The following is a 57,671-nucleotide window of genomic DNA, read 5'->3' as shown; positions in this document are numbered from 1 at the left end:
TAAAGATGTGGTATTAGGCAGCCGCCACGATAACGGTGGCGTCAATATTAAACATGCCCCCTTAGTTTTTGTCGGCTATGGGATCTCAGCGCCTGAGTATAATTGGAATGACTATCAAGGCATTGATATGACGGGGAAGATTGCCGTGATCTTAGTTAACGATCCAGGTTTTGCAAAACCTGATTCAGGACTGTTTAACGGTAAAGCCATGACCTACTATGGTCGCTGGGATTACAAGTTTAAAGAGGCCAGTGATCGCGGCGCTTTAGGCGCTATCATCATTCATGATACTGCACCAGCTTCCTACCCTTGGTCTGTGGTCGAAAATAGCTGGACAGGTGCCCAGCAAGACTTAGTTCAAAGCAAGGAGGAGCAAGCGAAACGGGTACAAGTTGAAGGGTGGATAACCTTAGATGCAGCAACAGAACTCTTTACTAAATCGGGGAAATCCCTGCCTAAACTAATGGAGCAAGCCGCTAACGGCCCACTCAATTTGCCTCTAGAGCAACACGCAGATATTCAATTTGCTAACCAAGCCCAGTACGCTAATAGTTACAATGTAGTCGCCACACTACCTGGCAAAAAAGTACCCGATGAGCATATCCTTTTCTCCGCTCACTGGGATCATATCGGTGTCGATACAAGTAAAGATGGCGATCAAATCTATAATGGCGCCCTAGACAACGCATCTGGCACCGCAGGTATTTTAGAGATTGCACGTCAATTCGCTCAACAAGCGAGAGATGGCCAAGCATCAGAACGCTCAATCACCTTTATCGCCACAACGGGTGAGGAGCAAGGGTTACTGGGATCACGTTACTACGCAGCTAACCCACTCTATCCAATCGATAAGTCCGTTGCCGTATTCAATCTAGACAGCACCAATATCTATGGCAGAACCAGTGATTACACTATCGTAGGTAAAGGCAAATCTGAGCTTGAAGAGTACCTTATCGAAGCCCTTGAGCCACTACAGCGTACCGCCAGAGCGGAAAAGCATCCTGAATCTGGTGGTTTTTTCCGCTCAGATCACTTCAGTTTTGCACAAAAAGGGATCCCTGCGGTATTCGCTGGCGGCGGAAGCCAACCAGTAGATGAGGCCACCAGCCAATATAAAGCTAAGATGAAGCAGGTGATGAAAGGGTGTTATCACAACACCTGTGATGAATACCGTGAAGATTGGGATCTCAGCGGTGCACTTGAGGATATCTCAGTCTATTACAATGCCGCACATTCACTGGCTAACAGCAGAGATTGGCCCGGTTATTATCAAGGCACCGAGTTCCACTCACTCCGCGCTGCAAAATCTGAATAAAGTTTAAACCATGTTTAAGCGCTGTTTTATCCATCATCATTGATAGCAGCTATTATCCATAAAAGTGCCAAGAGAGACTCTCTTGGCACTCCACAATAGTCATTCAAATATTAATTTTTAGCCATAATGGCACAGTTACGACCAAGACCTTTGGCTTGATACAAGGCTTTATCAGCATGCTCCAAGGCACTGTGCCATTCAAGCGTTAGCTCTTTGGCATCCAAAGGCTGGCTTATACCAATAGAGACGGTAATAGGAATAGTGAGTTTATCTATCACTAGAGGTTTTTTACATACAGCAAAACGTATACGTTCAAACTTAGCCAATAACTCTTCAGCACCGATAGGCGTGTAATTTTGTGGCCAACAGAGCAAGATAACAAACTCTTCGCCTCCCCAACGCACAAGGAGATCACTATCTCGAATATTAGCATGCAATACTTTGCTGATCTGTACTAACACTTCATCCCCCATATCATGGCCATAAGTATCATTAACGACTTTAAAATGGTCGATATCGACAATGGCGATACAAGCTTGAGATGCCTGTGTCTGCGACAGTTGCGTAAGCTGCGTTAAATAATCAAGAAAATACCTTCGGTTATACAAGCCAGTTAAACTATCGATATGGGATTGCTTGTAAAGCTCATCGTTTGAATCCTGCAAACTCTTGTTATGGCTTTCAAGCCAATAGCGTTTTTTAACTAAAATAAAGATTAACAATCCTCCCACAAGGATTAGAAAAAACATCAGTTTTTCACGAATTCCCTGCTCTGCTAACCTAGCAGTCTGTAATGCATTCTCAGCCTCTAACAAGGCTAACTGCTGTTGACGATACTTATCTTTATACTGCTCACTTAAATTGAAAATCATCTTTGCTCGTCTATCAAACAGCAAAGCTTTATCTTCTATATTTGCCTGACGCTGATAGGTTAAGGCTGCTTGAAAGTCACCTTGAGCTTCAAAAGCAAGGGAGTATAGAGCATAAACATCGGCCAAATTGGCATGACTCTCCATCTCTTTATACAAGCTGTCACTTAACTTCAATATCTTTACGGCTTCTTTATGTTGCCCTAAGTAATGCAAAGCCTTCGCCAGTAACCGATTACAATCACTATAAATTACAGGATAACTCTCAGCCTTTGGGTTATTGAGGCATTGCTCGGCAAACGTGATAGCACGCGAGTATTGTTTTATCGAAATATAGTAGTGAGCCCAAGCTAGAAAGCTGTTGAGCTTTATCCGTATATCTCCGGTAAGCTCACTGTATTTCTGTGCATTAATTAAGTAGGGTTCACTCTCCTCTACCCTACCTAACTGCTCTAAGATAAACGCGGCATTATTATTGAAGGCCGTATACTGCTCATTACTGCCACCATACTTTTCGAGATGTTGCAGTGCGTCGAAGTTTGACTCCCATGCCTTATCCCACTCCTCAAGATCTAAATAGATAATAGAAATGTTAGACAACACCTTGCTGACGTACGGATCTTCGGGCTCAGCCATAAAGATCTCAAGTGCACTCAAGTAGAGCTCAAGTGCAACATAATATTGATCCTGAAAATAGTATAAGGCAGCTTTGGTGTTATATGCTCTTGCTGTTAAATGATGAAAATGAACCGATTTAGATAAGTGAATTGCTCGCTCTACTAGATTTAGTCCCTCATCGAAATTGCCCTCTTTAGCCCCAAACGTTGCAAGCCACATATAGGCTTCAGCTTCCAACCAAGTTTGTTGAAGCTCTTTCCCGATCGACAGCATACTCTCTATCGCTTGCTTAGCCTTTTCAGGTTGTCCACGGGATATCTCAATATCATGTAAGATACGAAAATATGCGAATGCGTAATAGGGAGATTTTTGAAATTGATCTGCAGAGATATATTGATTGAGTTTTTGTCGTTTTATTTTCGAGTCGATATCTTTATTATCAAGGAGTTGTAGTATTTTCTTACCATTACTCAGTGTGGCAATATTAACAAGAGGAGTAAACTCCGTACTTTGAGCTATCAATGGCATTTGCCAAGCCCATATTATCAGAAGATATACAACTAATTTACCATTATGCATAAATGACTTCTTCAAAAATGAGAGATTAGAAAATCCTTATCTCATGCAACTATTAACCAGTTATAACCATTTGTTTCAGTTTGAAAAATTGATATTAAACATAGATAAAGCCACACTTTATCCTGAATCTCTATCAGGTCAATTTTTTTACTATAAAAGTTTGAACTGTGTAACTATCAACGGCTTAGTTACTGCCTTTTGGACACTTGGTCAAAAAAATACAGCTGATTACGGATATCGCAATGGATAGGCTAAAACGCGCAATCAAAATAAGGATAATTCAATAATTAAACATAAAACACAGAAACATTAAAAACAGAATCGCAAAAAAAATGAATTATCAACTAAAAAAACACTTAAAAATGGATATTTCAATAAAAACAGATTTGGTATTCACGCGATTTAGTGGCACAGTAATACTCAATTAAGCGTTACACCCTTTTTTGCGGAGCAAGCCTATGTGTTCAATTTTCGCCATTTTAGATATTAAATCCGACTCAACCCCACTGCGCCAAGTTGCTCTGGAGATGTCTAAGCTAATGCGCCATCGCGGTCCAGACTGGTCTGGAATTTACAGCTGCGACAGAGCAATCCTTGCCCATGAACGTTTAGCCATCGTAGACATAGAGCATGGTGCCCAGCCTCTACTCAGTGAAGATGAGAGCATCATACTGGCGGTCAATGGTGAGATTTATAACCACAAAGATCTCAAGGCTGAACTCGGCGATAAATACAGCTATCAAACCAACTCTGATTGTGAAGTTATTCTAGCTTTGTACCAAGAGTACGGTACTGAGTTTCTAGACAAGTTAAACGGTATTTTTGCATTCGTCCTCTATGACAAAAATAAAGATAGCTATCTGATTGGTCGCGATCATATGGGTATCATCCCGCTTTACTCAGGTCTGGATACTGAGGGGAACTTCTATATCGCTTCTGAGATGAAAGCCTTGATGCCTGTTTGTAAAACCATTGAAGAGTTCAAACCTGGTCACTACATTAGCAGCAGAGAAGGTGAAACTGGTGCTTACACTCACTATTACCAACGTGATTGGAAAGATTTTGACGCAGTAAAAGATAACCCTGCCAGTGTCGATGAGCTAAGAGAAGCACTGGAAGCGTCAGTTAAACGTCAGCTAATGTCTGATGTCCCCTATGGTGTACTACTCTCTGGTGGATTGGACTCCTCAGTTATCTCAGCGATCACCCAGACATTTGCAAAACGTCGTATCGAAGATGATGACGAAAGCAGTGCATGGTGGCCACAACTACACTCCTTTGCTGTTGGCCTTGAAGGCGCACCAGATCTTATCGCAGCACAAAAGGTAGCCGATGCAATAGGCACGATCCACCATGAGATCACTTTTACCTTCCAAGATGGTATCGATGCCATCAAAGATGTGATTTATCATCTTGAAACCTATGACGTCACTACCATTCGTGCAGCCACACCTATGTATCTAATGGCAAGAAAGATTAAGGCCATGGGCATAAAAATGGTGCTATCAGGAGAGGGAGCCGATGAGCTATTTGGCGGCTATCTCTATTTCCATAAAGCGCCAAATGCACAAGCATTTCACGAAGAGCTGGTCCGAAAACTCGACAAGTTGCATCTGTTTGACTGCCTTCGCGCCAACAAGGCGATGGCTGCTTGGGGGTTAGAAGCTCGTGTTCCTTTTCTCGACAAAGAGTTTATGGACGTGGCGATGCGCATTAACCCTGAAGCTAAGATGTCTAAAGATGGTAAGATTGAGAAACATATTCTGCGCCAAGCATTTGAGCATAAGTTACCTCAAGAGGTTGCATGGCGTCAGAAAGAGCAGTTTAGCGATGGAGTTGGTTACTCTTGGATAGATGGCTTGAAAGACTTAGCTGCTGAGAAAGTTGATGACCTCAAACTCGCCAATGCCAAGTTCAGGTTTCCCTACAACACGCCTGAGACAAAGGAAGCTTACTATTACCGCTGCTTTTTTGAAGAGCACTTCCCACTCGCCAGTGCAGCAGAGACTGTTCCTGGCGGCAAATCGGTAGCGTGTTCGACACCGGAAGCGCTCGCTTGGGATGAAAGCTTGCAGGGAATTATTGACCCATCAGGCCGTGCAGTACAATCCGTTCATGAGAGTGCTTATTAAACAATAACGATAGGATTAGCAGTGATAATCTTTACCCAAAAGTTTTAGGTTATCGCTGCTTGTTGAGTATTAGAGTGTGCGACTATTTGGCGGGTAAAGAGATACAACGCTGCATATGCAGAAAATCAATAACACTTAAAGGCTTGAAAAAATAGCGACCCTGAGCAAAGTCACAATGGTGATCTTGCAGAAACACCAATTGGCTATTCGTTTCAACCCCCTCCGCAATGACCTTAATCTCAAGCGAGTGGGCAAGATCAATAATGGTCGATGCTATGTTTCTGTGTGATGGGTCAATGTCTAAATCGGCGATAAAGGAGCAATCAAGTTTAATCACATCAATGGGAAGTTGCTGTAGATATTTAAAACTTGAATAACCAGTGCCAAAATCATCTAAACTTATCGTGATCCCCATTTCATGCAGTTCAATAACTGTTCTTTTCGCCACCTCCATGTTGAGTAAAAATACCACTTCAGTGATCTCAATCGTGATAAACGATGACATATTGGGGTAAACACTTAAGATCTCTTTTAGATTTTCAATGAAACTTTGTGATAGAAAATGTGAAGGAGAGATGTTTAGTGTCAATTTCTGTAATCGCTTTGCAGCCACCATTCGATCAATCTGCTTAGCCACCAGCTCAATAGAGAGCTTCCCTAATCGAGTTATTAAACCGCTATCCTCTGCGATCGAGATAAACTTTTCTGGAAGTAGTACCCCTCTATTTGCATGTTTCCAACGGATCAACGCTTCCGCAAAGGTAATTTCACCATTTGAAAGATCGATGATTGGTTGAAAAAGCATAAAAAACTCATTTTGAGTGATCGCTTCACACAACTCAGAGCTGAGTTCTGTTCGCTCCATATTTTTATTAATATGTTCCTGCTCACAAAACTGAAAAACACTCCCCATATGCTTCTCCCCCTTAGCTTTATACATAGCGAGATCAGCATTAATCATCAACTCATCACGAGTCACGCCATACTCAGGGTAGAGCGCGATCCCCATGCTTATTTTAGGAATAATTAAACTTTCCTGATAATAGAAAGGTTTGGAGATTATTTCGATCAACTGCTCACACTTGGTCACCACAGCTTGGCGATGTTCAATATTGGTTAACACAATGGAGAACTCATCCCCCCCCAGCCTAGCAACGATGTCGTTCTCTCTGACATTCAACTTAAATTGATTGGCAATGTGCTGAAGCAGATGATCTCCTGCGCTGTGACCTAAGGTATCGTTAACCTGTTTAAAGTCATTAAGATCAATCAAAATAACCGCAAGATTACTCCGTTCACTTTCAGCAAGGGAGAGTGCAATATCCAGTTCTTGATTATATAAAACACGGTTCGGCACCATAGTCAGATGGTCATAATGGGCCATCTTCTCAACAAGTTTTGAATTCTCAACCCGTTCATCTATATCACTGAAAGAGCCAGCAATACGTATCACCTCCCCTTTGTCGTTCCATACTGCCTGACCGACAACCCAGAACCATTTATAGCGCCCTTCACTGGTCAGCACTCGGCATTCAAAATCAAAAGCTTTGCCTTTTCTAAAGTGATTTTTCAATACATGAAGTAGCGGCTTTTTGTCTTCATTATGGATAAAAGAGAGGTTTTTAAAACCAAACAACAGCTCATCCCTGCTGTAACCAAATAGAGCAATTAAACGTTCACTAAAATACCAGACGTCCTCGACAATATTTCTTTCCCATACGCCAGCACTGGTTGCCCGCATAGCCAACTGGAACCTCTCCTTAGCGTTCTTATGGGCTAAACTCTCAAGCTCCGCATTGGTCTTGGCAATCTCAAGTTCACTGGTACGGGTTTTAACCATCTGATCGAGTTGCTCATTGATCTGCTGTAGCTTCTGATTGGTATTCCATAGCTCCTTACTTTTTTCACTAAGGATCTGTTCCGCTTGTTTACGGGCACGTTTCTCTCTATCTATCCTTCGAAGAAAAACTTGCTCTCGATCCTCAAGTGCACTCATGACAAACGGGGTGCTCGTGTAATATTAAAAATAACATCTGTCTCAGAGTCTTGAGTCTCCGGCGTCCGGCTGATAGTAAAATCCTCTTTAAAATACTCAGCACAGCCATCCAGCAAGCCTTCAGCAAACGATGCAAACGGCCTTTTAGATTGATAATGCAGCCTAATTTCATTATCTCCTAATCGGTTGCAGGTAAATTTGGGTAACTCTGCTTGAGGATAAAGTTTATAGACCTCCACATGAATAAAGCTGTCTATTTTAGAAAGTAGATCGAAAGAATCACTCATCTCATTAGCTATTTCAGGGTGGCCCTCTATCAACTCTACAAACAGTTTTTTGCCAAATAATTTAACAAGCTCAGTCACAGGTACCGATGAGATCTCACTCAGCTTAACCACCAATTGAAGTAACTCCTGATGATCATAACTGCCAACAGATGTATAAATGCCCTCACTCTCTAAATCACATGACTCCAGCAAGGTGTCTAAGGTTTCATATCCGAACTCATCTTCAATCAACTCCATCAAGCCTGTAAAAACCATGCCCATCATAATTTAACCCCTGTTTTACATAGTAAAACCTCTCTTCAGCAGTCAAGAAATACAAACAACATCTAGCCCTTAACAGAGAAAAAGTTGTAAGAGAGGTACAATATATAAAAAGTATAGTCGCTAAGTGGGTGAGCGCTTGCTCAGATATGCAAGTGACGATAAAGCGAGGTTTACGTATCCCCCTAGATAACTAGGTGGATTTAATAGATAAGATAAGGAGTAAATTGAAGTAAAGGGAGACAGCGGCAAGGTCCATAACCATGCTTTACTTTATCCAGCCACGCCTCCAATAAGTTTCATTTTTGACCAAGATAAACCCAAAAAGGAGCCGAGGCTCCTTTCTATACATTAAAATTAAATATTCAACATAGCAGCAATTAAACCAATCACACCACCAAATACACCGCCCCACACAACTAGCCAACCTAAATGTTCACGGATCATCTCTTGAATAATGTCCTTCACCAATTCAGGCGTGAGCTCATCCAATCTTTGTGTGACAATCTCATTGACTTTATTACGCATATCGTCAAGGACATCGGGACGCTCAAGCTCACTCTTAACCAAGTTAATAAACTCTTCACTCTGTGATATGTCAACTAAAGAGAGTTTCATCTTTTCAATAAAAGGCTCTCTTAATGGCGTAATCGCCTCACTGCCACCAAACATGGCCAACATGCCGCCTAATGAGGATTGCTCAACCGTGGTCACCAGCGCATCAAACGCGGGGGCGAGATCTATCTTTTCAATAACAGGTTGCAGGTTAATATGCGACTCAACACCTTCAGCCGATAAAAAACGATCAATATTCTCATCGGTGAAAAACTGCTTCATCATTAAGTTAGCGATCCCTGTCTTAAACTCTTCAAAACGTGTCGGGATCACACCAGAACCATACAAGCCAGGTACCTTCTCAAATAGCATATGCACTGCTAACCAGTTAGTCACTGCACCAGAGAGGGCAAATAGGCCAACGCTAAAAATGATGGGCTGTGCCAACAGGTACCCAGATACAACCAAAATCGCTGCTATAAGGTTAGTAGTAACGCTCTTATTCAATCTCTTACTCCAACATTAAAAACTGAAAACAGCGCATGATATCATAAGGATCTGATCTTTCATCAATAGTGGAGGAGGAGAAATACAATAATTAAAGAGGGTATTAAATAAGCAGGAAGCCTTCGCCTTCGATGTTATCACGCCTTACGGCAACCACCTGGGCTTCGTCGGCCAACTCTTTTGCTTTAGCAACTAAAGCTGTCGCGATCCCACCTCCTCGGTAATCTTCAAGCACAAAAAGATCATCGAAATACCATAGAGGCTTAAGCAAAATAGTTGAATATGAAGGAAATAACTGGATAAAACCGACAGGAACATCGGATTTAAATGCTAAAAAGATCACTGAATCGTTCTCAAAAAGCCTAGCTTGAATGAAGGCTTTACAATCCTTAAGATTGCTCTCCTTCCCCAAACACATGCGGTACTCGTCAAATAGAGTGGCTAGTGCATTCAGGTCATCATCTATTGCTATTCTTATGTACATTTTCATTCCTTGAAATCAATTTTCCGTTTTAGCAACGATTATAAAGTTCAAACAGTTATAGAAGGGATAGTAACAACTTTTCTATGAGTTACAAAACCTTAACTTAGATTTATTTTTACTATCATCAAAATAAATCTATCAAGGACACTATTTTAATTTTTCAAAGCTGGTCTACACTTTAACTCAGATAGGGGCCATCAACATCGAACTTAAGTCTAAAAACAACCCTATATTAGATTGGAGTCAATGAAAGGCTTAAGAGCACAGATTGAAATCACAACTCCACTGAGCTGTAATAAAAGCATTTACCGTAACGCTATAGCCCATTCATACTATTTGTCGTTAAGGAGATAGATATGCAGTCACCATATAGTACCCCAGGAGCTTTAGGCTGGCATGAATTAACCTCTAACTCTTGTGAGGATGCATTTGGCTTCTATGGCAAGGTTTTTGGCTGGACATTTAAAACCATGCAGATGTCTCATGGCCCCTACCATATCATTGAGAATGAAGGTGTCGGCATTGGCGGGATCGCGCCAAACCCCTGTCCTGAGCAGGAGAGTCATTGGACAGGATATATTACGGTCGATGATGTTGATGAGGTTGCGATAAAAGCAAAGTCTTTAGGTGGAGAGTTACTCTATGGACCTGAAGATATTCCTGAAGTGGGTAGGCTATGCTGGATAAAAGACCCCCAGGGCGCCATCATTGCAGCAATTACCTATGAAAAAACAGATGACTGACAATGCGTACTAGCTGCCGTCACGGGGAACCTTTCTCAGATCTTTATATTCATAAGAGAGCGAATGTATCCTATCTAGTGGCGTTCCATTTAAGAAAACAAGCTCCTGTCCTTTATTAACAAAGCTAGGCTCTCCACAGAGAAATACACGTTGTGGAGAGTCAGACAGTGTCTGGCTATCAAATTGATGAAAACTCATCGCCACCTCAAATGGATCCCCTGTCTGTACTCTTGTCGAACTTTTGCCGCTTCCCATCTGCTCCACACAAGCCAGATAGGTCATGTTTCGGTGCTCTAACATTAGCTTTAATAACTTGCTATGGTGATAAAGATCCGCTTCATTCTTAGCCCCATGATAGAGGTAGATCTCTCCTTTGTGCCCTTGGGAAAGCGCATCCCTAATTATTCCATATACAGGGCCAAGTCCTGTTCCGGTACCAATTAATATCAAGGTGTCATTTTTGTACTCACTCCTATAGCAACAATCCCCCCAAGGACCTTGAATAAGCACACTTTCACCGACACTGGCATGATTAAATAACCAATCGCTGAACTGTCCATTGTACTTTCTGCGTATATGCAGCTCTATCAATTTGGAGTCAGGATCGTTGGTGATTGAATAACTACGGGTTAATCCATCAAAACGGCGCAGGTTAATATATTGACCCGCACTGTGGCTCATCTCCTCGCTGGGTTCCACTAGGATCTTAACCACAGAATCTGAAAGGTACTGCTTCTCATGTATATGAGCCGCAATAAACAAGTTTTGCACTAAAATGGATTTGAGTTTAAGGTCCTGTGTCGGCTTACACTGACATGCGCAGAGATACGCATCGGATTTAAGCTCACTGGTTAGCCCTCTCTGGGCCCCAGAGGGAATATCTCCACCGATATGCTGCACCAAACAGGTTTTACAGGCCCCCTTTCTGCATGAGTAGTTCAACGAATGACCTTGGCGGATCAGTGCATCGAGAACGGTTTCGCCCTCTATAGATTCAACACTTTGTTCATCAAAATAAAATCGAGTCATTTTCAATTCACCCAACCAAATGATTTGTTACATATATTTGCAGAAACAGAGAAAAAGGCGAGTCTATCTAGTTGATAATGAGTGTTTATATTCTATCAAGTTAGGTAAAATACTCTCTCTTTAAATATCTCTATACGATAAAGGTAAGTATGTCTGCTAAACCCAAAAAAGCGATAAATTTAAAACAAATCTATCGTCAACTGCCCCGTTATCAAAAATTTTTAGTTCTGGTATTAGCGCTCTACTTGTCATTCGTTACCTTGCTTGGCTTACTCCTTCCCTCGATAGTCGAGCAGCAGCTTCCAATTCAACTGAGCGAGACATTAAAACGCCCCGTCAACTTAGAAGATGTTTCAATCAACCCCTTTAATCTTCATCTGTCGCTCACAGAGCTACACATTTTAGAAGAGGACAACACCAAGTTTACGGGCTTTGCTTCACTCAATTTCGAACTAAGCTTCTGGCACTCACTGATAAATGGCGCCATAAGCATCAAAGATGTGACATTAACTGGCCCCTACCTGGTCGCTGAACGTTTAAGCCAGACTGAAGGAGCTGAGTTTAACTTCTCAGACATCATCACAGAGCTGACCAACACCTCAGCAAGCGCACCCAGCGAGGAGACCCCCGCAACACTTCCCCATATCATGGTGGAGAGGTTGGCTATTGTCAGTGGAGACCTCAACTTTATCGATACCCTTACAGATAGCCAGTTAAGCTACCCAGATATTAATCTTGATATCAAGGGGTTCGATACATTAACAGAGATAGATAACCAACAAAATGCCGCCAATAGATTTTCAATTCGTTTACAGGGTAAAAACGGTGGTGAGATAGCCACTCAAGGTCAACTTCAACTCTCTCCCCTGAATATCGCAGGTTCATTACAGCTTACAGAGATAGCTTTACCTGAGTTTTGGTCATTTATCTCAGAAGAGTTTCAGGCTCATCTAGACACTGGTAAGTTTGACTTCAGCACAGACTTTGCCCTATCAATGAATGAAGCGTCAGTTGAGCACCCGATCACCCTGACAACAAGTCAGGGACAGTTTGCACTGAAAGATATTCTGTTTACTCATGAAGATCGTCCACTTATCTCTCTGCCACTTTTTACCGCTCAAAATATCGCATTAGATCTAAGTCAACAACAGCTGCTGATCTCACATCTCTTTAGTGAGAAATTGACTTTAGATGGTCATGTATCAGCTGACGGGTTAGACCTTGTGCCACTGTTTATACCTAATTTTATCTCAACTGAGACAAAAGAGGCAGCCAGCACACAAGCTACCGAGACAGAAACATCTACATCTACATCTACATCTACATCTACATCTACAGCTGTAGCTAAGTTAGCCGTCATCGATGAGCCTAGTGTGAAAACAGCGCCTATTTGGTTGGCGATAATTGACAAGGTCGAACTCAAAGAGTTCGATATCAAGGTCACTGAAAACCTAGCGTCAGATAACACTCAATGGCAGGTTTCCCCCTTAAATCTAACGACAGGTAAGATCTATTCCGACCTTAGATCTCCAGTGCAATATCAGCTAGATTTGGCCATCAATAACGCAGGACAGTTCAATGCCAGTGGGGAGTTAGATCTCAAACAGCAACGTATAGAGAGTAAAATATCTCTTGAAGATTTCTCACTTCCACAGCTTCAGGCTTACCTCTCTCCTTACCTCAACATACTATTAGAGCAAGGCAGATTAGATGCACATGGCGTTGTTAAAGCCAGCTCTGTCGATGATCTAATCTTCAGTGGTGATGCGGCTATTAATGATCTATTCGTCAAAGATACGATACAGAACAAAACGCTACTAAAATGGCAGTCTATGACCCTCAGCCAGCTGAGCTTAGATCAAAGTAAACACCTCTTATCCATCGATGCGATAGATTTTGTCAAACCTTACAGTCGACTCATCATTGCAGAGGATAAAACCACTAATATTGGCGGATTGGTGATTGAGCAGGCGAATGATGAAGCAAATCAAGAGAAGCGAGCTAATTCAGAGCAAGATAAGCTGCAAATAGTGATTGGAAAACTTGGGTTTACTCAAGGCTCAACCTTCTTCGCCGATAATTCACTCACCCCCAACTTTGCAGCCAGCATTGAGCAACTTGAGGGGCAAGTGAGTCAGTTATCTTCAACATCTACATCACCTGCTAAGGTTGATATCAAGGGAAAAATTGATAAGTATGCGCCTGTTACACTCAAAGGAGATATAAACCCGCTACTGGAGATGCCCTATCTCGATCTTGCCCTAAAATTTGCAAATGTGGAGTTAACCTCTGTCAATCCCTACTCAGGTACCTATGCAGGTTACTATATCGATAAAGGTCAGCTCTCCTTAGATCTCAACTACCAGTTAGAGGAGAACAAACTGCAAGGCAGCAACCATATGGTGGTCGACCAACTGACCTTAGGGGAGCGAAGTGACAGTAGTTTAGCCACTAGCCTACCTGTCACCCTTGCGATTGCACTGCTACAAGACAGACACGGTGTTATCGATCTTGGTCTTGATGTTTCAGGCGATCTAAACTCACCAGAGTTCAGTTTCGGTGGCATTATTTTGACCGCCTTTACCAATGTGATCACTAAAGCCGTAACCGCTCCCTTTAGCCTACTTTCAGGGATTTTTGGCGACAGTGATGCACTAGATAGCATCGCCTTTGGCTCCGGTTTAGCCGAGATAAGCGACAGCGAAGCCGACAAGCTTGAAACCTTAACCAAAGCACTCATTGAACGTCCAAAGCTGACTTTAAGTGTAGAAGGTGCCATTGACCCAATTGCAGATAGCCAAGAGCTTAAAATGCGTATGCTCACTCAAAAGTTGGCTCAAATCGGCAAAATTGCTCCCGATGTCATGCCCCGTAAACTGTCAGCAAGCCAGTTTCCAACTCAAGGCCCCCTATCAGATGCACTTATCTCCCTCTATGAGAGTGAAATTAGCGGTAAGGCCAATGAGATAAAAGTGCAAATAATGGCAAAAAATGAACAAGAGCAAACCCTATTAGATGATGAAGAGCTCAATATCCAATGGCATATCGCCCTGTATAATTTAGTCTTGAATCATCAGAAGGTCGATGAGCTTATGTTAGGGGATCTAGCCACCGAACGTGCCCTTGCCGTCAAGGCACATTTAGTGGATATCAATAAATTGGAACCATCACGGATCTTCCTACTCGATAGCCGCATTGATATTAATCAAGGCGCCCAAGAAGCGATATTAACCTTAGGGGCGGAGTGATCCCAACAACATGAGTATTTAATCTTAAGCTTGCATGGGTTACACTCTGGCCGATTTCGATTCTATCAGAGGTAACCCATGTTTATTGTTCGTTGGTTTTTAGGTCGCATTATCTTACTGCTCAACTTTATCTTCACACCGAAGAAGCGTAAACGTCCTCAGGATGAGCAAACCATGATAGATGCAGCGACTGAGCAGTTGGCCCTATATCAATATAAAGCCTGTCCCTTTTGCGTAAAAGTACGTCGTGCAATGCGCAGACAAGGCTTAAACATTGCAACCTTAGATGCAAAACAAGATCCTCATAAAAGCACCTTAGTCACCGAGGGTGGACAAGCAAAAGTCCCCTGTCTTCGTATTGAAGAGGATGGAGAGATACGTTGGATGTATGAGTCATCAGATATCATCAACTATCTAGATAAACGATTCGCATAAATAACAAAGCTCAAAAGCGACCCGCACAGGTCGCTTTTTGTTTTTAAGCTAATAGTTTTACAGCCCCGCCATCATACCTTTTAGTACCAGATCTTGGTAACTCACTAAGCCTAAAATCTCGCCATTCTCAACCACTGGTGCCTTAGAGATCCCAAAGCGCTCAAACAAACGGGCACAATACCGCACATCCATTTCAGCATTCACAGAAAAAACAGGTTTTAGCATGATCTCATAGATATTGACCCGCTCTGGTGCCTTATCTTTTGCCAAAACTTGCTTAGCAATATCACTCATCAACACAATACCAAACTCATCATTATCATGGCGCTTATTAACAAACAGCACCTTTACATCCTGTTCAATCGCATGCTTGACTGCATCGGCGACGGTATGAAGACCATCGACCATGACATACTTGTTTGTCATCACATCTGAGTTTCGAACGACTTTACCCTGATTCATATCTGGTCCTCAATATCTTTGCTTATCTCTCTCACTTGATGGGCAACGCCCACAGCATCTTCAACGTCTATCTGTATCGCAATCCCCTGCCCAGGATTAGTGTCAAACTCACCGACACGATTAATCGTTTCAAGTATCACACGGCTCTTATGCTCCTCCACCAAGAAGAGCACCACATCTCGTTGAACATCTAACGTGAGCCCCATAAATGTTTTCTTCTTTTCCAAACCTTCACCTCTGGCGTGATTGATAACGGTTGCCCCTGTCGCCCCCGCCTCTCTCGCCGCATCAAGAATACGGTTGGTGGTACTATCATCGATAAAAGCAATAATGAGTTTAAAACGCATCTTTAACTCCCAATAATCTCTTCTATTAACTATTCAGTTGTTTGCAAATAAACGCAGCTTAAATACGGCTCCCAACCAGACTAAGGCGTATTGTTTTGCTCCTTCACTGAGCGTCTTTTATCTAAGAGTTCAACAATTTGTGCATAGCCCATCACACTTATCATAGGAAAGAGGCTCGCAAATGCAATCAAACCAAACCCATCGATTAACGGATTACGCCCCTCAACATTTGTCGCTAAACCTAAGCCCAGCGCTGCCACAAGAGGCACTGTGACTGTTGATGTTGTCACGCCACCAGAATCATAGGCCAATGGAATGATCATTTTGGGGGCATAGAAGGTCTGGATAACCACTATGATATAACCCGCCATAATGTAGTAGTGAATAGGATCGCCAACCACAATCCTAAAGCACCCCAGAGCTATCCCAAAGGAGACCCCTATCGCGACAGAGATCCTCAGCCCTTGAACACCAATAGCACCCGCTGAGACCTCATTGGCCTTTATCGCCACAGCAATTAATGACGGCTCTGCTATCGTAGTACTAAAGCCTATCGCAGCTGCAAATAGGTATACCCACAGATAATCTTGCCAAATTATCACTTCACCCGGTCCTAAATTTGGGTGGATAAACTCGACACTAGTTAACTGCTCAGCCATGGTTTCGCCAATGGGAAAAAGCGCTAACTCAAGTCCCACTAGAAATAGGGTTAAACCGACAATCACATAGAAAAAACCCAGCACCACTTTATGCCAGTTTGCAATCGGACGTTTTAATACACCAAGCTGAAAACCAAACAGAATAACCGCAATCGGGATCACATCTCTGGCGGTCAATAGCAAGGTGTCCAGTAAGCCTCTAAGCATCTCCATCAAAACACCACCATGCCGTAGATAAGTACAAAGATCATTGGCGTCAAACTCGCAAACGCGATCAAACCAAACCCATCGAGCATCGGATTTCTTCCCTTAATCACGCTCGCTAACCCCACCCCTAAAGCGGTCACTAAAGGGACGGTAATGGTTGAGGTGGTCACCCCTCCTGAGTCATAGGCGACTCCAATAATACTTTCAGGTGCAAATCCCGTCAGTACCATGACGGTAACGTAGCCTCCTATAATGAGGTAATGAATTGGCCAACCTTTTAAGATTCGCACCACTCCGAGCAAAATAGCTAAGCCAACTGAGATAGCGACTGTGAGCCTCAACCCCATGGCATAACTCTCCATCGACGCTTCATCTGTATTAATTGCCCCCGCTTCGGCCGCCACCTGGGCCGCTTCATTTGCAACAGCAGTCAAGGCAGGTTCTGCCAGTGTGGTGCCAAACCCCAAGGAAAATGAAAACAGGACTAACCAGAAAACGCTCCCCTTACGGGCAAGAGCTTGCGCCAAGGACTCACCAATGGGAAACAGCCCCATCTCCAGTCCAAAAACAAAAAAGGTCAATCCAAAGACGATAAACACAAGGCCTACCATGATAGAGAACAGATCTGCGGGGGCTTGTTGCAGAATAAAAATTTCAAAGAAGCTCACCACCAAAATGATGGGAACAAGATCCTTAAAACTCGACAGCAAAGATTGCAGTAGTTTAAAAATAGCGGCCATTAACACTCCATGCGGCTGTTTAACTTAGATAAAATCATAAGTAGACAATCTAAATTAAGCTAAAAGTCATCGAGTAAAACCTAAGATAAATATGGCGTTAAAGCCTCTATATCAGGTTCTACCTCCCTCAAAATATGACTCATTTCAGTGTGCCATTTGAGTCCTAAATAGCAAGAATTAACCAGTACGATCTGGCTATTACTTGAGCGAAATCAAGTTTATCCATTTCAATTCAAGTTAGGGGAACTAAAGGTAAAAGATTGTCAGTATGATGCAAACTTGTTGAGAATTGAGTTATGCTGCATAAAGTAAATTGAGGCTGAACAATAAATATAGTGGGACACGGACTCTCCATTCCCTGCAATAGCAATCTCAGTCAAACAGATGTCGACACTAAAATAATAAGAACAGATATGCTTAATAATAAAATTGCCCTTATGCTTTCACTTACTCTGCTCACAGCCTGCGCGAGTAAAAAAACCGATCCTGAGGATTTTAAGCTCAGCGTCAAAGACAGGTTTAGTACCAATATAAAGGGAGATGGTATTAAGCTATTTACCTACAAGGCCCAGCTTGCCACCTTTGCAGAGCCTGATTTTCCTTTGCCTCATAATGAACGAATTGAGCAGGTAAAGAGAAAGAGTCGCGCACAATCTGGTAAACGTTATAAGCAACCCGATCTCAGCGATTGGACTCAACAGATAGAGCTAGGCCTCTCTAAAACCTTAGCCATGACAGGTTACTGTCGAGAAGGGTTTATGGAGCTCAGCCGTATTATTGAGGTAGGCAGAGCTGAGATCCGTGGTGAGTGTAATGAAGGGGCAACAGAAGCTGATAAGCAAAAATTCTCCTCATAATAATGTAGCCGTGCATATTTGTGGCTTGATGGAGCAGATTAAGTTAAAATCCGCTCCCGGATTTACAATCCAGCCACAGAAACTAAGCTGGCTGGAGAAATAGCAGCATATTGGTAGAGAGCTATGAACAAAAAACAGAAAATGATCAAACTTACGGCTAAACGTGCCAAGGCCCGTAAAAATAAGCATACAGCTCCTACAATCAAAAAATATGTCTCTAAAGGTGATCGTGCAAAAGCCCTAGCTCAGGAGCAGGCAGAAGCAGCATTATCTGGTAAGCAAACTGCTGAAGAGGTGCAAACTACAGCAGAAGCAGAGCAAGAGCAGCAAACTGATACGACTGAAACAAATTAGGCCATATTCCAAATAAAAAGGGAGCTTATACCAATTACATTAAATATGTTATCAATTCAGAGGCGCTCAAACTTTTCAATTCAAGGCGCATTGATGAAAGAATGGTTACTCCCTTGTAAGTCAATGCAAAGCGGAAGTGGAATGTTTGAGAGCCTCCCGCAGGGCGGGTTTCAAAGCCCTGGATGCTGTATTGAATGATTTAGATATAGAATAACTATTAGCTTCAATCATCCGCCTAGCCTACAGCACTTTGAATTCCCGCTGAATGAACAGATACTTAATGTAATTGGTATTAGTAGCTCCCTTCTTTATTTGTGCCATTGAGGTATCAGCTGGCTTTATCACCTGTTGGTTTTATAAACTCTCTCACTTCGCTCCCAGCCTCCGCATCTTGCTCCTCTGTTATCTGCGCCATCAGTGCACAGGAGGAGGATAATGCATTAGTACTACTCGGACTTAACTCGGTATCAAACTCATCTTGTTCATCATTCACAGAAGAAGCTAGCTCATTCGATGCATCAGCCCTAACCTTGTCCACTAATCTAAATGCGGTATAAACACCTAATATTGCAAAAATTATCGCCCCGATAACTTGGCCCACCAACACACCAAAAACCCCACCCCACTGAGCGCCAAAATAGACAAATGGGATAGTGCCTATGGTCGCTTTACCCACATTGAAAAAGGTTGAGTACTTTGCTTTACCTAAATTATTAAAAGAGGCATTGGCCACAAATAACGCGCCGGAGAAAACAAAGAAAACGGCAATATAGGTACAGAAGAACCGAATAATTTCCGCACTGTCTCCCTTCATATCAAACACAGAGATGATCTGATCCTGTAACAACATCAAGATCAACGAGACGCCAATAACATACATGGCACAAAACTGCAGGGCTTTGGTTAAGCTCTCTTTCACTCTGTCAAATTCATGAGCGCCATAATTCTGCCCTACAATAGGGCCAACGGCTCCCGATAAAGCGAAGATCATTCCAAAGCAGACAGGGACTAAACGCCCTAATACCGCCCAACCAGCAACATAGCCATCACCAAAATCCGCAATTGCGCGAGTCACCACAGCATTTCCTATTGGTGTGGCGATATTGGTTAGCATGGCCGGCGCTGCAATTGCGAAAATAGCACTAAGATCTGTCTTAAAGCTCTCAAATTCAAACTGTCCAAACAGTTTATGCTTAACGATCACACCCCGTGCAGCAATAAACAACACCCCAGCCCTAGCCAATACAGAAGCAACCGCCGCCCCCTCAATGCCCATCCCCAATGCAAAGATAAAGATGGGATCAAACACCAAGTTGATCCCCCCACCAGCAAGGGTTGACATCATAGAGAGCTTTGCATCTCCCACTGCCCGAAGTGCAGCGCCCAGTGCCATCGCAAGACAGATAAGTGGCAGTGAAGGAACTAAGATATAAAGGTATCCAGCAGCAAGCTCCGCGGTGTGCCCTGTCGCACCGACTAGTGAGAGTAGCTCAGGGATAAAATAGGTCACCACAGCCGAAACAAGCAATGACATCAACAGAGTCACAACGGCGCAATTTAGTAGTAAACGCTTAGCCGCTTCCATCTGTTTGGCACCGATAGCACGGGATACCAGCGCACCTAGTGCTATGGATAAACCGATACCGATGGAAGTGGTAAAGAAAGAGATAGTTCCCGCATAACCGACCGCAGCGGCAAGCTCCTGCTCACCGAGCAAGCTCAAGAAGAAGATATCGATTAAATCGACCACAAATAGCGCTGATATCCCCACCGCCGCAGTCGAACTCATCACTAAGATGTGACGCATAATCGAACCTTGAACAAATTTAGCTGTAGTCATCTCTATCCTTGAACTTATATTATTAATATTTAGTGCTATATTTCCGCTTCCAACTCACTACCGCAATGATCGCAGTAGCTGGCATCATTCTCATGACCGGTTTTAAGGCAGTTACTACAGCGACGGAGATCTTTACTTTTTCCCATCTCTTGGGAGATCTCTGCCGTTAAAATACCTGTCGGGATCGCAATAATCGAGTAACCAAGCAACATGGTAAATGCTGCGATGGCTTGACCTAAGTTAGTGCCAGGAGTGATATCGCCATAGCCGACCGTCGTGATGGTCACTATGGTCCAATAGATAGACTTGGGGATCGAAGTGAAACCATTTCCAGGCCCTTCAACTACATACATAATTGCACTGAGCACCATCACAATCAGACTGACAGAGAAGAAGAAAATAAACACCTTACGACCAGACTGTAACATAGCTCTAAGCAATACATTGCCTTCACTAAGATATCGTAACAATTTCAGCACACGGAAGATCCTGAACAACCTCAGAATACGGATAACTAGCGTAAAGTTCGCTCCAGGGAAAAGCAGTGCCAGATAACTTGGCAAGATAGAGAGCAGATCGACAACTCCATAGAAGCTCCTCACATATTGCACTGGTTGAGCAGAGCAGTAGAGTCTCAGCAAGTACTCGATAGTAAAAACAATGGTAAAAAACCACTCTAATATACTGATTAATTGACCATATTGGCTATTTATCGAGGCAACTGTATCGAGAAACACTAAGGTCACACTCAAAATAATACAGATAATTAAACTGATATCGAAATAGCGGCCGAGTCTCGTATCTGTACCAAATATCACTCTTCTTAACTTAAGCTTTATCGTGTCTTCATTATTTATTTGCGTATCTTGTTCCATGAAACCTATTCCCCACCATTGGAATCAAGTATTTTGCCACTATTAGCCCATAATACCAATGGGAACGCCTGCGACGTAAAATTCGATTTAAGCAGTACACTTAGGGTACTATACTAAAATACGTTAAATCGATTATTGAGCTTCACAATACATGTACAGAACTCTTTTACTGCTCACCTCTCTATTTTTACTCTGTGCTCAACAACCAAGCTTGGCTGCCAGCTCAAAACAGCACTCCCCTGATAGCTCACCAGCCTCCAACTTAGGTAAGATAGATCTTGTCGTGGTTACAAAGTCAAAGGCAAAAATGGTGTTAATGCGTAACGGAAAAGTGATGCGTCAATACCGAATCGCCATGGGAGACAGACCCATAGGTCATAAGCTTAAAGAGGGGGATCAACGCACCCCTGAAGGTCGCTATATCTTAGATTACAAAAAATCCGATAGTGCTTATTACCGCGCGATCCATATCTCATACCCCAATGATGAAGATAAGCTCAGAGCCAAAGCGCTGGGTATTAGTCCTGGTGGACAGATCATGATCCATGGACAAAACCCCAACTCATCTCTAGCACCTGAAGAGGCACAAAAATTTAACTGGACCGATGGTTGTATCGCCATCACCAATCGACAGATGGATGAGTTATGGGGCTCAATTGAACCTGGTACTCCCATTGAGATCTGGCCCTAGTCAAGAGCGGTATATACAAGCCCTCAGAAAAACCAATCAATACACTGGAAATAAAAGAACTTATCAATGAATAACTCTCTTACTCTTGCTGATTTACACAGCAGTTGGCCAGACTTTACTCGCAAGATTAATCTCTTCTTAGAGGAGTTAGGCTTAGCTCAGTTAGGGCTTGAATGCGATCATGCAGCACTCAGGGTAAATAGCGCTTCAGTTGCCGATGAGCTCAGTAATGCACTCTGCAGCGATGGGGTGGTGATCTCAAACAATATGATTAATGGGCGGCCAATACTCATTATCGAGCTCAATACGCCACTGCAATTAACTAACCTCACCATTGATTGTATCGAACTCCCCTACCCTGGGAGTAAGCAGTACCCAATCGAAGGTTGGGAACATATCGAATTAGTTTTGCCATGTCAGGCGAATAACTGCGAGCAATTAACCCAAGCATTAGTTGAAAGAGTGCCCCATTTAGCCGATGTGATTGATAATAAAACGGAGATAAAGGTTAAGTTAAGCTCACCATCAGGAGAACATGAGCGCCTTGCGAATCCAACCATCGCCTTTAAAAAGGGCAATATCTGCATCAAGGTTCATCCCCACGGCATTAAAGAGGTGATTGCTTCAGAGCAGGTTGAGCCATGAAAAATTTAGAGTACTCATTAACAAGAAGCACAAATAACTTCACCTAGATAAATTGACGTTACTGATACAGGTGATAGCTCCCGTGGATGCTAACTAACAATCAAAGACGTAATTAAATCGTTACATTGCAGCACACAAAAACAACATATAACACTAGTAATGAATAGACTGTCGATATAATACTCTGTTTAAGTTGGAAGTGATGTTTAGTTTCATTAGCCCCTAAACATTCACTTCCAGACAAATCTAAGTAACTAATATTCTTTTAATTTTTTTATTAACGACAACTAGCTTGTATCTTTTTATTTTCACCCAATATGAAAACGGAGCCTTATTAGATAAAAAGGAGAAACTCTTTCACCAAAAAAAATGACTTACCTCACAACACCTGTATCACTTTGTAACCCGCTCTTTTTTATTTTTTATAAACTGAGAAAATATTAGACTAAATTTATATTCATTGAGCTCAATATGAAAAAGCTATCATTAGTCTGCTGTCTTCTATTTGTTATTGGTTGCAGTGCCAATAGCGTTAAAACAAATAATGATACGTACAATACAAATCTTGATAGTTTAGATCTTCCCTCCCATTACACTTCTCCCTGTTTCCATGAAAACAAGAAAATATATAATGAATTTGCGACTTTATTAGGAAGATTAGAGATAGGCGAGTTAAGTCAGAGTGATGCCGCAAGTAAAATGGTTGTTTTGTGCCCCCATCAACCAGAGATGATTATCTGGCTAACAAATACTTTCGCTAAACCACCTGCTTATCTCTAGGCCAAATACTTATAGAGACATTTACAACACTAATTAGTCTCAAAAACAATTAGCTCAACTAACAGATTAAGTTCCAAAATAATTCAACGAGTTGAAGCAGGAAAGCTAGCCTTATAAATCTAAAATAGCTAGCCTCTGTTTTGAAGTTGAGCTCTTAGTATTTACTTTTTCTTAAGCACACTCGACATGGATGGCACTATGGTTACGGGATCTAATCGCATCTGATACCAGTTTACCCGCCAATCAAGATGAGGACCGGTTACTCGTCCTGTAGCACCGACTTCTGCGATGGGCTGCCCCTGCTTTATCGCCTCGCCCTCTTTGACATATAGTTTGCTTAAGTGAAGAAAACTAGAGCTAACGCCATAGCCATGGTCAAGAATAATCGTACCACCTGAGTAGAACATATCCGCTACCGATAAACTGATAATCCCATCAGCGGGAGCGACCACAACAGTGCCAGTTTTAGCGGCAACATCTACACCATAATGAGGGTTTCCAGGTTTGCCGTTATAGACACGTTGACTACCATATACACCAGAAATTCTACCAGTGAGAGGCCAGATAAAATCTTGAGTAAAGGCGTTTTGCTCTGAAAATTGTGCACGAGCCGCTTTGACCTGCTTACTGTCTTTTCTAGAACGCTCCACCGCTTTAGGATCTGGTTTCATGATCTTTTTACTGATCCCATTTACCCTATCGATCTTGTACTCTTTTTCACTGATAGTAAGTGGCATTATTTGGGTTAAACCATCAGGATAAACCAGTTTTAGCTCTTGATTGACTTCAGCTTCACGGCCAAAACCGAAAGCAAAGTGACCTTTTGGGGTCACCTTAACCGCTTCACCATTGAGTGAAACTTGCGTTCCCGGTTCAACCTGAGCACGAATTAACGCCCCCTGCTCCATCTTACCCACCAACTCAACTTGGGCTGATGCATGGCTTGATATCAGTAAACTACTTATCGCCATGCAACAGATAATTGCAGAAGACAAAACAGATGGGGTGTTAATATATTTCAAACTCATCTCCGTTATTTGTATCAATCAGTATTAGATTCTACTCACATCAAGAGTTACTCTTGAGCGCCTTTAACCGATATCGCGCCTTTGCCTACACCTTCGTAGGCGATGACTTTAAACTGGCTGTGCGGTGACTTTTCAACTAAGGTATTGGCTACAAACTCAGCCAACAGCTCGACAGTTGTATCATGGGGAATAATCTCACACATAGCTTTAGGCATCGCCAGTTGAAAATCACCTTGTGGAGCTTGATAATGAAAGCCAAAGTGAGTGTCATCATTTACCTTCGCCTGAGGTGAAAGCGTTAACTCATCAATCTTAACCACATCTTCTACAGTGCCAAGATAGATATCTTTCCAACGTTCAGCCCAATATTCATCCCATTTTGGTGCCGAGATCCCATTCTCAAAAATATTTATCGGGCTACGGTGACCATGGGCGATACGCTGGCAGTTTCCATCATGCTTCTTCAAACCATGGGAGTAATGATAAAAAGGCGTCTCATGAAGCTCATTTCTGAGAGTTAACGCAATGCCATCAACGTTATCGGGTAACACCTCTTTTAAGGCTTTTTGCAGGAAGGTGTTTACACTTTCAAAATCGATAAGCTCACTAGGGATAAGCGCAAAAGCTTGCTCTGGACAAGCCAGATGTATATCCCCTTTAAGACTATTAAAGTCCATCCATACCCTGTCGCCCTGCTGTTGCCAGCGAACTTCACTGCAAGCTGTCGGGATCAACAATCGATGATCGGCGACATTATCAATGGTATCTTTAATCGTGCGCTTCACTTTTGAGAAGTCGAGCACCATATTTTGCTCATCTAAACCGCCATCGAGCAATACATCGACTATCCAACTCTCTCCCACCATGCCACGAATGGGACACAGGTAAGAAAAGTCTATCACGGTTAAATCTCTAACAAAAAGTTGCATTTACTCTCCTAGGCAGAAAAACAGTCTACCTGTTAATACGTCCAATCGGCGATGGCCAAAGAACTAAAATATACTAAGTTGATAAAGAGAAAATCATCGACTCATTTGGTGCAAGTTTACATGGGGTCAAGCCGTTTTTCGAGTCGTTTACTTAGGTAATTATCGCCCTTGCAGAGATATCCAGCAAAAAGTCATTTTCTTAGCACAAAAAAAGCGCCAAACGGCGCTTTTAGTTTCAATTCAGCATCAATTTACTGGCCGCCTTTTAATCGACAATCCAACTGGTCTTTCAGCTTCGCAGGCACACCTTTAATCATGATGGTGTCGGAGACATATCGTATCGTACATCACTATGATGGCCTGAATCAGAGACTACTGCCCGCCTTTTAATCGACGATCTAATTGATCTTTCAAGTTAGCTGGAACACCTTTAATCATAATGGTGTCGGAGACATATAATATCGTACATCACTATGATGGCCTAAGATTGCCTGAGTTCAGAGACTACTGGCCACCCTTTAATCGACGATCCAATTGATCTTTCAAGTTAGCTGGAACACCTTTAATCATAATGGTGTCAGAGATAGGGTCATACATCACTCGCTCACCTAAGTGTGCACCATCAAAGCTTAAGGTCACCCCACCACCTGTACCGGAGAACTTTTTCAGTTGTCTCAAGGTTGGCTTGTCACCCGGAAACTCATCTTCGAGTTCATACTCACCACCACGGGCAAAGTCATAGAAGGACTCCATACCAGAATCGGCTAGCTCATCGGCAAGATCTTTAATCTCAATATCAGCCCCGACTTCACAGCGTTCGGTACAGTAATCGAACACTTTTTCACGGCATTGCTGACGCTCATCTTTAGTCAATTCACTGCTTGAGACGAAATCCTCAACGGCATTCATCAGCTGCTTGTTTTGTGCCTTAGTATTAACGCCTTCAACACACCCCATAAAGTCGAGGAAAAAATCCGCGACTTTACGTCCAGCGCGACCACGAATAAAGGAGATATATTTACGCGAATCACTATCTGCTTGCCACTCTGTCAAATCGATTCTTGCAGCAAGCTGCACATCTTTCAAATCTAAGTGAGTATTTTGCGACAGCTCCATATCATCCAAAACTGTCATCGATGACTTAGCATTTAACAAAGAGACATAGAGATAATCACTGGTCATATGGGTATAACATGAAAGCAGCAAGAATCCGCCTTGACTAAAATCATATTTAGAGAGCTCCTCTTGCAGCAATTTACCCGCCAAGCCTGAAAACTCAACAAATCCCAGTTCGCCGTTTCGATACTCGCTTAACGCCTGTTCAAACTTAGGGTTTGCTTCGCCATCTTCACCATGAGTACCGAAGTGACCAAAACCTTTACCCGCCTTAGTGGTATAAGTCTGGTGAAGCTCCTCTAACATGGCTTCGACAGCTTCACTATTTAACAGGGGTTGTGGACGCAATCGGCAACTAAGCTGACCTTCACGATCCTGAGAGATGGCGTGGATAATTGCTTGCTCAACGTTAATACTCATAAGCCTCGATATCGATAATAACATTTAGCAGCGATGATGCTTTCACTGCTAATTTAAGTGGGATGGTTAGGAGATTAAATCTAACCTGAATAATTAGGGTATATTGCCCCAATCATCACGATGCGGCAAGTGAGAAACGTCTCCTTTAGGGATTAAATAGGTCATTTTGAACAGTGAGGAAAGCACAAAGATCTAAGCCACTGAGCTTAACTGAAGTGACAAATAGTTAAGGCAAGTTTTAGCTTTACTCTAATACGGTTAACTTATGCCCACAAAAGAGGTAAATCACGACACTTTAACCAAGTAAGTATATCGTGCTCCCAATGAATTTCGGTTATCATATGCAGTTAATCAAGTTTAGAGTGAAATACTTTTTAATATGGCAATCCAATCCAAATACTCAAATACACAAGTTGAATCCATTATCGCAGAGCTAAGCGCTGTGCTAGATAAGCATCAAGCCCCTACTGACCTCAGATTAATGGTGCTAGGCAACTGCGTTACCGATCTTTTAGCACGTAAGGTTCCGGCCGAAGCACGTGCGAGCGTTGCAGAACAATTCTCGAAAGCACTTGCACAATCGGTGAAAGGTTAATACCTTCAACTTAGATTGCGTAAGAGAGACTGAACCACAAACAAACTTAAGACACATCAGTAGCTAATCAGTAAGCGGAGCCACATGGTCGAGCGTAAAAAAGAGATGGGCCGCGATCGCGTATCGCGCTTAATAAGTTGGGGGCACTGGTTTGCCTTCTTCAACGGCTTTCTTGCCATGATCGTGGGTTTTCGCTATCTAGATACCGTAGGTTACCCTGAGTCATGGTTGGGCTGGGGCTATCTGGCTATCAGCACTATCGGCCACTTCAGCTTTTTATCCTTTATCGTCTATCTGGTGCTGGTTTTCCCCGTTACCTTACTTCTGCCCTATTCAAAGATATTACGGGGCTACGCTGCATCTATTGCGACATTAAGTCTGTGTATCTTGCTATATGACACCATTATCTATGATGACTATGGCCTTCACCTTAGCCCCTTTGTTTTTGATTTAGCCTGGGCTGATCTTAACGCTCTTCTACGTGGAACCTCCTACATTGTGACGCCTATAGGTATCATAGTGCTTGAGCTCACGGCAGCTAACTTCCTATGGAAACGCATTGAGAAGATACATAAGGTTAAATGTGGCAATAAAGTCGTTGCTTTTGTTGGGCTCTGTTTTGTCAGTAGCCATCTCATTCATATCTGGGCTGACGCTGCGTCAGTGACAGACATCACTCGCTTAGACGATGCTTACCCTCTCTCTTATCCTGCTACCGCTCGCTCATTTATGGAGAGCCATGGCATCGATGGGGATAAAAATAATAAACGTCATTCTGATCTAAGAAGTAATATCAGCTACCCCATCACGCCCATGCAATGTGTGAATGAGGAGCCAAAGAGCAATATTCTCTTAATTACAGTAGATAGTTTAAGGGCCGATATGCTTGATGAAAGCACTATGCCCTTCCTTAGCCAGTACGCCAAAGAGAATCAAGATTTTCACCAACACCTAAGTGGCGGCACTCAATTTTCCAGTGGCATGTTCTCTATTATGTATGGCCTACAGGGAAGTTACATGAATGATGGTACCTTAGATCACACTGAGCCACTTTTGACCCAAGAGCTTAATCGACAAGGTTATCAAACCGCTGTTTTTGCCACTGACGATCTGGTTTTTAAACCTAGCGCTATCTTCAAAGGGTTACAGCAGCACATCACTCCAGTAGACAATAGCCATGCAATGGCAGATAAAGGTTCACTAGCGAGTTTTGAAAAGTGGCGTACTCAGACAAGTTCACCTTGGTTTGGTCTTGTCAACCTGCGCTCTCCAGAGAGCTATGACACACCGATTGGCTTCTTAGGCATAGAAACTGTCCGCCCTAAAAAAACACTCACATCCGCTGAGCGAGTACTATTTAACCAGTATCGTCAATCACTGAACTTTATTGATAACGAACTGAAAAAGGTGATCCAAGCTCTGCCTCAAGAGACCTTAGTCATAATCACTGGCGTCAGCGGTAAGTTATTTACAAGTAACCCTAACGAAGCACGTAGTAATATGTCTCCTGACAATGTTCATGTGCCTTTGATCATACATTGGCCAGGCAAAGTTCCCCCAAAGGATATCAAGTATCGAACTAGCCATTATGGGATTGCACCAACACTGTTAAGCCAAGTACTTGGTTGCACAAATGCACCTACTGATTACAGTGCCGGTCGTAGCTTATTACAACCTGATAGCGAGTCTTGGGTCTATGTGGGCGATAATCTTATTTTCGGGATCTACCAGAACTCGGAGATAACAGTGATTGACCGCCATGGAAAATATCGAATTTATGATGAAAATTATGAACGCAGATTGCGTAAAAAGATGAGCGCACCTGAGTTGATTGAAGTGATGCGCGAAGGACGTCGCCTCTATAATCATTAATTGATACTCCGCCCTGAATAGATCCGGGCGGAAAACTCCCCTGCTGTAAACCCGCTAAGTGTATAAAGCTTACAAACTAAGCAGTTGATACAAAGGGACAACTAAGAGCTTGCACAAGCAGCAGTGAGTTGATAAAGTTCTGCTTCGTTCGATGGGGCTTAGCTTCAGGAACAAACATCGGGATATGGCCTAGTCCGGTAAGGCGCTTGTCTGGGGGACAAGAGATCGCAGGTTCAAATCCTGCTATCCCGACCAAATATTGAAAAGCCGCTAATCGAAAGATTAGCGGCTTTTTGCTATAAGTTTTCTACTGTTTTAAAGTAGATTGTCTCTCCTGTAGAGCAGGGCCAAAGTATCAAGGATAACGCTTCAAAAAATAACTCTTATTACTTTTCTTACTGACGTTTATGTAAAAAAGCTAACGAATCACTTAAGTTTTTCATCCAAGCAAGGTATAACAATAAAGAAGAAGATGTTTACAAAGTTGCAACAGGCATTTCGATAGGCAGGCCTGATAACTAGCATCAGACAAACAATGTAATAAATCATCTGCTTACATTAGGCAGAGCTTCATTTTGAATGATCTCATTCTTAACCGTTAGCATCTATAGTTAGCATAACAAGTAAAAATAAAAAGGCTATATGCTCAAAATAACCCAACAACACTTAAAACTCTCAGTCTTACTCGGTTTAATAGGATTAATTGTTAACCTTTATCCTATTCCCCTGTTTGGCAATGTTCAATTGGTGTTGGGAAACCTATTTTTTGTCATTGTCGCAATATTATTAGGACCTTGGTACGCCCTTCTTTGTGCAGCAATCTCCTCTATTGGGTTAATTGTCTCTTGGACAAGCCCTCACGTTTTCCTGTTTTTCTGTTTAGAGGCTCTTTGGCTTGGTTTTGCCAGAAGAAAAGATATCTACGCTCTCTATGCCGATATAGGCTTCTGGATCGCTATTGGGATGCCGCTCTTTTATTTTTATGCCACCAACTTCTCTGAGCTTCCACAAAGTCACCTCTCTTTTATCACTCTTAAACAGGGGATTAATGGCTTTATCTGTGCAGCTCTAGGCTCACTGGCTGTCACTGTTTTTTCTGGATTTTGGTACCTTAAAAATAAAGTAAGAGACAAAAAAAGACGCACCTTTCACGCTCAATTAACATACAGCTTTACATTGATATTAACCATATCTCTACTTAGCTCAGCGTTACTTTTCAATCATCAAGTTATTCTAAAACAACAAAACAGCCTTAATCAAAACCTACATGACTCAGCTGTCCACTTAGGCCAAGCGACCGAAGTTTTTCTAGAGACCCACAAAAAAGCCATCAGTAATGCCTCACAATGGCTTAGCCTTTCCCAAACAGACATTCCTGGTTGGCAAAAGAGCCTAACTAAACTGCATCAAAGCTATTCTGATTTTATCACCATGATAGTCACCGACAGTGATGCTCGCATCATTGCTGCAACGCCTATAGAGCTCTTAGGCTCAGAAAAGGTGAAAAATAGAAGCTTTTCAGTTAAAGACAGACACTATTTCCAAGAAGCCTTCTATAAACAACAAACCTTCGTCTCTCCAGCCTTTTGGGGCAGAGGTTTTGGGACTGATCCTATTGTCGCCATCAGCGCTCCCATCTACAGTGGCGAAAACTCAGATCAACCAGCCGGAATTATTGAGGGCTCTCTCAACTTAACAAGCTTCGTTGACATTGAGCAGAAAAACCTTGTTTATGAGATGCAATCTATGATTTTAATAGATGAAAATGAACGTGTTATCTACGCATCAAAAACATTAAAACTCCCCGTTTTATCTAAGTTTAAATCAGTGGAAAGTGGGAAGAACTACAAAACCAGCTTAAAGCTAATCAATTTATTTGACCTTAATAACCCAAATCCTGAGTTCGTTTACACTCATTACCAACTCAATAACGGCTGGAAGTTGTATATAGTCAAACCCTTCTCCCCGCTTCTAAAGCTGCTAGAAACACAGTACTTAACCACTTTTACTGTGTTAATCCTCTCCTTGATTATTACCGTGATTGTGACGCGAGTAATAAGCACTAGGTTAACGGAACCCTTAACCATGATTGCCAACAAGTTTGGTGATAAAGGGCACAAAAATGCGGCTGCCTACCATATTGATGAGGAGTCACCTCAAGAGTTTTTAACCTTATATCAAAGCATTAAGAAAAGTAAGCAGGAGTTGATAAGTTATCAATTAGAGCTAGAGGAGAAAGTGGCTATCCGGACATTCGAGCTGGAAAAAGCCAATAAGAAGCTGCAATCGCTAGCGGAGAAAGATGACTTAACTGGTTTATTTAATCGTAGAAGCGCCGAAAGTCGATTTAAAACCACACATAACCTATGCCTAAGAAGTGACGAGGTGATGGTCATTGCCATACTCGATATCGATAACTTTAAAGGTATCAATGATACCTTCGGCCACCAAGGTGGTGATCAATGCCTTAGAGCCATAGCCAACAGCATGAAGCTCTTTTTTAAACGTGATAGTGATGTGATCTCCCGCTATGGCGGTGAAGAGTTTCTACTTATCTTACCGATGACCAATCCAGATATGGTTGAAGATCACCTGAATGAATTCAGATTACAGCTCAAAAGACTCGTTATACAGCCACCCCATCAAACAACCGAAATCATGATGACAGTCAGTATTGGCGCTATCGTTGCGAATGCCAATTACAGTAAATCACTCGAGGATTGGTTTAGACAAGCCGATTTGAACCTATATCAAGCTAAAAACCAAGGCAGAGATAAAGTCATAGTCACCAAACCTCGTGTAGCTCCTGACTTTGATATTTAATCTAGATTTTGCTTATCAATAAATCGATCCATTTTATCCAATAAATAGGGAAAAAACGGATTCCATTTTTGTCTCAACATCTCATCTGCCTGTACACCGAGTACACCTCTCTCACCTCTTGAAGATGCAGCACCAATTTGAACTCGATCGATATAGTGAACTCCTTCTGGTCCATATAAACTATCTTCAATCGGGAACGGGAGAGCGACATGTGACAGGGAGTAAACATTAACTGGCCATTTTTGAGCTATGGGTTCAATAGAACTCTCACCCTTAGCATAGTTCGTTGTCGCCTGAACTTGCCGTCTTAGCTCAGCCTCACCAGTACGGTTTTCCACAAGCGTATAATTAAAATTGAGTGGTACTCGATCTATAAGGTAATTAAATTCATCTAATGGGTCATTAAGTACTAAGCCCATATTCACTTCCGTTCGATTAATATCAAATATCACCAGTTCATGGTTACTCTCAGGTAATTTTTGATAGAGTTCCTCCACAACCGATGCGGTAGAGACAGTATCATCCACTAATGATTGAAACGTCAGTATCGGTCCGATGTTGAGTTTCCCCTCGGAGGATAATTGGTTTAGCAGCAACTGGTTACGCTCCGCTAGCTGGTAAACCACATCACCGGCATTCACGGCAAAGGAGTTATATTTAAACGGGTCATACTCAGCTTGAAGGCTATTCCAGCTTAATTTTTCCAAACCCAACAACTCACCAAGCCTAGCTTGCCACTTAGCGCCTGCAGCCACTGGGGGTAAGCCTATAGCAGGAGAGAGAAAAACCATACCCGCATAATCTGTAGATAGCCCTTTCACAAGTCGCTCCAGTTCGTGATTTAATCCAAGTGCAGCTCCTGTTGAAAAACCAACCAAGTACAAGGGTTTCCCCTTTAACACCTTCTGCATATGCTCTGTCGCTAACGACACCGCCGATGCCATATCTTGCCACTCGATATCGATAAGGCCTGAAGGTATCGTTCCGTGACCTGGTAGCCTGAGCGCTAATACATGCGCATTACCTTTAAAGTGTTTAGCGAGGTGGGAAGTTGCATAGGGGGAGTCCGACATACCATGAAGAAGCAGCACCCCAAAATCTCCATCAGCTTGTGGCCATTCATAACTTCTGTTCCAGTCCGTACGCCATTTTTTAGGATCTGATAAGCTTCCACGAACATAACGGTTAATCACAGAGTCAAAGTCGTGAGGAGTACGTCCATAAATTCTCTCTTCAACTTCATCAAAAATGGCCTGTTCTAATGCCATCAACTGCGAAAAATCTTTAAAGCCCAATGATCGCTTATAGGCAGATTTCAATTCAGTTTTATGCCAAACATCTAGCTCAGGCCTAGATGTCAAGTACCAAATGCTGGCGCATAGCAACGCAATGACAACCCCTAATGATGCATAAAACAGCGCCATAAATAGGTGTTTAGTTGAACCAATAACTAAGGTTTTCATCACTCTCCAGAGGCCATCAACATAGGGAATCTTTAATGAGCATTAACTTACACGTTTTAACCGAGTAAAATCTAGCTATCAGCTTCTTTAGTCACGACTCCGGTTATAAAATGCACTTATCAGGTACAATAGATACTAAAGTTATCAGTTTAGGGGCTCACAGCCCGACATTTTGCTTCTACCTCCCAACTCCCCCAGTATTACCTCAAGGGTGGAACATAGCTCAGGATGATGCGGTTTCTGTGTTAATTGAACACAATGGAAATCATTGGCGAAAAATATTGACTATCATGGCAAAAATTTGCGCCCCTAACGAAGAGTGGAAACACTACCGAGATACACATCTACTCAAGCACAATGAAATGATATTGATTGGTGCTGATACACTACTACAAACGACTACCCCTCACCAAAAACGATGGCACTTCCTTGTTGGTAAGGTGGTTTCACAGCAGCTTTCAATGGAAACTCAAGACCTCTCATTTATTGACATAAACCACAGCTCAATACAGTTTTATGATAATCAGTCATTACTCATCACTCCCTACTTAGATTATCGGCAATACCCAAATCAACTAATTGCAGAAACAAGGGCGCTGATAGCAAGCAATAGCTAATACCAATCAGTATACGAAGTGATTAAAAAGCAGCTATTAAAAAGGCGCTTTCGCGCCTTATATACCCAAGCCACCTCAAAATGCTGAATCCTGCATCTTGAAGTTGTTTGGGTATACAATTAAAAAATATTTAATCATATATTGTCGGTATCGCTTCGCGTTTATGCTGAGTCGCTTTGTAGATCCCAACCAATCTATCTTCAACATAGGAGTCGACAGCTTTCCCCTCCAGAAAGTCATCAATCTGTTCATAGGTTAACCCAAGTGCAACCTCATCTTCCAATTGAGGCTTATCCTCTTCCAGATCTGCGGTAGGAGCTTTTTCAACAAGCACAGCCGGAGCGCCTAAATACGCTGCTAGCTGGCGAACCTGTCGCTTATTTAAGCCAAAAAGAGGAGCAAGATCACAAGCTCCATCCCCCCATTTAGTATAAAAGCCGGTAATATTCTCGGAACTATGATCCGTACCGACCACCAACCCACCTGTCAGACCTGCAATTTCATACTGAGCTATCATACGCATTCTCGCTTTGACATTGCCCTTCACAAAATCGAGTTTCGCACTGTCACAGATTTCAATTCCCGCCGAGGTTAAGCCTGATAATGTCTCTTTATGTACTGCGCTAACACCATCATGAATATTCACAGTGACCAGTTTTGAGGGAGTAATAAACTGGCATGCAAGTTGAGCTTCATCTTCATCTTTTTGAACATGATAAGGTAGACGAACAGCAATGAACTGGTAAAGCTCAGAGCTTGTCTCTTGATTAAGCTCATCAACAGCAAGTTGACATAACTTTCCGGCAAGTGATGAGTCAACCCCTCCACTGATCCCAAGCACTAATGTTTGTGTATGTGACTCTTTTAACTTTAACTTTATAAATGCAATGCGTCTCTCAACTTCATAACTTGCCTCAATTGCAGGCTGCACTTTCATTTCACGTAAAATCTGTCCTTTCACAATCTGTGCTCCAAAATGTGTTTCATATTACAGTCGATAATTATGGGCTAAATTAAGCTGAATACCAATCCCATCACAGGGCAAATTTATGCTAATTTACTTTTTAACATATTCAAAATACCAGTTCATTTTGATATCTACAGAACACAAGAGGAACAAATAAAAATGCCAGCAATCAATGCTGGCATTCCACTCACTTTCGATAAAGTGCTCCCTCTGTTAATAGACAAGCTTTCTCACTAGGTGTTTCCACCTGTCATAACACTCAATTATTTAACGACCGCATGAGAGAATGAGTAAACAATACCGAGTGAGATAGCGTGGGGGTCATCGCCCATCAAAGGCACTACCTTATCCCCATGACCTTTACCATTCACACTAAAGTTAACGTTATTGTCATTATCCATATTTGCATAGGCTATATAGAGTGTTGTTTGAGCATCAAGTTGATAGTCGTAACCAACGGCGATCTGAGTCGCATCACTTGCATCCCCTTCACCAGAACTAACGGCAAATTGAGCTTTTATTTTGCCCTTGTCTCCAACCTCCATGCTACCACCGAGGGAGAAGCTATCCCTGTCATTTCCCGACAAACCACCGATATCCATCTCATTTTGATAGCCACCGCCGACGCTAAAGCGTCCAAAATGATAGCCTAAAGTTACCGCTGCAGCAGTATGGTTTTTATCAACCATCTCACCTTGACCAATACTGGTATACATCACCCCTAACTTTAGGTTTTTCCTCTTATAGTTACCTTTCAAGAGATAATAATCAGAGTCATCGACTCCCTCCTCGGGAACATAAGTCGCTGCAGCATCAAACCCCGAAAAATCGGGAGTTTTATAATAGATCACATTATCGGAGCGCCCTGGAATGCCATTGGCTTCCCACAGGTTTCCCAGATCGCCAATTTGATCGGCAAACAGGTTGTAATCATTAGCATACTGATCCAAAAATGGCATATGACCTGCTAAAACAGTACCAAACGTCCCTTCTAACCCTATAAATGAGGGACGTCCTTTAGTAAATATCTGCCCAGATGACTCGGCACCACCGTTACCATCATTCCCCCCTTGAGCAGTGAGATCGACACCAGTCTCATATTGAAAAATAATTTTCAGATCTGAGTTAATCTGATGATCGCCATTAAACCCTAAGCGGGAAGAGTTGCTTGCAACATAAATACTGCTATCTTGCCCATCATCGACACTGTCGACGGAGAGGTGACCTTGACCGTAGATGTTAAGTTCGATCGCCTGTGTCGGTAAACACAAACAAGTGATACTGGCAGCTAAGAGTGTTATTTGTCTATTCATCATTCAATTTCCATTATTTATTATGTGTAGAGACTTTATGCATTACGCAGCTTGAAACGTGACAACATGCTTTGCAGCTGTTCAGCTTGTTGTGATAATTGCACCGCAGCTGCAGCACTTTGCTGCGCCGTATCATTGTTCTGTTGAGTTACGCCATCTATCTCTACCACTCCTTGGTTTATCGTTTCTGCACCGATTGCTTGCTCATTACTTGCCGTCGCAATCTCAGCAACAAGTTCCGATGTCTTACTCACGGTTTCGAAGATACTCTTTAAGCTCTCTGCAGTTTCATTCGCTATGGCACTGCCGTTTTCAGTTTTAACCACAGAGCCTGCTATCAATTTCGATGTCTCTTCGGCTGCACTAGTACTCCTAGCTGCCAAGCTACGAACCTCATCGGCTACCACAGCAAAACCACGGCCTTGCTCACCTGCTCGCGCAGCCTCAATCGCGGCATTGAGGGCCAACAGATTCGTTTGAGCCGCGATCTCATCAATGGTACTGATAAACCCTGAGATGCTTTTGCTCGCTTCGGACATCTCCGACATGGCGACCACCATGCCTTCCATCTTCTTGCTTCCCTCTTGAGCTGCAGTCTGAGCCTGACCCGCAAGCACACTTGCTTGATTAGCATTTTGTGCATTGGTGTTGATCTGAGTGCTTAACTCATTTAAGGAGCTTGCAATGTTATCTAGACTGCCTGACTGCCTAGAAGCACCATCTGAAAGCGCTGAACTGCTACTCGACACACTTGTGCTGCCTTGGGATATCTCATCGCTCGCGGTTTGTGTTTGACCTAAAACTTCATTGAGGTTCTCTGTCATATCTCTAAGTGCAATACCTAAGGAATCTCGCTCTGATGCAAGGCTTATACTCTGATCTAACTCTCCTTTAGCAATTCGCTCCGCTAATCCAACCTTTTCATTTAGTGAGGCCATCATGCGCTTCATCTCAGCAAAAATGCCTCTATCCTCCCCGCTACTTTGTAGATTCATAGACAAGTCACCCTCAGCAACTTTCTTGGCAATATGAGCAATGTAGGTTGGCTCGCCCCCAAGAAGCTCCATCACATGTCTTGTTAACCACAAGGCGATACCTATGCCGATTACAATCGCGAACAGGGTGCCAAAAATCGTTAAGTTAATGACTAAGGACTCAGTACTGGTCAAGGAGTCCATTCGCTCTCCCATCAAGCCACTCTCTCTCCCCTTAAAGGTCTTTATCTGCTCTCTAAACTTATCGAAATAGACCTTACCTTTTGCTTGGCCAACGAGATCAGCCATATCATCCATATTCTTACCATCACCAATCTCATGTCGCAGGGCGATTTGCTTATCAACAACCTCGCTAATCCAAGTATCTATCGTCTCTTTACTCTCTTGCAGAAGCGTGACTTGAGCAGGGTTGTCTGAAACAGTCTGTGACAACTCATCGACCAATTTATAAAACTGAGACTTACCATTTATATATGGCTCTAAAAACTCCTCTCTACCGGCGAGTAAATATCCCCTCATCCCCGTCTCCATATCGACAGCAGAGGCCACGATAGATTGCGCGCTCGCGATAACCTTATAGGTATGTTCGACCCACTGGGTTAACTGCCTCAACTCATATATATCTTGAGTCCTGCTGGCTCTTGCTTGCCGCTCAACCATCAACACACGTTCACGCTCAATAAACGTGGCGAGCTGATCTCTAAACCTATCGAAATACTGCTTTCCTTTAGCAAGCTTTATCTCATCGGCCATATCATTCATGGTTTTGGAATCACCAATCTCACCTCTCAAGGCGATCACAGGGTCGGTAACTTGGGTCTGCCATTCACCTATCGTTTCCGAGATATCATTGAGCAGAGAGACTTGGGCAGGGTTATCTGACACTGTTTTTTGAAGATCTTTGAGTAGCGTGTTAAAGCTCTCACGACCATTGTTATAGGGGTCTAAAAATCCTGGTTTACCCGCAAGTAGGTATCCCCGCATTCCCGTTTCCATATCAACGGCAGCGGCTTCTATTTTTGACGCCTGAGCTAATACCTCATGGGTGTGGTTAACCCAACCAAAGTTAGTGGCTAGAGATTTAACACTGACAAAGACCACAAGTGTAATAAGCAGCATCAAGCCCAGTATCAAGCCATACCCTGATAATATTTTTGTCCTAAACCTCATGTTACTGAACATATTGCTATCCATTGTTCACCTCTAGTCATTCATTAATACCCATCTAGCCGACAGCTAAAGGGTCATCTCGTTTCATGGGCATATAAGAAACAGAATAGGGATAATCTATTCACATTAGTGATTTAAGTATTGTCTGAAATTTCATCTATAGATGAGTTTTTTTATACCTTTTTAAGCTAAGGAGGCATGAGCATATAGCGATATGCAACAAAGATTTAACATTTAAAAAGTAAGAGGAATAGAGGAAGCAGAGATATAGAGGGTCGGGAAGAAAATATTATTAAGTGTTAATCTGACATGAAACAGATGGCTCAGCTTGCAATTTTTTACTAGCCAGATTTTTATCGCTATGGCTAAAATGTATTCTAGCCATAGTGGAGTATCGAAGAGAGTTATGGGATCAGAACATATTGAATATTGGCACAATCCAGCACTGCCTGAAATTGAGTTAAGCCGTGCTAAGTTCACACAATTTGAGTTTCAAAAACATATTCATCTTGATTATCATATTGGCGTCGTCTCCCATGGTTGCCAACAATATTGCCATAAAGGTAATACATATCTACTCACACCAGGCTCTATCTCAACATTAAATCCCGATGAAACCCATAATGGCCAGAGTAATAGCTCACGAGGTTACGAGGCGCATGTGCTCTCCATCCCAACACATTACATTAAACAGATAAGCCATGAGTTAAACCAAAAAGAGCTCTTTTTTAACGCCCCTCTTATCGACTCCCCTCACCTTCAATCAGCATTTCTGCAACTGCATCAGATGTTAACCTCTGCCCAGCAATTCAGTAGCTTAGAGATTGAAACCAGTATGATGGCATTTACAACGGAACTATTTTCAAAGCATAGTGAACTGCAGCCACTTAAAGAGAAGCTACCGACAGGACTCTCCCATCAACAAGTCAATCACATCAGAGCGCTGTTCCATGATGACTTAAGTCATGCATTTCAATTAGAAACCTTAGCTGCGCAGTTTAGCCTAAGTAAGTTTCAATTCTTGAGAGCCTTTAAGAAAACGGTAGGCATGACTCCCCACGCTTACCTGAAAAGAGTAAGGTTGGAACATGCCAAGAAGGCCATCATAAATGGAGGCTCTCTATCAGATATCGCCAATCAAGTTGGTTTTTTCGATCAAAGCCATCTTAATAAAGCTTTTAAACATGCCTATTTAATCACACCAGCTCATTTTCAGCGGCGTGTACTTTAATCATGGCAAAAGGTTCAATTGCAATTTTATCCTATCTCCATCAAATCCAAGCAGTGCACTATATAAGTCATTAGCCCAAGCAAACCTCATACTCCTTGAGTCTGCTCATTAACCTTAGGATATACCCGATGGATCTCTCTTTACTTCTCTCACTGGCCATTATTCATAGCCTCGCATTAGCAAGCCCAGGACCTGACTTTGCATTAGTGGTCAAAATGGCGAGCCAAGAGAGCCGAACCACAGCACTCGCTGCCGCTTTCGGTATCTCATTTGCCATTCTATTCCATACTTTATTAAGCCTAACAGGCGTTAGTCTGATAATTAAAAGCTCAGAGAATCTATTCTTCACAGTTCAACTTTTCGGAGCAGGATATTTGGCTTGGATAGGGTTAACAGCACTTAAAGAGGCTAGGCTTAGCTGGAAAGCACAAGGGAGTGTTATAGCACTGGAAGAAAATTCAGCGAATTTAACACCAGCAAAAGGATTTAAACAGGGATTTTATACTAACCTGCTTAACCCTAAAGCCATGGTGTTTTTTATCACACTGTTTTCAGTCATGATCACCCCAGAGGTAAACTTAGCCACTAAGGTTTGCGCTGCCGGGATCATACTTATATTGTCGATAGCTTGGTTTAGCGCTATCGCCTTGGTGCTATCTAAACCGGTTATTCAACAAAAGATTAAAAAAGCGACCCCAGTAATCAACCTACTCACGGGAATACTCTTTCTCACTGTAGCAGTTGCGATCATATCTGGTCTTTTTAAGACCTAATCTACTAAACACTAAACACTAAACACTAAACACTAAACACTAAACAATGAATAGTTAACCCTCACCACGCTAACACTGCATGATTCGCAAACTAGACTAATTGATATTTTTCTAATCGGTAGAGGAATGCTTTATAACTCAGACCCAAAAACTTAGCCGCTTTAGTACGGTTTCCTTGGTGCTTACTCATCGCTTGCTCAAGGCAGCTTTTCTCAAATGACTCCCACTCAATACCTGTTTCAGGCAAGGTAAACTGGGTAGTATTAATGGCTTTAGGCTGGCAGCTTAACTCTTCAACCATCTCTTGTTCATCACCTAACAGGACAAAGCGTTCAATGCGATTAGCCAGCTCTCTGACATTTCCAGGCCAAGAGTAATCCAGTAACTGCTTCATCGTATCGCTGGTGAGGGTTAATGGCGGCAGATTATATTGACCCGCATGCAGCTTTAAGAAGTGATCCACCAGCCTTCCAATATCCTCTTGCCTCTCTCTCAGGGGGGGCATATGTATCGGTACAACATTAAGGCGATAATAGAGGTCCTCTCTAAAACGTCCTTCTGAAACCTCATGTTGTAGATCTCTGTGAGTGGCGGCTATCACTCTCACATCAAGTTTTATCTCACCATTCTGGCCTAAGCGACTGATCACCCCCTCCTGTAAAAAACGCAGCAGGTTGGTTTGCAATAGTAAAGGCAGTTCGCCAATTTCGTCGAGAAAGATAGTGCCGCCATCTGCCGCTTCCAGTTTGCCAATCTTCAACGCCGTTGCGCCAGTAAATGCGCCCTTCTCTGCGCCAAAAAGTTCAGCTTCGGCAAGGTTTTCAGGAATTGCACCACAATTGATGGCAACAAAGGGCTTATTTTTACGATCTGATAGCTGATAAAGTGCCCTAGCAGCTAACTCTTTCCCTGTGCCACTCTCACCACCAATTAACACTGTGGCATCTGTTGCACTGACACGTTGAACTCGCGTATACACTTTTTGCATACAGGGAGCTTTACCAACTAACCCCACCAGCTCCTGTTGTTGAGATAATTGAGAGGTAAGACTGCGATTTTGCCGTTTCAACACAAGAGATTTGGCCACTTTATCGATAGCTAATAGCAAAGATTGCCTCTGATAAGGTTTAGCCAGATAATCATCTGCGCCCGCTTGCATGGCATCAACAGCATGGGTAATAGTCCCGTAAGCAGTGGCGATAATAAACCCCATATCGGGTTGTTCTCGGCGCACATAATTAAGCAGATCCATCCCCGTCAGCTGGCCAAGCTTCCAATCAGAAAATACCAGATCTGGCAGTTCTGATTTAATGGATAAAATAGCCTCCTCAACGCTCTCAGCACTCTTGGTTTGATACCCATTTGCAGCCAGCATTTTTGTGATCAAACTTCGCTGATCCGGCTCATCTTCAACCACAAGAATCTTAAGTTTCTGCTCTAGCATTATTCTTCATCACCTATTTTATTATTATCTGGACGAGCAAAACTTATCGTCACAACAGTGCCACCATCTGGATTATCAGCAAACATAAGCTCTCCACCATAATGCCCTTTAAGCAGTCGCTCTGCGATATAAGCTCCCATCCCGGTTCCTTCGGTTTTAGTCGTCACATGAGGCTGACAAATGCGCTCTCTTACTTCTGGTAAAATGCCGCAGCCCGTGTCTTTAACTATGACATGATAAGCATGACTCGTTTCATCTAACGACACACTGACCTCTCCATCGTTAGGAGTGGCTTCTACGGCATTAATAATCACGCCATGCAGTATGCTTCTTAGCTCAGACTCGGCCCCTGATACGTTATAGTGTTTGTCGCTTTCGCAAAAACTAATTTTAGGTTTAGAGCCCGTGATTGAAAGCTCTAGTAAGATGTCATGAATAATCGCCTGCAATGGAACAGAGGTTGAACGGTCAACTTCATTACTCGAAAGAGTGAGCAGTGATTGAATGCTCTTATCCATCATGGCAATTTTATGTTGGATCTTCTTAAGCTGTTGAGCCGCCTCTGCTGAATTGTCAGCCTGAATGGCACTTTCAGAAAGTAGGCCTATCGTATGCAGAGGATTACGTAAGCTATGGGCTATCCCTCGTGTCACCTCTCCAAGTTCAGCTAATTGCTCCTGCTGGGCCATACGGCTCTCTTTCTCACTAAGCTTCTCCAACTTGCGGCTCATTTTATTAAAGCCAGTTAATATCGCTTTAAGCTCTTTAACCCCTTTCTCCTCAACCTGGAAGCCCAGATCCCCCTCTCCCAGTTTCTGATGCCCCTTTGCCAATTTAGTCAAAGGCGAGCTGATATAGTGGCTCAACAGGTAAGCCATAAGCAGAGCCCCAATAGAGGTCAGTAAGATCAGGGCTAACATCGATTCACTAAAGCGTTCAAGTTGATCGTTAGTCCCCTGACTTGGCAAACGAATATCATGAGATAATTGCAGATCAAACTGCCCTAGCTCGGGAGGAACCGGTGGTTCTACAATCATCACATTGCCATCTTTCAACCAAGAGCCTGTATCTATCTCAATCTGACTAACAGCTTGATGTAATCGCTCGCGGTATGCCATAGCAGCTTCTCTGCGCGCCTCTGCAATATTTATCTGCTGCTCCCTGCTCATATCACGCTCGTGTCTAGCCATCTCTTTTAAATGCAGATTAAGCTCCCTCTCTTTCTCTTTTAATAGCGCTTGGAACGCCTCACGCTCTTCCTGATCCAGCTCACCATACTCTGGTTTTTCCAATGAGGAGAGCTCTTCAGCCAGTTGAGCAACCTCCCGCGTCACCTCCTCTATATCGTGCTTAAAATCGGCTTTCACCTCCTCAATGTCGACAATCGCCTCCATTACCTCAGCATCATCAAGGGCTAGGACAAACTCCTGCTCGCTGCCCACATTATCTATCAACACCTTAACAAGATTTTGAGATAGCGCTTTGGAGCTTTCGCTCAGCTCGTTTTGAAGCTCTCCTTTATAGTATTGAGAGATCAAAAGCTGACTCAAACCTAGCAAGATGATCAAGGCACCAAACAGTAAAAACAGGTAGCGTTTTATCGACATTCAAACCTCAGAATAGATATCCATTTAACCTAAACCAATCAAGAAGCGTACCAAGACCCACTCAATACAATTCAAAAGGTTAGCAGTCTAGACGTTAGCATATTTTTAACAAAAATCCCCAAATGGGAAAACTAATTACTGATATCAGGCCTATTCATCAAGGTTCGTTATCAAATGCCTCTCCTCATCCTTGATAAATAAGAGTTTCTAAGATTGGCACACTCTTCGCTAATAACCCATTAGTTAAATAGGTTGCCTCATCAAAAGGCTTATTAATTAAAACCATTGGCTATTGAGAACACCAAACTTGATAAAATAAAAGGAAGAACCATGAAACTAGATAAACTGGCTACTCTACTCGCTTGCACAACTCTGCTTACCTTTAGTCTTAGCGCAGCACCGACTCATGTTCGACATATGGAATCAAACGGCAGTGAAACCGTTATGGAGATCGAGCAAGACGAAAACGAATTAACTCATGTCTCTGTTAAGCAGGGTGATGATAAGCATGAATTTACCTTTACAGCTAATGAACTTAGCGATCCATCGACAATTAAGGGAAAGCTCTCCGCACTTCCTGAAAAAACCAGCAGAAAGCTCACAAGACTCTTAACTAAAATGTCTGTGCTGGATCAAGGTAAGTTTAAATTACTTCATAACAAAGAGATGGATATAAAAACCAAAGAGAAGTTGGCTGCCATCGCAAAAAAGATGGAGGGAAAAGAGGTTGAGATGGAGTTTATCGCCAGAAAACTTGAAGCTAAAGCCGCTGAGCTCGAAGCCCACGCACTGGAGCTTGAGAGCCTTCATGAACTGAGAGAGGGTGAGTATGAGATCATCATAGATACATTCGAAAACAGCATCGATGAGGTGATGTCCAGTCTCGGTGAGATGGAGATTGATATCGACTTTGATCATGAAAACGGCCACACAAGCCGTTTCGTTATCATTGACGATCATCAAGATATTAACCGTGCCCAGCATTTAATCCGAATGATTAAAAACAGCAAGCTAACAGAGGAGCAGAAGCAAGCCATAAAAGAGGCCCTTGAGTAATTAATTCAGTATAAGAAGTTGAAATTAAAAACTGTGAACAAGCCGATAGAATGCACCTTAAGAGATGTCGTATCCTAGGGTTAATATAACTCACACAGATGGATCCTTTATGTGGTGGCGAGTCACAATTATCACCTTAGCTTACCTGCTCTTGGGGGCACATTTTTTACGCTATGGACAGGAGCTTATTTGTCTAGCCTACGCCTGTGCCCCGTTACTTCTTTTCATCAAGCGAGCGGAGTTCACTCGCTTACTGCAAATTATTTTGCTCATTAGCGCGATTTTAGTTTGGGGAGTCAGTAGTTATGATTATGTACAGATGCGGATCGCCATGGACGCACCTTGGCACCGGTTAAGCGTCATCATGTCATCGGTCACTGTATTTACCTTTATAGCATCACTGTGCTGCAGCGGTGTTATAGCAAAACGCAGTAAAACAAACCATTAGCTCCATCAATTCCGATATCACTCATCACAGTATGAGTGATATCGAGTGACCTCACCTACCTGCAAGCTAGGGCTGTTTGCGTATTTTGTCTCAATAGTTGTCGACTTATCATATCCACCAAGATGTTCAACAAAGCAGTACAAGCCATTAGGAGCAAAGCGGTGCTATAACGAATTTCTGAAAAGCCACTGTCGATATAGAAGCCTAAAGTGGCCACACCTAGCATGCCAAAAATGGCCGTCTCTCTTAATATCACCTCAAAGCGGTAAAAAAGCAGCCCCATCAAATTAGGGTATATTTTAGGCAAAACATCATAGCAGTAACCATCGATACGACCATTATAGACTGAGGAGTTCACCACATTATCTGATTGTTTTATGGTTAAAAAAGCAATCAATGCACCATTGTGAAGTGCCAAAGCCAACATAGCTGGCAACATAGAAGGGCCAAGCAGTAACATAAAAATAAACGCAAAGATATACTCAGGGATCGATCTTAATATCAGCAGTAATAACCTTATTACCACAGAGAAAAATTTGCCGGTTAAGCGTTTAAATGCAAAAGCAGATAAGGTAACAGAGACGAGATGTGACATGGCCAGCGCACTCAATGCCAGCAATAAAGTCACCAGCATGCCTGGGATGGCTTGCTCAAAGAACACACTTTTACCCCAATTAATCAACTCATTAATTCGACTTAAATCCAGTTGAGATAAATCTGTTACCCCCTGCAGTGCTGGCGGTAGGATATCTTGACTCAAAAAACGCCAAACCAAACTAGCATCAATTGAATGCATACTCGGTAGCGTAAACAGAGCCAGCACCAGATAGATAATAATCAACCTAGGTCGGCACCAAAATGTAATACTGCCGATTAAGGCAATAAACAGGATAAGTAATGCAGCTCCCTCATGATAATGCCCCTGCCTAAATGCCGTCTCCAAATAAAAACCTAACGTCGGCATTCCAATAAAACCAAGAACGGCACTGCTTCTTAACGCACACTCAAATCGATACCTGATATAAGCTAATATCGGTACCATCACATGACTAATCTTCCCGTAGAAATAACGACTAACTCTATCGGTTCTAGCCGGCAACGTCTCCACTGTAGACTGCGGAGATTGAAGGAGAATATCAAAAAATACCCGCGCAAACGTTGCACCATAAGGCAGTGCAATTGCGAGGATCCCTGTTAATGGTGATAAACCAAAAATTTGCAAAAATATCAGTGCCCAAAAGATCTCATGGATTGAGCGGATCACCGCACACCCAGCAGCAATAAACCGATTTGAATAGAGTAACGCCAGTGGCGCTCCCCATATCAGTCCCCCTAAGACCCCTAACAATGCAAAACTAATGGTTTGCCACAGAGCCTCAAGTAGGTATTCCGTTGCAAAGAAGTCAGGCGTCATAAGCCCCTGTATCATTCGCTGCAGTTCACTCCAGGGATCGAGAGAGATAATTTCAGTATCAGAAAAAAGGAAACAGACGAGTGCAATAGCCCACAGGATAAGAGTGACTTTTTGCCAGTGACCCACAAACGAAATGGATTTAGGCATTACTGACAAGGGCTAAGGTTTCTGGAGAGTAGAAGTTATCGATCAATTCTGGAGTCAATGCATCTTGAGTGACATCGAGACACAGCTCGCCATTTCGCAAGCCAAGAATACGATCAAAATGTCTTAACGCCCCTGACTTATCGTGTAGGGCAATAATACAAGTTGAATGACCAGCTAGCACCATGGTTAACAGCTGCTCGGCCATCAATGGATCAAGCGCAGAAAAAGGCTCATCACCGATAAAAGTAGCTTGCTGCTGATACAAGGCCCTAGCAAGCGCGACCCGCTGCCTTTGTCCACCCGAGAGTTTAGATAACACTTTACTCATGGGCACATCCAGAGATAACTGATGGCACAAGGCTTCAACCTCAGCTAGAGGCGTACTGAAAGGTACGATCAAATTGATCAGATTATAGGTCCAGTGATGGCGAGAAAGCGCCCCCATATAAACATTATGGTAGGTACTTAATCCGTCAACCAAGCCCTGTTTCTGAGAGCAGAACGCGGCGCGCTCTTTTAATAGCGAATACAGATGGGAAAGAAGCGTTGACTTACCAGAGCCAGATGGGCCAATTATCGCCACCTTTTCCCCTGACGCTATAGACAAAGAAAGCTGGCGAATGGCCAGCTTGTCTGCATATTTTAACGTTAAATTATCGATTTTAACCATAGGCTAATCGATTAACCCTATGGCTTTTGCAACGTTCTCAATAGGTTCATAATCTAAGTTATCAGCGGGCACAAAAGACTTACGTGGAAAACTGGCCAAGAGTTCAGGATCGTCCATATCCAGTAATGCCTGAGTTAAGCGTTCCTTAAATCCATCCCCAAACGTGTTATCAACCCCCTCCCTAACAGTCCATTGATAATCAGGGTAAGTAGGACTTTGCCAGATAACCTTCACTTTATTCACATCAACAGTGCCATTTTCCACCGCGGTTTCCCAAACCTTATAGTTCAGGGCTCCAACTTGGTAAGCACCGGACTCAACTTGGGCAATGGTACGACTGTGATCGCCTGAGAAACCAATACGCTTAAACACATCTTTTGCTTTCTTGCCTAAGTTTCTTTCAATAAAAAACTCTGGCATCAATCGGCCCGATGTTGATCCCTTTGATCCAAAGGTAAAAGTCACCCCATTTAAGTTAGGAAAATTGTCAGACGGGATGATCTGTGCTGAATGGTGCGCAATAAAATAACTTTGAAAAAACTGATCTTCATTTCCCTGAGCTATCGCCTCTGAGCCAGGTACGAGTCGACGAGCCTGAACACCAGATAAACCTCCAAACCAGGCAAGTTGTACCTGATTATTTCTAAAAGCTGTCACCGCTGCTGAATATGATTTTACCGGCACATACTTCACCTCAACACCGAGCTCTTTCTCAAGGTAGAAAGCGACCTTCTCAAAACGTGTGCGAAGTTGGCTTTCATTTTCATCAGGAATGGCGGTAAAAGTGAAAACGGCCGCAAATACACTCGAAGATATCGAGCTTAATGCCACCAAAGCAGCCATTTTGAACAGCCCCATGAAATGTTTCCTTTTGGTAAAAATTTTGCGGCATTTTAACGAATCTAAAGTTACATAACTAGTAGTATCTCAGATAAAGCCATACTCAACGCAGCTTATCTTACTCTCCTAGCGCAATAAGTCAGCTCAGGTTAAGTTAACTTCAAGTAAAATAATGCAATGGATCAATATGACGCAGTTGGCACATCAATGATATGTGGGTAAACTGAGCCAAAGAATGATAAAGGTAGAAAAAATATGAGAATTTTGGTTGTTGAAGATGACCCCATCCTTTCCCATCACCTCAAGGTACAATTAAGTGAGTTAGGTAATCAGGTTCAAGTCGCATTAACGGCTAAAGAGGGATTTTATCAAGCAACCAACTACCCCATCGATGTCGCAATTGTCGACTTAGGTCTACCGGATCAAGATGGGATCAGTTTAATTCAAAGTTTACGGGATAATGGTCTAAAAGCACCGGTGCTTATCTTAACAGCCAGAGTCAACTGGCAGGATAAAGTTGAAGGCCTCAATGCTGGTGCCGATGATTATTTAGTTAAGCCTTTTCAAAAAGAGGAACTGGTAGCCAGACTCGATGCCTTGGTCAGACGCAGCGCTGGTTTCGTAAAACCTGTGATCACCAGCGGTCCACTAAATCTAGATTTAGCCGCTAAACAGGTCACCATGCATGAAGAGGTGATGGAGGTGACCGCATTTGAATACCAAATTCTGGAATACCTGATGCGCCATTGCCATGAAGTGGTTGCTAAGCAAAGATTATTAGATGTTGTTTATGCCGACAAAGAGGGCGATCCCAATACCATTGAGGTGATGGTTTCACGGCTAAGAAAGAAACTGACCAGCGGCGGACTGGATAACCCCATCGCAACCATACGTGGCCAAGGCTACAAGTTTAACCTGCCATGCAGTTAAAATTTAAGCCTAAGAAACGTCTGCTCACGCGGATGTTTCTCACCTCTCTGTCCATTATCGCCTTAGTGGGCTTCGGGTTAGCTTGGATGATCAATATTCTCCATGCCCAAAATAGCTATAATGAAGAAACGGCACAGTTAATCGCAGAGATCCCTAAGGTTGCCGCAGAGCTTAAAGAGCATGATCTTATTCCAGAAACAAGTGAATGGCTTGATGAGAACAACACTCCAGAGCGTTACGTCATCGCCAGTTGTGATGCTGACTTCAGGCAAGTATGGACCTCATCCTTAGCCGTCGATAAAGGCTTATTTGATACCTGCGAACGTTTTAATGAGATCCGTAATGACTCCCCCCCCTATTATCTCAACTTAGCCGATGAAAAAGGCTATTTTATCTACCTTTTAGCCGTTGAAATTGCAGGTAATAAGTACAACTTGCTGGTGATGAAAGATGCGGAAAATCTAGAAGCAGAACTCGATAAATTCAGCCGCCTGACCTATATCAGGTTGGCCATGGTACTCGCCTTAGCCCTTGTTTTATTGATCAGTGCAGGTTATTGGGGAATGCGTCCTTTGGTGCGAATGCGCTCAGAACTTGAGAGCGTCAATAATGGCAAATCCAAGAGCCTATCTCAGGATTATCCCGTTGAGCTTGAAGGTGTTACCCAAGCCTTAAACCAACTTTTGGTTCAGTCGAGCGCTCAACAAGATAGATATCAAAATGCAATGAATGACTTAGCCCACAGTCTAAAAACCCGACTTGCCGCTGTACATGCCATCACAGATGACATCAATCTAGATAAACACAGTGCCAGCGAGAAGATTATGGAGCAGGTCAGCCAGATGGATCTACTGGTAAAATACCAGTTAAAACGTGCCATGTTGGGCAGAAAAGGATTAAAGCAGGAACAGACCTTAGTCGCGCCCCTTGTTAATCAACTCTCACAGATGTTATTTAAAGTCTATCGAGATAAGCAAGTGATGTTTGAGGCCCATATTCCCATAGAGCATGTGTTCCCTGGCGATAAAGGCGATCTGATGGAGCTGTGTGGAAATCTGATGGAAAATGCATTTAAACTCTGTATCAGCCAAGTTAGAGTGAGCGCCAGCTACAACGATCATGGCGAGTTCTTGTTGATCGTAGAAGATGATGGACAGGGCGTCGACGATAGCATTAAACAGAAGATCATCCAGCGTGGTGTCAGAGCCGACACACAAAAAGCAGGACAAGGCATAGGCCTAGCAGTTTGCCATGAAATTGTGACTAGCTATGGTGGAAAATTGGAAATTGAAAACTCAGATCTGGAAGGCGCTAAGTTTATCATTACCATACCAATCTAGTTGATTAATAAAGGCTTTAACCAAATTAGGTTAAAGCCTTTATTTTATACAGCTTTGTATAACTGCTCTGCACGATTAAACATCACCCAAGATGTGGCAATGTATTTATCGCCACTGATTGGCATATTGCCGCGATGAGAATGAGTAAAGCCAGCAGGGGCTATCACCATGGTTCCCTTTTTTGGTTTTAACTTCCTCTCTTGATAGAAGAACTCTGTCTCACCGCCCTCCTCAACATCATTGAGGTAAAACATATAGAGCACCACTCTATGTAGTGCTTCATTATGGCCTGCTTGCGGGAACTGCTCTGAATGCCAATGGGGGTAGCCTCCCAGAGACTTAGGGTACTTCTGTACATTAATGGTGCCACTGCGATACAGGTATTTCACTAGAGCCTCAGCTCTAGGCTCGCCTAGTGTCTGATAGTTATCAGGTACCAGTGTCACCCCTTGGCCTTTTTCATCCGCCACTTGCACTGAAACCGCCCCCATAAGTGCCATCGCATATTTATTGAAATAGCTCGTGGAGTGCTTGAGTGTATATGAGAGAAGTTCATTTCTTAATGGAAACAGATCTTCAAAACTATCAAGGGTCAGATCACGACTAACCTTCTTGGTTAAATCCACGCCATTACCTGTGCATCCGTCGACCACCCCTTGATGCTTTTCAAAGGTTTCAATTAATCGATCACATAGATCCTCAGGAATTGCATTAGGGTAAACTTCTATAAAATCCATCATGGCCTACTTTTTATTCTGATAATCCTAGGTATGCTTGCATATAGGTTAACCAGTTGTAAAGTACATAGGTAAACTTAAATTATCACTGTAACAAAGCACTGATTTCTGGAATAATCTCAAGCAGTAGCAGTATAAAATCTAAAAATAAAATGAAAAAAAGCGTCAAAGTATCGGTCGAAGAGCTGCAGATAGGTAACTTTATAAAGCTGCCTGTGTCATGGAAAGATCACCCTTTTCTTTTTAGCAGTTTTAAACTTAAACAAGATGCGCAGATAGAGCTGATCAAACGTTTAGGCATTAGCCATGTTTTCATCGATTTAGAACGTTCTGAAGTCCAGCTTGATACCGAGCAACCGCTACAAACTCAACCCCCTCCCAAAGCCGCTAATGATCTCGACTCTCTCGCTAAAGAGATGAGTCAGTATAAAAGTGAGCGCATAGACGTACACCAGAAAATGCGACGTCAGTTAAGAAAAACTGAGCAAGAGTTTGATCGCTCTGTGTCAAAGATGCGCAGTGTGGTCTCTAAGCTTAGAAACAGGCCACTGAATGCGGTCAACGACGCCAAAGAGTTAATCCATGATATGAGTGAACAGTTGCTCAATTCGGATAATTTGGTGCTCCATTTGATGGGAGATGCAAAAGATGATGAAGGGATCTACTATCACTCATTAAACGTTGCCATTTTATCTATGTTAATGGCAAAAGAGTTAGGTTGGTCACGAGCAGATATTGAGCTGGTCGGCATTGGCTCTCTATTTCACGATACTGGCAAGCTGAAAGTTCCAGCAAGTATTCTAAAAAAGAAAACACCGCTTACCCCTCCGGAAAAAAACTTCTTCAAACAACATCCTGTAATGGGGGAGAAGATACTGCAGCTTGCGGAAAACTTCCCATCGGAAGCGATACCTATCATTCTCAACCATCATGAGCACTTAGATGGCTCAGGCTTTCCTAGAGGCTTAAAGGAGAAGAGTTTAGATAAGCTCTCCCAACTTGTAGCTGTCATTAATACCTATGACATGCTCTGCCACCCTGACGCTCAATCTAAGCCTAGAACTCCTTATGCTGCATTAGGCTATATGTTTAAACACTTCAAAACTAAGTTAAATCAGCAGTACACAGGAAACCTAATAAAAATGCTGGGGATCTATCCACCAGGCAGCATAGTCGAGCTTTCGTCAGGCCAGTTTGCCATGGTCATGGCCGTTAACCTAAATAAGCTTCTTTTCCCACGGATCTTAGCCTATGACGCTATGATCCCTAAAGAGCAAGCTCCCATTGTCGATCTGGAAGCAGAGGGATTAACTATTGTTCGCTGTATCCCTCCTGCAGCCTTGCCTGAAAAGGTTTATAAATATTTAAACCCAAGAGAAAGAGTCAGTTACTTTTTCGGCCAAAACAGTTAATCCATTTTCAGGTTTCAGGATAGGAGCTAACTAGGCTGATTGCCTTCCATTTCTTGCTCTATAGCGTTCTCTTCACTAATTTTAGAGTATCACTTTCTATTGGCGGGAGAGGATATGACGCAGCTACCCAACTTCGACAGCTTAAAATGGTTAGCAGAAAATAATCCTGAAGAGCTAGAACGACTACAAAAAAAACTCTGTAAAGAGGCGATTGATCACTGCCCCGAATCCAATAAGGAGCAGCTTATCTCAATGCACTTTCATCTGGAACAACAGATGTCTCGCTGCAGCAACCCTTTTCATCGCTGCTATCTGGCCATCAGCATTATGAATGATAAGTTTATTGCCCTTAACGATATAATCAATAACCCTCAGGAGTTTAGAGAACAAAATGCCAAAGTGTTAACTCTGCCGCCTAAAAAACTATAACCTGCTCAAACAAACTATAGCCAGCCCTTTCGCTTAAAGAACAGGTAAGTGCTTGCTGCACTGCCTATCATCATCAAAACTGCCATAGGATAACCAAATTGCCACTCTAGCTCCGGCATATTCACAAAGTTCATTCCGTAGGCACTGGCTATCACTGTGGGAGGAAGAAAGATCACTGCCGCAACCGAGAAAATTTTGATAATTTTATTCTGCTGCAATCCGCTAAAGCCCATGGCTGCATCGAGCAAAAAGTTTAACTTGTCAAAAATAAACTGACTATGGGGCATCAAAGATTCAATATCAGACAGCATCTCTCGCAGATCTTTAAGATCCTCATCGGTCAATTGGCCACGATAATAACGCTGCATGTAACGTAACGATCTTTGTGTATCAAGCAGGCTCAAACGTATTTTACCGTTAGAGTCCTCTTGCAAGGTGATCAATTTAAAGACTTTATCCAGTTCATCGTTATCAAAAACCTGTTCACTAACGCCGTCTACCACAGAGTAAATATCTTCAATTAAATCTGACAGGTAATCGACCTTCAAGTTAAAGAGCTCTAAAAATAGGCCCTGAGGAGTTTCAACCTCAATACGCCCTAATCTTAGGTAGTTACGTAGTAAACGAATTAAGCCGACATCATCTTCTCTGATCGTTAACAGAAAATCTTTTCGTAAATTAAAAGAGACGTTTACACCGCGAACATACTGACCGACTCGCTGAGGAAACAGGGAGTTAATATGTAAACCATCATTGTTTTGGTAAAAGCGAGCCGAAGCCTCAATCTCATTGATATCCTCTTCATCAGGCACCTCTTCAACCGAGTACTTACTAAGCCACTCTCGCTCTTCATCGGTGGGCTTAAAAAGATCTAACCAAAGTGTGCCTGGCGGCACCTTATCTTGAGTATCTAGCTCATTTATAGTTAGTTTTCTATTGATATAAATATAAGCTGTTATCATAGCTCCTCCTGAAAAAACACTTTGCCAAAACATCCGCAAGCAGAGCGCAGGGTTAAAGTGAAAACATTTTACCTGATATAAAACGATTGAAAAAGTTTACCTAAACTACAGGTTCTGTTCACTCTTGAATTGATTTAGCAATAATAACACGCTCTTGATTTGATAAACGTATGCTCAGTCCATCAAGTGTTGTGATCTCACTGGCTAAAATATCTTTCTTTCTTACTTGATAGGTTTCTGAACTCTGCTCAAGTGGCGATACTATTGTCACAGTGACCACTTGATTCCCATCTTGCCAATTCCAATACCAGTAGCCTCCACTTGCCAATAACGAGGTCGCGATCAAGCCATAAACCAGATACCTAAACATCATCTGTTGGCCAAGTTTACTTGTACCTTGACTCTTTACACTGGCAGCCGGTTTACGCAGATAAAATAGGGCTCCTACGATGATAAGCGCAGTGATGAGAATTTTAGTGAGCACATCTCTCTCCAAGAGAAAAAACAGATAAGAAGTATACCCCCTATCTACTGATAAAACTGTTATAAATATCTAAACATAACAAAGCAGAACAGAGGATCCCTCAACACTCGTTTCATTTAATTCAATAACAAAACAAGTGAATCAAATAAAAAACAGATCTCTTATCCCCTAAATAGTGATATAAATGCACCTAGCCATGCCTCTGGGTATAATTTAGCTTTTACACTAGGACTTTTCGATGAAACACCCTCTTCTCACATTCGCACTTACAGGGATAATTCCTCTCATATTCATCGCTCCAGTGTCGGCTGGCAATAAGTTAACACTCCCTAAGTCCGCGGAACTATTAGTTGTTAATGGCGCTAAAAGCTCAAAACTGTCGCAGATCTCCCTTGAAAATGGCACTAGTCAAATTGTGTTTAAATACCACACAAAATATAGATCCCAAGGGCAGGATAAACGATTCAGCTCTGAAGCAATTGTCTTAAGCTTTACCGCTGAAGATAAGACGCTCTCTTTAGTCTTACCCTCACTAAGATCTAGCAGTCAAAGTGATAAATTTAACCAAACCCCTCAAGTCACAATCGAAGACAGTCAAAGAGTTGCACTGCCGATTCAAACAGGAGTACTGCGTAAAGAGGGGATACAGCTCGGACGAAACTATAGTAAAGAGGTGCTGAACTACAATAAAACAGATGCCCCTGCCGCCGTAAAGAGTTTAGCCCCCACGAGTGTCGTTATCTCAACTCCTTCAACGAACCCTCAACTAGAACTAGAGGTCTTAAAAGATAAGGCTCCTGAATTAAAAGATCAGCAAAATATCAGTAGGATTCTTGATTTTTGGTATAGCCAAGCAGATGAAACGACTCGTAAGGCGTTTAAAGAAAAAATCAATAAAACTGACAAATAAACACACTAACAAGCACCATATGTAAACACTCAGATGCTAACCTATCCTAGTTAGCATCTAGTTTCTTCCCTACAATATGTACCAGTGAAAATACAAAGCTTATTTAGCAAACGCTTATAGAGTTTATCTATTTGAGTGATTGAATTTATCAATTATACAAGCTGAGTTTACTGCTATAGATTGAACCCATTCCATTGGGGGAATATGTTAATCGGGTCAAACTATGCCATCCATACCATTTAATCCAATTCAGTCACAAAACCTATCCACTTATGAGAATAAGCAAGCACTTTCACTACCGTTAGCGCAAACAGCACTCGTTGCAGAGGGAGGTGGACAAAGAGGCATATTCACAGCTGGGATCTTGGATGCTTGGCTAGAAAATGATTTTAACCCTTTTCAACTGTTAATTGGCACCTCAGCCGGAGCACAAAATTTATCAAGCTTTATCACTCGTCAGCTAGGGTTTGCACAAACATCGATCTCAAACCTGTCACGTTCCCCGCAATTTTTTAATCTTAGCCGCTCGCTAACGGGAAAGAACACGGTGGATCTAGATTGGTATTTCAATCAAGTTGGCACTGTAGGACAAACGGATAAAATCAAACAGCCACACAAGTTAAATACCCAATGTGGCTTAAAAAAATTAGCACAGCGGCAGCTGCTTATCTCAACAACCAACATATCCAATTATCAAGCGAACTTCTTCAGTCCTAGCCAAGAGAACTGGCTTACTCTACTGAAAGCCTCAAGTGCACTCCCCTTTCTCTATCGAAAAGGGGTCAAACTTGATGATAACTTCCATGTTGACGGAGGACTATCTGCGCCGCTTCCCGTCGAGGAAGCTTATAAGCGTGGAGCTCGCAAGATAGTGGTTTTACGAACCCTCCCTAAAGAGTACGCAGCTCACACCCCATGGGTAAACCGCTTAAAGTCATGGATATGCTCATCAAATCAATGCCCAAAGGCTATCGATTACTTTGTGCATCATGAGCATGCTTATCGAGAGTCATTAAAGTTTATCGAATCACCACCTACGGAAGTGGAAGTGATCCAGATATTTCCAGAACAAGGGTTAAAGAGCAAAATCTTGGGCAGTCGAGAGTCAGACCTAGAGCAAGACTACCAATTAGGAAAACTCGCAGGTACAAGGTTTATAGAGCAACACTCACAAACACTTTTAACCTTCCCCTCCTCTGCAAGCTTGGGAAACTACAAACAGCACAGAGCAGCTCCCAAAAGACGATACTGTTAATCTTAAGCCTTATCAATGATAAAGCTTCCCCTTGTAGGGCTGTTATACATGGACGCTCTTGGACGGGACGGCCGCGACATCAAAACGTTAAATTCCAGACACAAAAAAGCCCTAGCATTCTTAGTTTATAAGAGTTGCTAGGGCTCATCGTAATGTTTGTGGGTGGGTACAACGATAGCTGTGAGCTTACGGTAGAAAAACTGTTCCTGACGTTTTCTACATTCCCTACATCCATGTTGGCTAGCGCGAAGCAAAGCGGAGCTGGAGCGGACTTGCTCTTATCAAGAGACGAACCCGCGACCCCCGGCGTGACAGGCCGACTATCTCTAATAAAAAGCCCTAATATCTCCATGGATGGAGTGTATGCTCAACATTGTCTGGAACAATGTAAGTCCAACTGAACTACCGCTCGTGTAATTCTTAAAATACAAAAAAGCCTCGTCATTTCTGACGAGGCTTCGATGTAAGTGGCGGAGCGGACGGGACTCGAACCCGTGTGCCTTCGGCACGTGAGACAGGCCGACTATCTCTAATTAAAAGCCCTAACCAACTGAACTACCGCTCTGCTCTTATGTTTTATAAATAATTGAGATACGAAAAAGCCCTAGCATTTCTGCTAGGGCTTATCGTAATGTTGGCGGAGCGGACGGGACTCGAACCCGCGACCCCCGGCGTGACAGGCCGGTATTCTAACCAACTGAACTACCGCTCCTTTAGTTTCAAGCTTACGCATAAAACTAAATTAGGCGCCTGGAAATG

Annotated in this window: 51 protein-coding genes and 2 tRNA genes (1 of these 53 running past the window's edge); 25 read left to right on the top strand and 28 right to left on the bottom strand. The window is 42.7% G+C overall.

From position 1 onward, the window contains the following. On the top strand, window positions 1–1,315 hold the 3' portion of the coding sequence (locus K0625_RS19920) for a M28 family metallopeptidase (protein WP_220111270.1). 356 nt of this gene lie to the left of the window's left edge; 1,315 of the gene's 1,671 nt are visible here — the last part of the coding sequence; its start codon lies off the left edge, out of view; the stop codon is at window positions 1,313–1,315. Between the two features lie 110 nt (window positions 1,316–1,425). On the opposite strand, the gene K0625_RS19915 is transcribed toward K0625_RS19920, so the two are convergent. Then, window positions 1,426–3,330, bottom strand: a complete 1,905-nt coding sequence (locus K0625_RS19915) for a tetratricopeptide repeat-containing diguanylate cyclase (protein WP_232847199.1) — start codon at window positions 3,328–3,330, stop codon at window positions 1,426–1,428. 509 nt (window positions 3,331–3,839) lie between these two features. Between K0625_RS19915 and asnB the strand changes: the two genes are divergently transcribed. Beyond that, entirely contained in the window at window positions 3,840–5,513 is a 1,674-nt protein-coding gene (gene asnB / locus K0625_RS19910) for an asparagine synthase B (protein WP_220111268.1), read from the top strand. A gap of 82 nt (window positions 5,514–5,595) precedes the next feature. Here the strand turns inward: asnB and K0625_RS19905 are convergent, their stop codons facing one another. The 4 genes from K0625_RS19905 to K0625_RS19890 all read right to left on the bottom strand — a co-directional run bounded on the left by K0625_RS19905 (window position 5,596) and on the right by K0625_RS19890 (window position 9,603). After that, entirely contained in the window at window positions 5,596–7,509 is a 1,914-nt protein-coding gene (locus K0625_RS19905; RefSeq protein WP_220111267.1) for an EAL domain-containing protein, read from the bottom strand. Then, the gene (locus K0625_RS19900) at window positions 7,506–8,060 is read right to left on the bottom strand and encodes a heme NO-binding domain-containing protein (RefSeq protein WP_220111266.1); all 555 of its coding nucleotides are present in this window, start codon (window positions 8,058–8,060) and stop codon (window positions 7,506–7,508) included. Before K0625_RS19900 ends, K0625_RS19905 begins: the two co-directional genes overlap by 4 nt. A gap of 354 nt (window positions 8,061–8,414) precedes the next feature. After that, the gene (locus tag K0625_RS19895) at window positions 8,415–9,119 is read right to left on the bottom strand and encodes a DUF445 domain-containing protein (RefSeq protein ID WP_220111265.1); all 705 of its coding nucleotides are present in this window, start codon (window positions 9,117–9,119) and stop codon (window positions 8,415–8,417) included. Window positions 9,120–9,222: 103 nt separating this feature from the next. Beyond that, the gene (locus K0625_RS19890; RefSeq protein ID WP_220111264.1) at window positions 9,223–9,603 is read right to left on the bottom strand and encodes a GNAT family N-acetyltransferase; all 381 of its coding nucleotides are present in this window, start codon (window positions 9,601–9,603) and stop codon (window positions 9,223–9,225) included. Between the two features lie 356 nt (window positions 9,604–9,959). Between K0625_RS19890 and K0625_RS19885 the strand changes: the two genes are divergently transcribed. Then, complete coding sequence (locus K0625_RS19885) at window positions 9,960–10,346, top strand: VOC family protein (protein ID WP_220111263.1); 387 nt, start codon at window positions 9,960–9,962, stop codon at window positions 10,344–10,346. A gap of 9 nt (window positions 10,347–10,355) precedes the next feature. On the opposite strand, the gene K0625_RS19880 is transcribed toward K0625_RS19885, so the two are convergent. Continuing rightward, window positions 10,356–11,375, bottom strand: a complete 1,020-nt coding sequence (locus K0625_RS19880) for a 2Fe-2S iron-sulfur cluster-binding protein (protein WP_220111262.1) — start codon at window positions 11,373–11,375, stop codon at window positions 10,356–10,358. Between the two features lie 149 nt (window positions 11,376–11,524). Between K0625_RS19880 and K0625_RS19875 the strand changes: the two genes are divergently transcribed. Together K0625_RS19875 and K0625_RS19870 are read left to right on the top strand one after the other, a co-directional pair. Then, window positions 11,525–14,623, top strand: coding sequence for a DUF748 domain-containing protein (locus K0625_RS19875; RefSeq protein WP_220111261.1), 3,099 nt, complete (start codon window positions 11,525–11,527; stop codon window positions 14,621–14,623). Between the two features lie 78 nt (window positions 14,624–14,701). Continuing rightward, window positions 14,702–15,058 carry a glutathione S-transferase N-terminal domain-containing protein gene (locus K0625_RS19870; protein WP_220111260.1) on the top strand — a complete coding sequence of 119 codons (357 nt, stop codon included), beginning with the start codon at window positions 14,702–14,704 and terminating at the stop codon, window positions 15,056–15,058. 57 nt (window positions 15,059–15,115) lie between these two features. Here the strand turns inward: K0625_RS19870 and K0625_RS19865 are convergent, their stop codons facing one another. The 4 genes from K0625_RS19865 to K0625_RS19850 form a co-directional block, all read right to left on the bottom strand. Then, window positions 15,116–15,520: a CBS domain-containing protein gene (locus K0625_RS19865; RefSeq protein ID WP_220111259.1), complete on the bottom strand. Its 405-nt coding sequence runs from the start codon at window positions 15,518–15,520 to the stop codon at window positions 15,116–15,118. After that, window positions 15,517–15,867, bottom strand: a complete 351-nt coding sequence (locus K0625_RS19860) for a P-II family nitrogen regulator (RefSeq protein WP_012325372.1) — start codon at window positions 15,865–15,867, stop codon at window positions 15,517–15,519. The genes K0625_RS19865 and K0625_RS19860 overlap by 4 nt, the downstream gene beginning before the upstream one ends. An 80-nt stretch (window positions 15,868–15,947) precedes the next feature. Continuing rightward, entirely contained in the window at window positions 15,948–16,739 is a 792-nt protein-coding gene (locus K0625_RS19855) for a DUF1538 domain-containing protein (RefSeq protein WP_220111258.1), read from the bottom strand. Further along, window positions 16,739–17,473, bottom strand: a complete 735-nt coding sequence (locus K0625_RS19850; RefSeq protein WP_220111257.1) for a DUF1538 domain-containing protein — start codon at window positions 17,471–17,473, stop codon at window positions 16,739–16,741. The genes K0625_RS19855 and K0625_RS19850 overlap by 1 nt, the downstream gene beginning before the upstream one ends. Window positions 17,474–17,886: 413 nt before the next feature. On the opposite strand from K0625_RS19850, the gene K0625_RS19845 reads away from it, so the two are divergent. Beyond that, window positions 17,887–18,330, top strand: a complete 444-nt coding sequence (locus tag K0625_RS19845) for a hypothetical protein (RefSeq protein ID WP_220111256.1) — start codon at window positions 17,887–17,889, stop codon at window positions 18,328–18,330. 123 nt (window positions 18,331–18,453) lie between these two features. After that, complete coding sequence (locus K0625_RS19840; protein WP_220111255.1) at window positions 18,454–18,684, top strand: DUF2986 domain-containing protein; 231 nt, start codon at window positions 18,454–18,456, stop codon at window positions 18,682–18,684. Window positions 18,685–19,012: 328 nt separating this feature from the next. Here K0625_RS19840 and K0625_RS19835 read toward each other — a convergent pair whose 3' ends face one another. After that, window positions 19,013–20,524 (bottom strand): MATE family efflux transporter, encoded by a 1,512-nt coding sequence (locus K0625_RS19835; RefSeq protein WP_220111254.1) that lies wholly within the window; start codon window positions 20,522–20,524, stop codon window positions 19,013–19,015. Window positions 20,525–20,559: 35 nt separating this feature from the next. Next, window positions 20,560–21,399 (bottom strand): ion transporter, encoded by an 840-nt coding sequence (locus K0625_RS19830; protein ID WP_220111253.1) that lies wholly within the window; start codon window positions 21,397–21,399, stop codon window positions 20,560–20,562. A gap of 151 nt (window positions 21,400–21,550) precedes the next feature. Between K0625_RS19830 and K0625_RS19825 the strand changes: the two genes are divergently transcribed. The 3 genes from K0625_RS19825 (at window position 21,551) to K0625_RS19815 (ending at window position 23,515) form a co-directional block, all read left to right on the top strand. Then, window positions 21,551–22,090: a L,D-transpeptidase family protein gene (locus tag K0625_RS19825; protein WP_220111252.1), complete on the top strand. Its 540-nt coding sequence runs from the start codon at window positions 21,551–21,553 to the stop codon at window positions 22,088–22,090. Between the two features lie 66 nt (window positions 22,091–22,156). Then, the gene (locus K0625_RS19820) at window positions 22,157–22,735 is read left to right on the top strand and encodes a VOC family protein (protein WP_220111251.1); all 579 of its coding nucleotides are present in this window, start codon (window positions 22,157–22,159) and stop codon (window positions 22,733–22,735) included. 471 nt (window positions 22,736–23,206) lie between these two features. Continuing rightward, the gene (locus K0625_RS19815) at window positions 23,207–23,515 is read left to right on the top strand and encodes a hypothetical protein (protein WP_220111250.1); all 309 of its coding nucleotides are present in this window, start codon (window positions 23,207–23,209) and stop codon (window positions 23,513–23,515) included. Between the two features lie 161 nt (window positions 23,516–23,676). Here K0625_RS19815 and K0625_RS19810 read toward each other — a convergent pair whose 3' ends face one another. The 3 genes from K0625_RS19810 to yejK form a co-directional block, all read right to left on the bottom strand. Then, window positions 23,677–24,486 (bottom strand): M23 family metallopeptidase, encoded by an 810-nt coding sequence (locus tag K0625_RS19810; RefSeq protein ID WP_220111312.1) that lies wholly within the window; start codon window positions 24,484–24,486, stop codon window positions 23,677–23,679. A 104-nt stretch (window positions 24,487–24,590) separates the two neighbouring features. Next, window positions 24,591–25,472: a 6-carboxytetrahydropterin synthase gene (locus K0625_RS19805; protein WP_220111249.1), complete on the bottom strand. Its 882-nt coding sequence runs from the start codon at window positions 25,470–25,472 to the stop codon at window positions 24,591–24,593. Between the two features lie 504 nt (window positions 25,473–25,976). Next, window positions 25,977–27,008, bottom strand: coding sequence for a nucleoid-associated protein YejK (gene yejK, locus K0625_RS19800; RefSeq protein WP_012325397.1), 1,032 nt, complete (start codon window positions 27,006–27,008; stop codon window positions 25,977–25,979). 379 nt (window positions 27,009–27,387) lie between these two features. Between yejK and K0625_RS19795 the strand changes: the two genes are divergently transcribed. From K0625_RS19795 to K0625_RS19780, 4 genes are all read left to right on the top strand, one after another. After that, window positions 27,388–27,603, top strand: a complete 216-nt coding sequence (locus tag K0625_RS19795; RefSeq protein WP_012325398.1) for a YejL family protein — start codon at window positions 27,388–27,390, stop codon at window positions 27,601–27,603. 84 nt (window positions 27,604–27,687) lie between these two features. Further along, window positions 27,688–29,475, top strand: a complete 1,788-nt coding sequence (locus tag K0625_RS19790) for a DUF3413 domain-containing protein (RefSeq protein WP_220111248.1) — start codon at window positions 27,688–27,690, stop codon at window positions 29,473–29,475. 178 nt (window positions 29,476–29,653) lie between these two features. Beyond that, window positions 29,654–29,730 (top strand) — tRNA-Pro (locus K0625_RS19785). A gap of 387 nt (window positions 29,731–30,117) precedes the next feature. Then, a complete protein-coding gene (locus tag K0625_RS19780; protein WP_220111247.1) occupies window positions 30,118–32,298 on the top strand; it encodes a diguanylate cyclase in 2,181 nt (726 codons plus the stop codon). On the opposite strand, the gene K0625_RS19775 is transcribed toward K0625_RS19780, so the two are convergent. Further along, window positions 32,295–33,761, bottom strand: coding sequence for an alpha/beta hydrolase (locus tag K0625_RS19775; protein WP_220111246.1), 1,467 nt, complete (start codon window positions 33,759–33,761; stop codon window positions 32,295–32,297). The two genes, K0625_RS19780 and K0625_RS19775, sit on opposite strands and share 4 nt — an antisense overlap. A 110-nt stretch (window positions 33,762–33,871) precedes the next feature. On the opposite strand from K0625_RS19775, the gene K0625_RS19770 reads away from it, so the two are divergent. After that, window positions 33,872–34,378, top strand: a complete 507-nt coding sequence (locus tag K0625_RS19770) for a DUF6942 family protein (protein WP_220111245.1) — start codon at window positions 33,872–33,874, stop codon at window positions 34,376–34,378. A gap of 130 nt (window positions 34,379–34,508) precedes the next feature. On the opposite strand, the gene nadE is transcribed toward K0625_RS19770, so the two are convergent. The 3 genes from nadE to K0625_RS19755 all read right to left on the bottom strand — a co-directional run bounded on the left by nadE (window position 34,509) and on the right by K0625_RS19755 (window position 38,847). Next, window positions 34,509–35,339 (bottom strand): NAD(+) synthase, encoded by an 831-nt coding sequence (nadE, locus tag K0625_RS19765; RefSeq protein ID WP_220111244.1) that lies wholly within the window; start codon window positions 35,337–35,339, stop codon window positions 34,509–34,511. Between the two features lie 269 nt (window positions 35,340–35,608). Continuing rightward, window positions 35,609–36,661: a porin gene (locus K0625_RS19760; protein WP_220111243.1), complete on the bottom strand. Its 1,053-nt coding sequence runs from the start codon at window positions 36,659–36,661 to the stop codon at window positions 35,609–35,611. A 32-nt stretch (window positions 36,662–36,693) separates the two neighbouring features. Continuing rightward, complete coding sequence (locus tag K0625_RS19755) at window positions 36,694–38,847, bottom strand: CHASE3 domain-containing protein (RefSeq protein WP_232847198.1); 2,154 nt, start codon at window positions 38,845–38,847, stop codon at window positions 36,694–36,696. Window positions 38,848–39,229: 382 nt separating this feature from the next. Between K0625_RS19755 and K0625_RS19750 the strand changes: the two genes are divergently transcribed. Then, the gene (locus K0625_RS19750) at window positions 39,230–40,054 is read left to right on the top strand and encodes an AraC family transcriptional regulator (RefSeq protein WP_220111242.1); all 825 of its coding nucleotides are present in this window, start codon (window positions 39,230–39,232) and stop codon (window positions 40,052–40,054) included. A 128-nt stretch (window positions 40,055–40,182) separates the two neighbouring features. Further along, complete coding sequence (locus K0625_RS19745; RefSeq protein ID WP_220111241.1) at window positions 40,183–40,827, top strand: LysE family transporter; 645 nt, start codon at window positions 40,183–40,185, stop codon at window positions 40,825–40,827. Window positions 40,828–40,918: 91 nt separating this feature from the next. Here K0625_RS19745 and K0625_RS19740 read toward each other — a convergent pair whose 3' ends face one another. Then, window positions 40,919–42,271, bottom strand: coding sequence for a sigma-54-dependent transcriptional regulator (locus K0625_RS19740; protein ID WP_220111240.1), 1,353 nt, complete (start codon window positions 42,269–42,271; stop codon window positions 40,919–40,921). Beyond that, on the bottom strand, window positions 42,271–43,878 hold the full coding sequence (locus tag K0625_RS19735; protein ID WP_220111239.1) for a sensor histidine kinase: 1,608 nt from the start codon (window positions 43,876–43,878) through the stop codon (window positions 42,271–42,273). The genes K0625_RS19740 and K0625_RS19735 overlap by 1 nt, the downstream gene beginning before the upstream one ends. A gap of 330 nt (window positions 43,879–44,208) precedes the next feature. Here K0625_RS19735 and K0625_RS19730 point away from each other — a divergent pair, with 330 nt between their 5' ends. Continuing rightward, window positions 44,209–44,934, top strand: a complete 726-nt coding sequence (locus tag K0625_RS19730; RefSeq protein ID WP_220111238.1) for a hypothetical protein — start codon at window positions 44,209–44,211, stop codon at window positions 44,932–44,934. Between the two features lie 109 nt (window positions 44,935–45,043). After that, window positions 45,044–45,382 (top strand): hypothetical protein, encoded by a 339-nt coding sequence (locus K0625_RS19725; protein ID WP_220111237.1) that lies wholly within the window; start codon window positions 45,044–45,046, stop codon window positions 45,380–45,382. Between the two features lie 55 nt (window positions 45,383–45,437). On the opposite strand, the gene K0625_RS19720 is transcribed toward K0625_RS19725, so the two are convergent. The 3 genes from K0625_RS19720 to K0625_RS19710 are packed head-to-tail and all read right to left on the bottom strand — an operon-like array spanning window position 45,438 to window position 48,471. Further along, the gene (locus tag K0625_RS19720) at window positions 45,438–46,943 is read right to left on the bottom strand and encodes a PhnE/PtxC family ABC transporter permease (protein WP_220111236.1); all 1,506 of its coding nucleotides are present in this window, start codon (window positions 46,941–46,943) and stop codon (window positions 45,438–45,440) included. Then, window positions 46,936–47,613, bottom strand: a complete 678-nt coding sequence (locus K0625_RS19715) for an ATP-binding cassette domain-containing protein (RefSeq protein WP_220111235.1) — start codon at window positions 47,611–47,613, stop codon at window positions 46,936–46,938. The genes K0625_RS19720 and K0625_RS19715 overlap by 8 nt, the downstream gene beginning before the upstream one ends. A gap of 3 nt (window positions 47,614–47,616) precedes the next feature. Beyond that, a complete protein-coding gene (locus tag K0625_RS19710) occupies window positions 47,617–48,471 on the bottom strand; it encodes a putative selenate ABC transporter substrate-binding protein (RefSeq protein WP_220111234.1) in 855 nt (284 codons plus the stop codon). Between the two features lie 237 nt (window positions 48,472–48,708). Here K0625_RS19710 and K0625_RS19705 point away from each other — a divergent pair, with 237 nt between their 5' ends. After that, entirely contained in the window at window positions 48,709–49,383 is a 675-nt protein-coding gene (locus K0625_RS19705) for a response regulator (protein WP_012325415.1), read from the top strand. Beyond that, window positions 49,374–50,723, top strand: coding sequence for an ATP-binding protein (locus K0625_RS19700; RefSeq protein ID WP_220111233.1), 1,350 nt, complete (start codon window positions 49,374–49,376; stop codon window positions 50,721–50,723). Before K0625_RS19705 ends, K0625_RS19700 begins: the two co-directional genes overlap by 10 nt. A gap of 44 nt (window positions 50,724–50,767) precedes the next feature. Here K0625_RS19700 and K0625_RS19695 read toward each other — a convergent pair whose 3' ends face one another. Further along, window positions 50,768–51,460 carry a 2OG-Fe(II) oxygenase gene (locus K0625_RS19695; protein WP_220111310.1) on the bottom strand — a complete coding sequence of 231 codons (693 nt, stop codon included), beginning with the start codon at window positions 51,458–51,460 and terminating at the stop codon, window positions 50,768–50,770. A 152-nt stretch (window positions 51,461–51,612) separates the two neighbouring features. Here K0625_RS19695 and K0625_RS19690 point away from each other — a divergent pair, with 152 nt between their 5' ends. Both K0625_RS19690 and K0625_RS19685 read left to right on the top strand, forming a co-directional pair. After that, the gene (locus K0625_RS19690; protein WP_220111232.1) at window positions 51,613–52,872 is read left to right on the top strand and encodes an HD-GYP domain-containing protein; all 1,260 of its coding nucleotides are present in this window, start codon (window positions 51,613–51,615) and stop codon (window positions 52,870–52,872) included. A 114-nt stretch (window positions 52,873–52,986) separates the two neighbouring features. Then, a complete protein-coding gene (locus tag K0625_RS19685) occupies window positions 52,987–53,301 on the top strand; it encodes a DUF3135 domain-containing protein (protein ID WP_012325419.1) in 315 nt (104 codons plus the stop codon). Window positions 53,302–53,315: 14 nt separating this feature from the next. Here K0625_RS19685 and corA read toward each other — a convergent pair whose 3' ends face one another. Both corA and K0625_RS19675 read right to left on the bottom strand, forming a co-directional pair. Further along, the gene (gene corA, locus K0625_RS19680; RefSeq protein WP_220111231.1) at window positions 53,316–54,263 is read right to left on the bottom strand and encodes a magnesium/cobalt transporter CorA; all 948 of its coding nucleotides are present in this window, start codon (window positions 54,261–54,263) and stop codon (window positions 53,316–53,318) included. 118 nt (window positions 54,264–54,381) lie between these two features. After that, window positions 54,382–54,747 (bottom strand): hypothetical protein, encoded by a 366-nt coding sequence (locus tag K0625_RS19675; protein ID WP_220111230.1) that lies wholly within the window; start codon window positions 54,745–54,747, stop codon window positions 54,382–54,384. Window positions 54,748–54,985: 238 nt separating this feature from the next. Between K0625_RS19675 and K0625_RS19670 the strand changes: the two genes are divergently transcribed. Continuing rightward, window positions 54,986–55,657, top strand: coding sequence for a YccT family protein (locus K0625_RS19670; RefSeq protein ID WP_220111229.1), 672 nt, complete (start codon window positions 54,986–54,988; stop codon window positions 55,655–55,657). 223 nt (window positions 55,658–55,880) lie between these two features. After that, on the top strand, window positions 55,881–56,912 hold the full coding sequence (locus tag K0625_RS19665; protein WP_220111228.1) for a patatin-like phospholipase family protein: 1,032 nt from the start codon (window positions 55,881–55,883) through the stop codon (window positions 56,910–56,912). Window positions 56,913–57,547: 635 nt separating this feature from the next. Here the strand turns inward: K0625_RS19665 and K0625_RS19660 are convergent. Next, window positions 57,548–57,624, bottom strand: a tRNA-Asp gene (locus tag K0625_RS19660). Window positions 57,625–57,671 lie beyond the last annotated feature (47 nt).

The organism is Shewanella nanhaiensis, from assembly GCF_019457885.1.
Lineage (GTDB): Bacteria > Pseudomonadota > Gammaproteobacteria > Enterobacterales > Shewanellaceae > Shewanella > Shewanella nanhaiensis.
This window is presented reverse-complemented; position numbering and strand designations above follow the sequence as displayed.

Bases quoted from the DNA above. Each gene is read 5' to 3' on its own strand.
- K0625_RS19860 (WP_012325372.1), bottom strand. From the start codon at position 15,867: ATGCGTTTTAAACTCATTATTGCTTTTATCGATGATAGTACCACCAAC.
- K0625_RS19725 (WP_220111237.1), top strand. From the start codon at position 45,044: ATGTGGTGGCGAGTCACAATTATCACCTTAGCTTACCTGCTCTTGGGG.
- K0625_RS19790 (WP_220111248.1), top strand. From the start codon at position 27,688: ATGGTCGAGCGTAAAAAAGAGATGGGCCGCGATCGCGTATCGCGCTTA.
- K0625_RS19905 (WP_220111267.1), bottom strand. From the start codon at position 7,509: ATGAGTGCACTTGAGGATCGAGAGCAAGTTTTTCTTCGAAGGATAGAT.
- K0625_RS19840 (WP_220111255.1), top strand. From the start codon at position 18,454: ATGAACAAAAAACAGAAAATGATCAAACTTACGGCTAAACGTGCCAAG.
- K0625_RS19695 (WP_220111310.1), bottom strand. From the start codon at position 51,460: ATGGATTTTATAGAAGTTTACCCTAATGCAATTCCTGAGGATCTATGT.
- K0625_RS19795 (WP_012325398.1), top strand. From the start codon at position 27,388: ATGGCAATCCAATCCAAATACTCAAATACACAAGTTGAATCCATTATC.
- K0625_RS19760 (WP_220111243.1), bottom strand. From the start codon at position 36,661: ATGATGAATAGACAAATAACACTCTTAGCTGCCAGTATCACTTGTTTG.
- K0625_RS19900 (WP_220111266.1), bottom strand. From the start codon at position 8,060: ATGATGGGCATGGTTTTTACAGGCTTGATGGAGTTGATTGAAGATGAG.
- yejK (WP_012325397.1), bottom strand. From the start codon at position 27,008: ATGAGTATTAACGTTGAGCAAGCAATTATCCACGCCATCTCTCAGGAT.
- K0625_RS19870 (WP_220111260.1), top strand. From the start codon at position 14,702: ATGTTTATTGTTCGTTGGTTTTTAGGTCGCATTATCTTACTGCTCAAC.
- asnB (WP_220111268.1), top strand. From the start codon at position 3,840: ATGTGTTCAATTTTCGCCATTTTAGATATTAAATCCGACTCAACCCCA.
- K0625_RS19850 (WP_220111257.1), bottom strand. From the start codon at position 17,473: ATGGCCGCTATTTTTAAACTACTGCAATCTTTGCTGTCGAGTTTTAAG.
- corA (WP_220111231.1), bottom strand. From the start codon at position 54,263: ATGATAACAGCTTATATTTATATCAATAGAAAACTAACTATAAATGAG.
- K0625_RS19845 (WP_220111256.1), top strand. From the start codon at position 17,887: ATGCTTAATAATAAAATTGCCCTTATGCTTTCACTTACTCTGCTCACA.
- K0625_RS19755 (WP_232847198.1), bottom strand. From the start codon at position 38,847: ATGGATAGCAATATGTTCAGTAACATGAGGTTTAGGACAAAAATATTA.
- K0625_RS19700 (WP_220111233.1), top strand. From the start codon at position 49,374: ATGCAGTTAAAATTTAAGCCTAAGAAACGTCTGCTCACGCGGATGTTT.
- K0625_RS19810 (WP_220111312.1), bottom strand. From the start codon at position 24,486: ATGGCGATAAGTAGTTTACTGATATCAAGCCATGCATCAGCCCAAGTT.
- K0625_RS19825 (WP_220111252.1), top strand. From the start codon at position 21,551: ATGTACAGAACTCTTTTACTGCTCACCTCTCTATTTTTACTCTGTGCT.
- K0625_RS19735 (WP_220111239.1), bottom strand. From the start codon at position 43,878: ATGTCGATAAAACGCTACCTGTTTTTACTGTTTGGTGCCTTGATCATC.
- K0625_RS19685 (WP_012325419.1), top strand. From the start codon at position 52,987: ATGACGCAGCTACCCAACTTCGACAGCTTAAAATGGTTAGCAGAAAAT.
- K0625_RS19805 (WP_220111249.1), bottom strand. From the start codon at position 25,472: ATGCAACTTTTTGTTAGAGATTTAACCGTGATAGACTTTTCTTACCTG.
- K0625_RS19830 (WP_220111253.1), bottom strand. From the start codon at position 21,399: ATGGAACAAGATACGCAAATAAATAATGAAGACACGATAAAGCTTAAG.
- K0625_RS19880 (WP_220111262.1), bottom strand. From the start codon at position 11,375: ATGACTCGATTTTATTTTGATGAACAAAGTGTTGAATCTATAGAGGGC.
- K0625_RS19750 (WP_220111242.1), top strand. From the start codon at position 39,230: ATGGGATCAGAACATATTGAATATTGGCACAATCCAGCACTGCCTGAA.
- K0625_RS19705 (WP_012325415.1), top strand. From the start codon at position 48,709: ATGAGAATTTTGGTTGTTGAAGATGACCCCATCCTTTCCCATCACCTC.
- K0625_RS19690 (WP_220111232.1), top strand. From the start codon at position 51,613: ATGAAAAAAAGCGTCAAAGTATCGGTCGAAGAGCTGCAGATAGGTAAC.
- K0625_RS19875 (WP_220111261.1), top strand. From the start codon at position 11,525: ATGTCTGCTAAACCCAAAAAAGCGATAAATTTAAAACAAATCTATCGT.
- K0625_RS19745 (WP_220111241.1), top strand. From the start codon at position 40,183: ATGGATCTCTCTTTACTTCTCTCACTGGCCATTATTCATAGCCTCGCA.
- K0625_RS19740 (WP_220111240.1), bottom strand. From the start codon at position 42,271: ATGCTAGAGCAGAAACTTAAGATTCTTGTGGTTGAAGATGAGCCGGAT.
- K0625_RS19730 (WP_220111238.1), top strand. From the start codon at position 44,209: ATGAAACTAGATAAACTGGCTACTCTACTCGCTTGCACAACTCTGCTT.
- K0625_RS19890 (WP_220111264.1), bottom strand. From the start codon at position 9,603: ATGTACATAAGAATAGCAATAGATGATGACCTGAATGCACTAGCCACT.
- K0625_RS19715 (WP_220111235.1), bottom strand. From the start codon at position 47,613: ATGGTTAAAATCGATAATTTAACGTTAAAATATGCAGACAAGCTGGCC.
- K0625_RS19670 (WP_220111229.1), top strand. From the start codon at position 54,986: ATGAAACACCCTCTTCTCACATTCGCACTTACAGGGATAATTCCTCTC.
- K0625_RS19775 (WP_220111246.1), bottom strand. From the start codon at position 33,761: ATGAAAACCTTAGTTATTGGTTCAACTAAACACCTATTTATGGCGCTG.
- K0625_RS19770 (WP_220111245.1), top strand. From the start codon at position 33,872: ATGCACTTATCAGGTACAATAGATACTAAAGTTATCAGTTTAGGGGCT.
- K0625_RS19915 (WP_232847199.1), bottom strand. From the start codon at position 3,330: ATGCCATTGATAGCTCAAAGTACGGAGTTTACTCCTCTTGTTAATATT.
- K0625_RS19820 (WP_220111251.1), top strand. From the start codon at position 22,157: ATGAATAACTCTCTTACTCTTGCTGATTTACACAGCAGTTGGCCAGAC.
- K0625_RS19720 (WP_220111236.1), bottom strand. From the start codon at position 46,943: ATGCCTAAATCCATTTCGTTTGTGGGTCACTGGCAAAAAGTCACTCTT.
- K0625_RS19855 (WP_220111258.1), bottom strand. From the start codon at position 16,739: ATGGAGATGCTTAGAGGCTTACTGGACACCTTGCTATTGACCGCCAGA.
- K0625_RS19865 (WP_220111259.1), bottom strand. From the start codon at position 15,520: ATGAATCAGGGTAAAGTCGTTCGAAACTCAGATGTGATGACAAACAAG.
- K0625_RS19835 (WP_220111254.1), bottom strand. From the start codon at position 20,524: ATGACTACAGCTAAATTTGTTCAAGGTTCGATTATGCGTCACATCTTA.
- K0625_RS19665 (WP_220111228.1), top strand. From the start codon at position 55,881: ATGCCATCCATACCATTTAATCCAATTCAGTCACAAAACCTATCCACT.
- K0625_RS19780 (WP_220111247.1), top strand. From the start codon at position 30,118: ATGCTCAAAATAACCCAACAACACTTAAAACTCTCAGTCTTACTCGGT.
- K0625_RS19885 (WP_220111263.1), top strand. From the start codon at position 9,960: ATGCAGTCACCATATAGTACCCCAGGAGCTTTAGGCTGGCATGAATTA.
- K0625_RS19710 (WP_220111234.1), bottom strand. From the start codon at position 48,471: ATGGGGCTGTTCAAAATGGCTGCTTTGGTGGCATTAAGCTCGATATCT.
- K0625_RS19815 (WP_220111250.1), top strand. From the start codon at position 23,207: ATGAAAAAGCTATCATTAGTCTGCTGTCTTCTATTTGTTATTGGTTGC.